The sequence below is a fragment of the Stenotrophomonas sp. Br8 genome (assembly GCF_014763005.1).
In the GTDB taxonomy this organism is placed as follows: Bacteria; Pseudomonadota; Gammaproteobacteria; order Xanthomonadales; family Xanthomonadaceae; genus Stenotrophomonas; species Stenotrophomonas lactitubi.
The window spans coordinates 56,974-112,934 of sequence record NZ_JACGTN010000003.1; the positions used below are offsets into that span (position 1 = coordinate 56,974).

General features: G+C 66.0%; 55 protein-coding genes (2 of these 55 only partly in view). 27 read left to right on the forward strand and 28 right to left on the reverse strand.

Annotated features, from left to right (window positions below):
* From H3005_RS01590 to H3005_RS01600, 3 genes are all read right to left on the reverse strand, one after another.
* Positions 1-3,086 carry the 5' portion of a M1 family aminopeptidase gene (locus tag H3005_RS01590; protein WP_100551783.1) on the reverse strand. Its footprint begins 499 nt before the window's first position, so the window shows 3,086 of its 3,585 coding nt (coding positions 1-3,086); it begins with the start codon at positions 3,084-3,086; its stop codon lies beyond the left edge, outside the window.
* A gap of 12 nt (positions 3,087-3,098) precedes the next feature.
* Positions 3,099-3,998 (reverse strand): ABC transporter ATP-binding protein, encoded by a 900-nt coding sequence (locus tag H3005_RS01595; RefSeq protein WP_100551784.1) that lies wholly within the window; start codon positions 3,996-3,998, stop codon positions 3,099-3,101.
* Positions 3,999-4,070: 72 nt separating this feature from the next.
* Positions 4,071-4,535: a GNAT family N-acetyltransferase gene (locus tag H3005_RS01600; protein ID WP_100551785.1), complete on the reverse strand. Its 465-nt coding sequence runs from the start codon at positions 4,533-4,535 to the stop codon at positions 4,071-4,073.
* 315 nt (positions 4,536-4,850) lie between these two features.
* Between H3005_RS01600 and H3005_RS01605 the strand changes: the two genes are divergently transcribed.
* Complete coding sequence (locus H3005_RS01605; RefSeq protein WP_180163844.1) at positions 4,851-6,347, forward strand: ATPase domain-containing protein; 1,497 nt, start codon at positions 4,851-4,853, stop codon at positions 6,345-6,347.
* On the forward strand, positions 6,337-8,391 hold the full coding sequence (locus H3005_RS01610; protein WP_100551787.1) for a PAS domain-containing sensor histidine kinase: 2,055 nt from the start codon (positions 6,337-6,339) through the stop codon (positions 8,389-8,391). The genes H3005_RS01605 and H3005_RS01610 overlap by 11 nt, the downstream gene beginning before the upstream one ends.
* 94 nt (positions 8,392-8,485) lie before the next feature.
* Here the strand turns inward: H3005_RS01610 and H3005_RS01615 are convergent, their stop codons facing one another.
* Complete coding sequence (locus tag H3005_RS01615) at positions 8,486-9,517, reverse strand: LacI family DNA-binding transcriptional regulator (RefSeq protein ID WP_100551788.1); 1,032 nt, start codon at positions 9,515-9,517, stop codon at positions 8,486-8,488.
* A 113-nt stretch (positions 9,518-9,630) separates the two neighbouring features.
* On the opposite strand from H3005_RS01615, the gene H3005_RS01620 reads away from it, so the two are divergent.
* Positions 9,631-10,023 (forward strand): hypothetical protein, encoded by a 393-nt coding sequence (locus H3005_RS01620; RefSeq protein ID WP_100551789.1) that lies wholly within the window; start codon positions 9,631-9,633, stop codon positions 10,021-10,023.
* Positions 10,024-10,218: 195 nt separating this feature from the next.
* Entirely contained in the window at positions 10,219-10,794 is a 576-nt protein-coding gene (locus tag H3005_RS01625; RefSeq protein WP_100551790.1) for a single-stranded DNA-binding protein, read from the forward strand.
* Between the two features lie 65 nt (positions 10,795-10,859).
* Here the strand turns inward: H3005_RS01625 and H3005_RS01630 are convergent, their stop codons facing one another.
* On the reverse strand, positions 10,860-12,782 hold the full coding sequence (locus H3005_RS01630; protein ID WP_133120038.1) for a hypothetical protein: 1,923 nt from the start codon (positions 12,780-12,782) through the stop codon (positions 10,860-10,862).
* Between the two features lie 1,047 nt (positions 12,783-13,829).
* Between H3005_RS01630 and H3005_RS01635 the strand changes: the two genes are divergently transcribed.
* Genes H3005_RS01635 through H3005_RS01650 form a run of 4 tightly spaced genes read left to right on the forward strand, consistent with a single transcriptional unit; the run spans position 13,830 to position 17,766 of the window.
* Positions 13,830-14,720 carry a TIM barrel protein gene (locus tag H3005_RS01635; RefSeq protein ID WP_100551791.1) on the forward strand — a complete coding sequence of 297 codons (891 nt, stop codon included), beginning with the start codon at positions 13,830-13,832 and terminating at the stop codon, positions 14,718-14,720.
* Between the two features lie 27 nt (positions 14,721-14,747).
* On the forward strand, positions 14,748-16,433 hold the full coding sequence (locus H3005_RS01640) for a GMC family oxidoreductase (protein WP_191077477.1): 1,686 nt from the start codon (positions 14,748-14,750) through the stop codon (positions 16,431-16,433).
* On the forward strand, positions 16,433-17,008 hold the full coding sequence (locus H3005_RS01645) for a gluconate 2-dehydrogenase subunit 3 family protein (protein WP_191077478.1): 576 nt from the start codon (positions 16,433-16,435) through the stop codon (positions 17,006-17,008). The genes H3005_RS01640 and H3005_RS01645 overlap by 1 nt, the downstream gene beginning before the upstream one ends.
* Positions 16,993-17,766, forward strand: coding sequence for a DUF1080 domain-containing protein (locus H3005_RS01650; protein WP_191077479.1), 774 nt, complete (start codon positions 16,993-16,995; stop codon positions 17,764-17,766). The genes H3005_RS01645 and H3005_RS01650 overlap by 16 nt, the downstream gene beginning before the upstream one ends.
* A 10-nt stretch (positions 17,767-17,776) precedes the next feature.
* Here the strand turns inward: H3005_RS01650 and H3005_RS01655 are convergent, their stop codons facing one another.
* The 5 genes from H3005_RS01655 to H3005_RS01675 are packed head-to-tail and all read right to left on the reverse strand — an operon-like array spanning position 17,777 to position 22,408.
* The gene (locus H3005_RS01655) at positions 17,777-18,073 is read right to left on the reverse strand and encodes a cytochrome c (RefSeq protein WP_089239438.1); all 297 of its coding nucleotides are present in this window, start codon (positions 18,071-18,073) and stop codon (positions 17,777-17,779) included.
* A 14-nt stretch (positions 18,074-18,087) separates the two neighbouring features.
* Entirely contained in the window at positions 18,088-18,954 is an 867-nt protein-coding gene (locus H3005_RS01660; protein ID WP_100551794.1) for a sugar phosphate isomerase/epimerase, read from the reverse strand.
* Between the two features lie 19 nt (positions 18,955-18,973).
* A complete protein-coding gene (locus tag H3005_RS01665; RefSeq protein WP_191077480.1) occupies positions 18,974-20,098 on the reverse strand; it encodes a Gfo/Idh/MocA family oxidoreductase in 1,125 nt (374 codons plus the stop codon).
* Positions 20,099-20,110: 12 nt separating this feature from the next.
* Positions 20,111-21,328, reverse strand: coding sequence for a nucleoside permease (locus H3005_RS01670; protein ID WP_191077481.1), 1,218 nt, complete (start codon positions 21,326-21,328; stop codon positions 20,111-20,113).
* Positions 21,329-21,355: 27 nt separating this feature from the next.
* Positions 21,356-22,408 (reverse strand): sugar phosphate isomerase/epimerase family protein, encoded by a 1,053-nt coding sequence (locus H3005_RS01675; protein WP_100551797.1) that lies wholly within the window; start codon positions 22,406-22,408, stop codon positions 21,356-21,358.
* Between the two features lie 95 nt (positions 22,409-22,503).
* Here H3005_RS01675 and H3005_RS01680 point away from each other — a divergent pair, with 95 nt between their 5' ends.
* Positions 22,504-23,511, forward strand: a complete 1,008-nt coding sequence (locus H3005_RS01680; protein WP_100551798.1) for a LacI family DNA-binding transcriptional regulator — start codon at positions 22,504-22,506, stop codon at positions 23,509-23,511.
* Between the two features lie 40 nt (positions 23,512-23,551).
* On the opposite strand, the gene H3005_RS01685 is transcribed toward H3005_RS01680, so the two are convergent.
* Positions 23,552-23,944, reverse strand: coding sequence for a DoxX family protein (locus H3005_RS01685; protein WP_100551799.1), 393 nt, complete (start codon positions 23,942-23,944; stop codon positions 23,552-23,554).
* A gap of 268 nt (positions 23,945-24,212) precedes the next feature.
* Between H3005_RS01685 and H3005_RS01690 the strand changes: the two genes are divergently transcribed.
* From H3005_RS01690 to H3005_RS01705, 4 genes are all read left to right on the forward strand, one after another.
* Complete coding sequence (locus H3005_RS01690; RefSeq protein ID WP_223880005.1) at positions 24,213-25,256, forward strand: alpha/beta fold hydrolase; 1,044 nt, start codon at positions 24,213-24,215, stop codon at positions 25,254-25,256.
* A 12-nt stretch (positions 25,257-25,268) separates the two neighbouring features.
* The gene (locus H3005_RS01695; protein WP_191077483.1) at positions 25,269-26,324 is read left to right on the forward strand and encodes an alpha/beta hydrolase; all 1,056 of its coding nucleotides are present in this window, start codon (positions 25,269-25,271) and stop codon (positions 26,322-26,324) included.
* Positions 26,325-26,381: 57 nt separating this feature from the next.
* Positions 26,382-26,852, forward strand: coding sequence for a cupin domain-containing protein (locus H3005_RS01700; RefSeq protein ID WP_191077484.1), 471 nt, complete (start codon positions 26,382-26,384; stop codon positions 26,850-26,852).
* Between the two features lie 94 nt (positions 26,853-26,946).
* Positions 26,947-27,609, forward strand: coding sequence for a carboxymuconolactone decarboxylase family protein (locus H3005_RS01705; protein WP_223880006.1), 663 nt, complete (start codon positions 26,947-26,949; stop codon positions 27,607-27,609).
* Between the two features lie 24 nt (positions 27,610-27,633).
* On the opposite strand, the gene H3005_RS01710 is transcribed toward H3005_RS01705, so the two are convergent.
* Positions 27,634-28,527 (reverse strand): LysR family transcriptional regulator, encoded by an 894-nt coding sequence (locus H3005_RS01710; RefSeq protein ID WP_100551803.1) that lies wholly within the window; start codon positions 28,525-28,527, stop codon positions 27,634-27,636.
* Between the two features lie 133 nt (positions 28,528-28,660).
* Here H3005_RS01710 and H3005_RS01715 point away from each other — a divergent pair, with 133 nt between their 5' ends.
* A complete protein-coding gene (locus H3005_RS01715; RefSeq protein WP_191077486.1) occupies positions 28,661-29,653 on the forward strand; it encodes an aldo/keto reductase in 993 nt (330 codons plus the stop codon).
* A gap of 27 nt (positions 29,654-29,680) precedes the next feature.
* On the opposite strand, the gene arsB is transcribed toward H3005_RS01715, so the two are convergent.
* Genes arsB through H3005_RS01730 form a run of 3 tightly spaced genes read right to left on the reverse strand, consistent with a single transcriptional unit; the run spans position 29,681 to position 31,569 of the window.
* Positions 29,681-30,703, reverse strand: coding sequence for an ACR3 family arsenite efflux transporter (arsB, locus tag H3005_RS01720; protein ID WP_100551805.1), 1,023 nt, complete (start codon positions 30,701-30,703; stop codon positions 29,681-29,683).
* Positions 30,704-30,717: 14 nt separating this feature from the next.
* Entirely contained in the window at positions 30,718-31,224 is a 507-nt protein-coding gene (locus H3005_RS01725) for an arsenate reductase ArsC (protein ID WP_100551806.1), read from the reverse strand.
* A gap of 15 nt (positions 31,225-31,239) precedes the next feature.
* On the reverse strand, positions 31,240-31,569 hold the full coding sequence (locus tag H3005_RS01730) for a metalloregulator ArsR/SmtB family transcription factor (protein WP_100551807.1): 330 nt from the start codon (positions 31,567-31,569) through the stop codon (positions 31,240-31,242).
* 17 nt (positions 31,570-31,586) lie between these two features.
* Between H3005_RS01730 and arsH the strand changes: the two genes are divergently transcribed.
* The 6 genes from arsH to H3005_RS01760 all read left to right on the forward strand — a co-directional run bounded on the left by arsH (position 31,587) and on the right by H3005_RS01760 (position 36,824).
* Positions 31,587-32,318, forward strand: coding sequence for an arsenical resistance protein ArsH (arsH, locus tag H3005_RS01735; protein WP_100551808.1), 732 nt, complete (start codon positions 31,587-31,589; stop codon positions 32,316-32,318).
* 88 nt (positions 32,319-32,406) lie between these two features.
* The gene (locus H3005_RS01740) at positions 32,407-33,432 is read left to right on the forward strand and encodes an AI-2E family transporter (RefSeq protein ID WP_089239458.1); all 1,026 of its coding nucleotides are present in this window, start codon (positions 32,407-32,409) and stop codon (positions 33,430-33,432) included.
* Between the two features lie 55 nt (positions 33,433-33,487).
* Entirely contained in the window at positions 33,488-35,230 is a 1,743-nt protein-coding gene (locus tag H3005_RS01745; protein ID WP_100551809.1) for a GGDEF domain-containing protein, read from the forward strand.
* Positions 35,231-35,302: 72 nt separating this feature from the next.
* A complete protein-coding gene (locus H3005_RS01750; RefSeq protein WP_100551810.1) occupies positions 35,303-35,746 on the forward strand; it encodes a hypothetical protein in 444 nt (147 codons plus the stop codon).
* Between the two features lie 11 nt (positions 35,747-35,757).
* Positions 35,758-36,258, forward strand: coding sequence for a GNAT family N-acetyltransferase (locus tag H3005_RS01755; RefSeq protein ID WP_100551811.1), 501 nt, complete (start codon positions 35,758-35,760; stop codon positions 36,256-36,258).
* Between the two features lie 134 nt (positions 36,259-36,392).
* On the forward strand, positions 36,393-36,824 hold the full coding sequence (locus H3005_RS01760) for a pyridoxamine 5'-phosphate oxidase family protein (protein ID WP_100551812.1): 432 nt from the start codon (positions 36,393-36,395) through the stop codon (positions 36,822-36,824).
* A gap of 41 nt (positions 36,825-36,865) precedes the next feature.
* Here H3005_RS01760 and H3005_RS01765 read toward each other — a convergent pair whose 3' ends face one another.
* The gene (locus tag H3005_RS01765; RefSeq protein WP_100551813.1) at positions 36,866-38,251 is read right to left on the reverse strand and encodes a DUF2867 domain-containing protein; all 1,386 of its coding nucleotides are present in this window, start codon (positions 38,249-38,251) and stop codon (positions 36,866-36,868) included.
* 11 nt (positions 38,252-38,262) lie between these two features.
* Positions 38,263-38,574 carry a metalloregulator ArsR/SmtB family transcription factor gene (locus tag H3005_RS01770; RefSeq protein ID WP_089239470.1) on the reverse strand — a complete coding sequence of 104 codons (312 nt, stop codon included), beginning with the start codon at positions 38,572-38,574 and terminating at the stop codon, positions 38,263-38,265.
* 131 nt (positions 38,575-38,705) lie between these two features.
* Between H3005_RS01770 and H3005_RS01775 the strand changes: the two genes are divergently transcribed.
* The 6 genes from H3005_RS01775 (at position 38,706) to H3005_RS01800 (ending at position 44,463) form a co-directional block, all read left to right on the forward strand.
* Positions 38,706-39,299, forward strand: a complete 594-nt coding sequence (locus H3005_RS01775; RefSeq protein ID WP_100551814.1) for a hypothetical protein — start codon at positions 38,706-38,708, stop codon at positions 39,297-39,299.
* A gap of 186 nt (positions 39,300-39,485) precedes the next feature.
* Positions 39,486-39,953 (forward strand): DUF2975 domain-containing protein, encoded by a 468-nt coding sequence (locus tag H3005_RS01780; protein ID WP_100554063.1) that lies wholly within the window; start codon positions 39,486-39,488, stop codon positions 39,951-39,953.
* 13 nt (positions 39,954-39,966) lie between these two features.
* Entirely contained in the window at positions 39,967-40,191 is a 225-nt protein-coding gene (locus H3005_RS01785; protein ID WP_100551815.1) for a helix-turn-helix transcriptional regulator, read from the forward strand.
* A gap of 62 nt (positions 40,192-40,253) precedes the next feature.
* On the forward strand, positions 40,254-41,792 hold the full coding sequence (locus H3005_RS01790; RefSeq protein WP_100551816.1) for a TerC family protein: 1,539 nt from the start codon (positions 40,254-40,256) through the stop codon (positions 41,790-41,792).
* A gap of 82 nt (positions 41,793-41,874) precedes the next feature.
* A complete protein-coding gene (locus tag H3005_RS01795; protein WP_100554064.1) occupies positions 41,875-43,011 on the forward strand; it encodes a metallophosphoesterase in 1,137 nt (378 codons plus the stop codon).
* Positions 43,012-43,188: 177 nt separating this feature from the next.
* The gene (locus tag H3005_RS01800) at positions 43,189-44,463 is read left to right on the forward strand and encodes an MFS transporter (protein WP_100551817.1); all 1,275 of its coding nucleotides are present in this window, start codon (positions 43,189-43,191) and stop codon (positions 44,461-44,463) included.
* A 4-nt stretch (positions 44,464-44,467) separates the two neighbouring features.
* On the opposite strand, the gene H3005_RS01805 is transcribed toward H3005_RS01800, so the two are convergent.
* On the reverse strand, positions 44,468-45,415 hold the full coding sequence (locus H3005_RS01805; RefSeq protein ID WP_100551818.1) for a nucleoside hydrolase: 948 nt from the start codon (positions 45,413-45,415) through the stop codon (positions 44,468-44,470).
* Positions 45,416-45,569: 154 nt separating this feature from the next.
* Here H3005_RS01805 and H3005_RS01810 point away from each other — a divergent pair, with 154 nt between their 5' ends.
* Positions 45,570-45,908, forward strand: a complete 339-nt coding sequence (locus H3005_RS01810) for a hypothetical protein (RefSeq protein WP_100551819.1) — start codon at positions 45,570-45,572, stop codon at positions 45,906-45,908.
* Positions 45,909-46,088: 180 nt separating this feature from the next.
* Here the strand turns inward: H3005_RS01810 and H3005_RS01815 are convergent, their stop codons facing one another.
* The 10 genes from H3005_RS01815 to H3005_RS01860 form a co-directional block, all read right to left on the reverse strand.
* Positions 46,089-46,808, reverse strand: a complete 720-nt coding sequence (locus H3005_RS01815) for a GntR family transcriptional regulator (protein WP_100551820.1) — start codon at positions 46,806-46,808, stop codon at positions 46,089-46,091.
* A gap of 105 nt (positions 46,809-46,913) precedes the next feature.
* A complete protein-coding gene (locus H3005_RS01820) occupies positions 46,914-48,281 on the reverse strand; it encodes an SLC13 family permease (protein ID WP_071305649.1) in 1,368 nt (455 codons plus the stop codon).
* A 117-nt stretch (positions 48,282-48,398) separates the two neighbouring features.
* Positions 48,399-49,319 (reverse strand): malonate decarboxylase subunit epsilon, encoded by a 921-nt coding sequence (mdcH, locus tag H3005_RS01825; protein WP_191077487.1) that lies wholly within the window; start codon positions 49,317-49,319, stop codon positions 48,399-48,401.
* Positions 49,316-50,173, reverse strand: a complete 858-nt coding sequence (gene mdcB, locus H3005_RS01830; protein WP_191077488.1) for a triphosphoribosyl-dephospho-CoA synthase MdcB — start codon at positions 50,171-50,173, stop codon at positions 49,316-49,318. The genes mdcH and mdcB overlap by 4 nt, the downstream gene beginning before the upstream one ends.
* On the reverse strand, positions 50,170-50,820 hold the full coding sequence (mdcG, locus tag H3005_RS01835) for a malonate decarboxylase holo-[acyl-carrier-protein] synthase (RefSeq protein ID WP_191077489.1): 651 nt from the start codon (positions 50,818-50,820) through the stop codon (positions 50,170-50,172). Before mdcG ends, mdcB begins: the two co-directional genes overlap by 4 nt.
* Positions 50,813-51,517, reverse strand: coding sequence for a biotin-independent malonate decarboxylase subunit gamma (mdcE, locus tag H3005_RS01840; RefSeq protein WP_100554065.1), 705 nt, complete (start codon positions 51,515-51,517; stop codon positions 50,813-50,815). Before mdcE ends, mdcG begins: the two co-directional genes overlap by 8 nt.
* A 2-nt stretch (positions 51,518-51,519) precedes the next feature.
* Positions 51,520-52,428: a biotin-independent malonate decarboxylase subunit beta gene (locus H3005_RS01845; protein WP_191077490.1), complete on the reverse strand. Its 909-nt coding sequence runs from the start codon at positions 52,426-52,428 to the stop codon at positions 51,520-51,522.
* The gene (gene mdcC / locus H3005_RS01850) at positions 52,425-52,745 is read right to left on the reverse strand and encodes a malonate decarboxylase acyl carrier protein (RefSeq protein WP_191077491.1); all 321 of its coding nucleotides are present in this window, start codon (positions 52,743-52,745) and stop codon (positions 52,425-52,427) included. Before mdcC ends, H3005_RS01845 begins: the two co-directional genes overlap by 4 nt.
* 10 nt (positions 52,746-52,755) lie before the next feature.
* Positions 52,756-54,399: a malonate decarboxylase subunit alpha gene (mdcA, locus tag H3005_RS01855; RefSeq protein ID WP_191077492.1), complete on the reverse strand. Its 1,644-nt coding sequence runs from the start codon at positions 54,397-54,399 to the stop codon at positions 52,756-52,758.
* Positions 54,400-54,657: 258 nt separating this feature from the next.
* On the reverse strand, positions 54,658-55,961 hold the 3' portion of the coding sequence (locus H3005_RS01860; protein ID WP_191077493.1) for a TonB-dependent siderophore receptor. Its footprint extends 895 nt past the window's final position; the window shows 1,304 of its 2,199 coding nt (coding positions 896-2,199); its start codon lies off the right edge, out of view; it ends in the stop codon at positions 54,658-54,660.

Here is a 55,961-nt window from a genome sequence, read left to right on the forward strand (position 1 = left end):
CCGATTTCCTCACGCAGCCGGTAGAACACCAGCGAGCCCTTCTGGTAGTGGATGTACTGCTGGTTCTCGACACGCTCCAACGGCAGCTCCTCGATGGCCTCACCGCCGCGCCCGGACAGGTAGCCATCCAGCTCGCGCTTGAGGAACTGGCGCATGTGCTGGCGACCGTATTCCTGCTCCATCACCATCAGTGCCGAATACTGCGACAGCGACTCGGACAACACGGTTGCGCCCTGCACGTTGGCGCCGATCACCTGGTGCGCCCACCACTGGTGCGCGACTTCGTGGGCGGTCACGTAGAACACATAGTCCACCTTGTCCGGGTCGCGCAGGTCGGCGATGAAGCCGATCGACTCCGAATAGGGAATGGTGTTGGCGAAGGACTGGGCGAAGCGCTGGTAGCCCGGGAACTCGATGATGCGTACCTGGCGATGCTGGTACGGAGTGAAGTTGGCTTCGTAGTAGGCCAGCGACTTCTGCACCGCGTCGATCATGCGGTCCACGTTGTAGCCATGGGCGGGATCGAAATACACCTCGATCGGGATGTCCTTGTACCTCGCCCGGCGAACCTCCCAGCGTGCCGACAGGTAGGCGTAGAAGTTCAGCATCGGCCGGTCCATCGCATAGCTGAAGCAGCGCCGCCCGTTCACCGTGGTCTCGTGCTGCAGGTAGCCCGGCGCCAGTGCCACCTGGTCCGGTGCCGTGCAGATGGTGCTGCGGAAGTCGAGCCAGTCAGCGTCGTTGGTGACGTAGTTGTTCGCGCGTGCGGCTTCGTCCTCCAGCTTGGGCATGCGCCGTGGCTCGCCGAGGTCACGCTTGCGCCGCTCGTTGCGGTCGCTGATCTCAACGCCTTCGTTGTAGCCGAAGGACGGCAGTACGCGGCTGTTGAAGAAGCTGCCGTTGTCGACGATGTTGCTCGGCGCCTGATCCGCGGTGATGCCATGGGGCTGCTGCACCACACGGAAATGGATGCGGCGCTCTTCGCCCGGCTGCAACGGCGTGGCCAGGCGATAGATGCGGTAGCCAAGGTCGGCGTCGTGCATCGACAGCGTCTGTCCGCCCAGGTCGACGGCTACCAGCTGTTTGTCGTCGGCCGTGGCCACGTGCACCTCCTGGATGGGCGCGGCGTGGGTATTGCGGATCGTCCAGTTGGCGTCGATCACCATCGACTGGGTTTCGGGATGCAGGTCCACCCGGTTGTCCACGGCGATGATGCGCGGCTGCGGCAGGTTGCGGTATTTCGACAGTTCGCGTTCGTAACGGGCCTGCAGGTCCAGCTGCTGGTCCGGTGAAAGGAAGTCGTTGCGGATGTTGGTGCTCCAGTACAGCCAGCTGCCTACCGCGATGAACGCGACGGCGGACAGCGCTGCCATCGCGCCGGTCGGGCCACGCAGGCGTCGCCCGGCCAGGGCAAGCCGCTGGCGCAGGCCCTGGCTGACGCCACGTACCCAGAATGCCGATGCCAGGCACATCAGTGCCAGCAGGAACAGCGCCCAGTAGCCCTGGAAGGCCAACTGTCCGGTCAGGAAATGGCCGTAGCCGTTCATGTCCGAATAGGGGGCAATCGGCCAGCTGCCGAAGTTGTAGATGTTCTGGGTGTAGTCGAGCATGCCCAGCACGCCTTGGCCGATCATCACCACGATCAGCAGCGCGTAGCCGAAGAACTTGTTGTTGGTCAGCACCTGCAGCACCAGCGCCAGACCGCCCATCAGCACGTACACCACCGAATCCAGCGCAAGGCTGCGCAGGTACAGCAGCGGTTCGAGATGGGTATAGCCCTTGGCCAGCTGCACGGCCATGGCTGCCAGCGCGCCGGCCGCCTGGAAGCAGGCGATCACCGCCAGCAGTGCGACGAACTTGGCCAGCAACGGCACCCAGTTGGGTACCGGCATCGCATCGTTCACCTCGTTGATGCGTGCGCCTCGCTCCTTCCACACCAGCTCACCGGCGAAGAACAGCACGATGATGATCAGCAGCCAGCTGAAGGCGCCTTGCAGGGCCATGATCATCTGCGAGGTGACCGGCCAGATGGAGGTGCCGTACAGCGTCTGCCGGAACAGCGCGGACGGCAGGAAATTGGCCAGGCCCAACACCAGCAGCACGATGAAGGGCACGCTGCGCAGCACGCCGCGTGTATCGAAGCGCACCTGGCGCAGGAACTGCCGCCACGCGGTGCCTGTACTGAACACCGGCGTCACCCGCGGCAGCGTGGTCGTTGCCGGTCGCAGCGGCGCGGGATCGGCTGATGCCACCGCCTTGCCGCGCCCCCAGCGCCGGCGGCCGCTGCCGCTGCGCTCGGTACGGAACAGGGCGAAGGTGGCGGCGAACAGCGCGGCGGCTACGGTCAGCCACAGCACCCGGTTGGCCAGCAGGTAGCCGGCCAGTTCCGGAATGCCGCTGTTGCGCTCTTCGGTGGACCAGTAGCGGATGGTGCGCGACAGCGCACGCATGCCCAATGGCTCGGTCAGCACCGCGATCCAGGTGTTGTCGATGTCGCGCAGCAGGGCGGCGCTGACCCCATACAGTACGAAGTAACCGACCACGCCGATGTACACCCACAGGATCGAACGGGTGGTCACCGCCAGCAGCGACAGCAGTGCCGTGGTGAACAGCAGGTTGGGAATGACCACCACAGCGAAGGTCCAGGCATAGCCGGCCCAGTTGGTGGGCCCCAGGCGCTCGGCGTCGACCCAGGGCATGAACTGCGCCACCAGTATGCCAACGGCGATCAGCACGTATACCAGCAGGCCCGACACCAGCGCTGCGGCGATGCGCCCGGCCAGATAGTGGCGGCGTTTGATCGGGCTGGCGAAGATCAGTTCGGCTGTGCCCAGTTCGAAGTCACGCAGCAGCGCGTTGCTGACAAACAGGGTGGACACCAGCATGCCGAGCAGGGTGAAGATGCCCAGCATCGAGGCGACAACGGTGGGGGCATTGCTGTGCACGTTGCCGCTGCCGCCCCCGATCTGCACCGCATCGCTGGACGCGGCGCCGAAGGCGAGCAGGGCGAACAGACCGGCAAACAGCCACAGCAGCGGGGAACGCAGCTGCTCGCGCAGCTCGAACCGGAAGAAGTCGAGGGTCATGGTGTACTCCGCTCAGGCTGCACGGGCACGCGCCTGCAGGCGCAGGCGCTGGAAATACACGTCCTCGAGATCGGGTGCGACCGGCGCGAAGCCATCGCCCGGGTCGCTGGCGCTGTGCACGTGGATCACCGGACGGCCCCCCACCAGGCGCGAGGACAGCACCGTGTAGCGCGCCTCATGGTCGGCCAGTTCGGATGGATCCACCTGCTTGCGCCAGACCTGCTGCTGCAGCGCGTCGATCGCATCGGTGGGGCGGCCGGTCAGCAGCACCTGACCCTTGTTCATGATCGCCATGGTCGGGCACAGGTCGGTCACGTCCTCGACGATGTGGGTGGACAGGATCACCGCCACGTTCTCGCCGATGGCCGCCAGCAGGTTGAGGAAGCGGTTGCGCTCTTCCGGGTCGAGCCCGGCGGTGGGCTCGTCGACGATCACCAGGCGCGGATCGCCCAACAGCGCCTGGGCGATGCCGAAGCGCTGGCGCATGCCCCCGGAGTAGGTGCCCAGCTTGCGCTTGCGTGCATCCCACAGGTTCACCTGCTGCAGCAGGCCATCGACCACCTCGCGACGCTGGCCACGCTGGGTCAGGCCCTTCAGCACGGCGAAGTGCTCCAGCAGGTCCAGCGCGCTGACCTTCGGGTACACCCCGAAGTCCTGTGGCAGGTAGCCCAGGCGGCGGCGCACGGCGTCCTTGTCGCGCAGTACGTCGATCGGTGATTCACCCGGAATGCTCAGGGTGGCACTGCCACTGTCAGCCTCCTGCAGGGTGGCCAGGGTGCGCATCAGCGAGGATTTCCCCGCGCCGTTCGGGCCGAGCAGGCCGAACATGCCGCGGGGAATATCCAGGGTGACCCCGTTCAACGCGTGCACGCCGTTGGCGTACGTCTTGGACAGCGAATCGATCTTCAGCATGCGACGTACACCTTTCCGTGTATTGATCTGCTGTTTATCGCGCTGAACGGGGGCCGCGTCATGCCCCTTTGGTCATGGTGCCTTTGGCCAGCGGTCCAGCTGCCAGCACAGCAGCGCACCGTCCTCGGCATCCACGCGCCGACCGACCGTGCGGAAACCGTTCCGGCGCAGCACTGCCTGCGAGGGCAGGTTGTCCACCGCCGTTTCGGCCTTCAGCACGTGTATGCGCGGCTCCGTCCACGCCCATTGCACGAACTCGGCCAGTGCGGCGCCGGCCAGGCCGCGTCCCTGGTGGGCCGGGGCGATGCCATAGCCGAGGGTGAGAACACCGGCCTGCGGCGTGCAGGTCAGCGACAGCAGGCCCACCGTGCGTGCCGCCACGACGATCCGCCATGCGGCCGGCGCAAACTGCGGCTCGATGGAGGCGGTGAGGTCGGCCAGCAGGGCGATCACTTCGGGTGGGGCGACAGCGTTTTCAGCGGTATGGGTGCAGGACAGCAGAGCGCGCACGTCGTGTGCGGACGCAGGAATGAGCATGGGAACCTCGACAGGGAGTTGCCCGGAAGGGCATTTCCGGTGCGAGGGCAGGGCAGCGTGAGCCTCAGCCCAGGTGCAACTCGCCGTTCGCCGCCGTCACCGGTGCGGTGTGGGAACTGCTGGCGGAGGACAAAGGCCTTCTCTTGGCGGTAGGGAGTGCTGCGCGGACTGCGCCCGCATAGCGTAACTGCGGGTCGCTGGTGCAGTGAAGCGGCGGCCGTGAAATCTTCCTGAATGCGTTGGCATCGGTGCGCTGGATCACACAATGCGTCGACAGGGGCGCCGATACGCTCTGCCCCTCATACAGCGAAGTCAATGCGAGCGCGCATGCGGATCACAACCGGAATCGAAGGACTGGACAGCATCATTGGCGGCGGGCTGCCGCAGGCGCGGCTGTACCTGCTCGAAGGGCCACCGGGCTCCGGCAAGACCACGCTGTCCCTGCAGTTCCTGCTGGAAGGCCTGCGACGCGGCGAGCGCTGCCTGTACATCACGCTCTCGGAAACGGCCGAGGAGCTGCGCGAAGTCGCGTTGGCCCACGGTTGGTCGCTGGACGGCCTGCACCTGTTCGAGCTGGGTACGGCCGAAGGGGCGATGGGCAACGGCCGCCTGCAGTCGGTGCTGCACTCGTGGGAAATGGAGCTGGACGAGACGGTCAACCTGATCATGTCCAAGGTGGACAGCATCGGGCCGACGCGCGTCGTGTTCGATTCGTTGTCGGAACTGCGCCTGCTGGCACAGGATTCGCTGCGCTATCGCCGGCAGATCCTCGCACTCAAGCAGTTCTTCGCGCCCAAAAGCGCGACGGTGTTCCTGGTGGACGACCTGACGTCCACCGGCGATGAGCGCGATGGCCAGCTGCACAGCCTGTGCCACGGCGTGCTGTCGCTGGAACGCCTGACCCTGGACTTCGGCCCTGCGCGGCGGCGGATGCAGGTGCAGAAGCTGCGGGGCGTCGATTTCGTTGCCGGCTACCACGACATGGTGATCCGTCGTGGCGGCGTGCAGATTTTCCCGCGCCTGATCGCCTCCGAGCATCACGGCCGGTTCGTCGGAACGCCCATCAGCAGCGGGGTGGACGAGATCGATCGGCTGTTGGGCGGTGGACCGCTGCGCGGTACCTCCACGCTGCTGACCGGTCCGGCCGGCAGCGGCAAGACCAACGTGGCACTGCAATACGTGTGGGCCGCCTGCGAGCGCGGTGAGCGCAGCTGCATCTTCGAATTCGACGAGCGGGTCGGCACGCTGCTGGCACGCGCCTCCGCGCTGGACATCGACCTGGACAAGCACCTGCGTTCGGGCCTGCTGGAAATCCTGCAGATCGATCCCGCGGAAATATCGCCCGGCGAGTTCTCCTGGAACCTGCGCAAGGCCGTGGAAGAACGCAACTGCAGCGTGCTGGTGATCGACAGCCTCAACGGCTATGTCACCGCCATGCCGCAGGAAAAACAGCTGATGCTGCAGCTGCACGAGATGCTGTCCTACCTGAACCAGAAGGGCGTGGCGACCTTCATGATCAACCCCCAGCATGGGCTGGTCGGCACCATGTCCACCGGCAGCCTCAACGTGTCCTACATCGCTGATGCGGTGGTGCTGTTCCGCTTCTTCGAAGCCAAGGGACGCATCCGCAAGGCGATCTCGGTGATCAAGAACCGCGGCGGTGCGCACGAGGACACCATCCGTGAACTGAAGATCGACGGGCGCGGCATCACGGTCAGCGCCGCGCTGGCCGATTTCCAGGGCATCCTCACCGGTACGCCCGAATTCGTCGGCGACAGTGCGGCGCTGCTGGGCCAGTCCAATGTCCGATAGCGATGATGGCGGCACGGTTGTCCGCATCGTTGCTCCCTTCGGCCGCGATGCTGACAGCATTGCGGCGGTGCTGGCCAACGCGTGTCTGAAACCGCACATCGCACCCGGTCTGGAGGTATTGGCCAGCCAACTCGATGACCGCACCGGGCTGGTGGTGGTGACCCAGGAAGCAGTGGCGCGCGACAGCGAAGCGTTGCTGCAGGCGCTGCAGCAGCAGCCGGCCTGGTCGGACATTCCGTTCATCCTGCTGCGCTCGGCGCGTTCCTATCGGCGTTCCACCCGCGAACCGCTGCTGCCCGGCTCGATCAACGTGGTGGAGATGGACCGGCCGCTGGGCAGCATGTCGCTGCTCAGCGCAGTGCAGGGTGCGCTGCGTGCACGCGCGAAGCAGTTCGTGGTGCGCGACCAGGTCACCGCATTGGCTGATGGCCGCGCGGCGCTGGCACGCAGCGAGTCCGAACTGCGCCTGATCGCCGACGCGATGCCGGTGCTGATCGCGTTCGTCGATCGCGCGCTGTGTTTCCGCTTCGCCAACAAGGCCTACGAAAGCTGGTTTGAACTGGCCACCGGCGACGTGATCGGCAGGCATGTGCGCGAGGTCATCGGCGAGCCGGTATGGCAGCAGCGTCGGCCGGCGATGGAAGCGGCGTTGGTCGGCCGTGAGGCGGTGTTCGAGATCGTCTGGCCGCATCGCGTGTACGGGCGCCGGGACTGTGAAGTGCGTTACTCGCCGCGCCGGGATGCCGAAGGCCGCATCGACGGCTTCCATGTCTTCGTCACCGATATCACTGCCGCCAAGCTGGCCCTTGCCAGCAGCCAACAGCACGCGCACGCGCTGGAGGCGATGGTGGCCGAGCGTACCCGTGAGCTGGAAGCGCAGATGGCGGCGCGCGAGGCCAGCGACGCCGCACTGCGGCAGTCGCAGAAGATGGAAGCGATCGGCCAGCTGACCGGCGGCATCGCCCACGACTTCAACAACATGCTGACCGGCATCCTGTCCGCGCTGGACATCGTGCGCCTGCGTCTGGACATGGGCCGGGTCGACGACCTCGAACGTTTCCTCGACACCGCCACCGCCTCGGCCCAGCGTGCGGCGGCACTGACCCAGCGCCTGCTGGCGTTCTCCCGACGGCAGTCGCTGGATGCGCGGCCGGTGGAGATCAACACCCTGCTGGTTTCGGTACAGCACCTGCTGCACAGCACCCTGGGCGAAGCCGTGCGTATCCGCGCCGAGCCCTCGCCGCTGCCGTTGCACGCCACGCTGGATGCCAACCAGTTCGAAAGCGCGCTGTTGAACCTGGCCATCAACGCGCGCGATGCGATGCCGCACGGCGGTGATCTGACCCTGCGCGCATCGGCGGTCAGCGTTCGCCAAGGTCAATACACCGCCGTGCCCGCAGGCGACTACGCGATGGTGGCGGTGGCCGATACCGGTGCCGGCATGGCGCCGGAAGTGGTCGAGCGTGCCTTCGAGCCCTTCTTCACCACCAAACCCATCGGCAAGGGCACGGGTCTGGGCATGTCGATGGTGTACGGCTTCATGCAGCAGTCCGGCGGCCACATCGCGATCGAGTCCAGTCTGGGCGAGGGCACGACGGTGCTGTTGTTCATTCCGTTGTCGGAAGCCGTGGCGGAGGACGAGCCTGCACCCTCGCAGCCGATCCGGCGTGGTGCCGGCCAGTCCATCCTGGTGGTGGAGGATGACGAACAGGTACGGATGCTGGTGACGGTGGTGCTGGAAGACCTGGGGTATCACGCCCAGGTGGTGGGCGATGCGGATGCGGCCATCCCGATCCTGGCTTCGGCGCAGAACATCGACCTGCTGGTCACCGATGTCGGGCTGCCGGGGCTCAACGGCCGCCAGTTGGCGGAGATCGCGCGGCAATCGCGGCCAGCGCTGCCGATCCTGTTCATGACCGGCTATGCGGAAAAGGCACAGGAACGCGCGGCCTTCCTCGATGAAGGCATGGCGATGATCGCCAAGCCGTTCCTGCTGGATGAATTCAGCATGGCGGTACGCACGGCGATGCCGGGCGGCGCGTAGTGGCGTAGGTCCTGTAGAGCCGAGCCCATGCTCGGCTGTCGTCGGACTAGCGTCTCACGCATGTTGCCGAGCATAGCTCGGCACTGCAAAAGTGCTATGCGCGCAGCGACGACTCGCGCACCACCAGCTTCACCGGGATGCTCTGGCCTTCCACCGGCTGCCGGCCGATCAGCGCCAGCAGCTTCTCCACCAGCAGCTGGCCGGCCTGCTTGGTGTCCTGCTGCACGGTGGTCAGCGGCGGCGACACCGAGGCCGCCAGCGGGATGTCATCAAAGCCGGTCACCGCCACGTCCTGCGGCACCCGCAATCCCTGCTCGCGCAGGGCGCGCACCGCGCCGATCGCAATCAAGTCGCTGGCCGCGCAGATCGCATCGATGGAACGGTGCTGGGCCAGCAGTGCCAGGCAGGCCTCATGACCGGATGCCTCGGTGGTGATCGCATCGTGCTGCAGCGCCGGGTCGGCGGCCAGCCCATGCGCACGCAGCGCTTCCACGTGGCCGCGATAGCGCTCCTGGAATTCCGGGTAGTGGCTGGAGGCATGGCCGAGGAACGCGATACGGCGGCAGCCCTGTTGCAGCAGGTGGGCGGTGATGTCATGCCCGCCCTGGAAGTTGTCGCTGCCGATCGACACCCCCGGCTGGCCGGGCAGGGCCGCGCCCCAGCGCACAAAGTGGGTGCCTTGTTCCACCAGCCGCTGCAGGCGGTCGCGTGACTCGTGGTAGTCGCCATAGCCGAGCAGGATGATGCCATCGGCCTTGTTGCTGTCTTCGTAATCGGCCTGCCAGTCGGTGGACAGCTGCTGGAAGGACACCAGCAGGTCCTGCCCGTGCAGCGCGCAGGCACGGGTGATCGAGCCCAGCATCGAGTGGAAGAAGGGGTTGATCAGCGAGTCGTCATTGGTTGGGTCCTCGAAGAACAGCAGGGCCAGGGTGCCGGCGTTGCGCAGGCGCAGGCTGGAGGCGTTCTTGTCGACCTTGTAGTTCAGCTCGCGGGCGATGCGCAGGATGCGCTCGCGGGTCTCGGCGTTGACCATCGGGCTGCCGCGCAGGGCCCGCGACACCGTGGGCTGGGAGACCCCGGCCAGGTGGGCGATGTCCAGGGAGGTGGCTTTGCCTTTGATGGTCATGGGGGCCGGAAGGGGGATGATCGGGGAATGATGCCATGGGTGGACGGCGGTGCTGCTGGCCGGCGCTTGGCCCCGGCTGCCACACTTGGTGGCATCACCGTTGGAGCTGCGCTGTGACGTATCGCCTGTACCCGGTCGCCGATGACTTCGAGGCCCGCATCCGGATCCTGCGAGCTGATGAAGGCGGTCGCCTCAGCCCGCCCAGGAACGGCATCCGCTGGGATTTCGCCTACGCCGAGCGATCGGGCGAGCTGGAGCTGTTCATGATCTGGCCCGACTTCGTGCTTCCCAGCGGCGACAGCTGGGCCTGCGATGTGCCGCTGCCGGTTGACCAGATGCTGCTGGCGAGGATGTCGGTACTGAATGACACGCTGCGGCTACAGGTCCATCGGCCACGGATCCGGCCTGGCTTGCGCTTCCACTGCCATGAGGGGCCGAAGGTGGTCGCGGTGGGGGAGGTCACCCGCATCACCGGCCTGGATCGGGCGCGGCCTGCCGGCGCCTGAGCCGCACCCGCCACGCCTCGATCGCGGCTGGATCCGACGCGGATCCAGCGATTTCCCGACGGGGTGGGGCTGGCAGGAATGGTAAGATGACCCATTCCGATATCCCCCATTCTCAACCGTGGGCGGCCCAGCGTATCGGCACCCCGCTGGGTGTGCTATCACTGGAGCAGCCCCGGACAACGGAAGAACCCATCTATGGCGCGCGGCATCAACAAAGTCATCCTGGTCGGCAACCTCGGCAACGACCCGGACGTGAAGTACACCCAGGGCGGTATGGCGATCACCCGCATCAGCCTGGCCACCACCAGTGTCCGCAAGGACAAGGATGGCAACCAGCAGGAGCGTACCGAGTGGCACCGCGTGGTGTTCTTCGGCAAGCTCGGCGAAATTGCTGGTGAGTACCTGCGCAAGGGCAGCTCGGTGTACGTCGAAGGCAGCCTGCGTTACGACAAGTACACCGGCCAGGACGGCGTGGAGAAGTACTCCACCGACATCATCGCCGACGAAATGCAGATGCTGGGCGGCCGCGGTGAAGGCGGCGGCGGTGGTGGTGGCAACTTCAGTGGCGGCGAGCGTCCGCAGCGCCAGCAGGCCCCGCGCCAGGAGTACGGCGGCGGTGGCGGTGGCGGCGGCAACGCGCGTGGCGGCCAGGGAGGTGGTTACAACCAGGGCGGCAACCAAGGCGGCGGCTACGGCCAGCAGCGTCCGCAGCAGCAGCCGCAGCAGGCGCCGCCGATGGACGACTTCGCTGACGACGATATTCCGTTCTGATTGGCGGCCTGGCTGCAGACAGCACAAAACCCCGGCAGGGCCTTGAGGCTGCCGGGGTTTTTGATTTACCGCCTAAGTACTTTCTTTTTCAGCCGTAACCGAGCGTGCCGCTCTGTCTGGTCAGCACATGTTTCATAGCGAGGGTCGGCGCAGGAACCGCACTTTTCGCATATGAGTCGTCCACAAGCACAAGTTTTTTGCTTGCCGTACACCAGAGGGCGATGTCCGCATTCAACGTTCTTTTCTTCTAGTCGTCCTCCACAATGTGCCAGTAGGGTCTTCCGCTGTCCGTCGGGGAAAGTGCCAACCAGTACACCGTTGTAATAGATGGTGATGTCCGAAATGGCAATAAACTGCGACCGGGAGACGTGCTTCTCAAGGATAGATAGTGCGTTTAGCAGCGTCTCTATCATGTTGGCGGGATCGATAATTCCTATGCCTGAAACTGCTGATGGTTGGTTGGAAGCCGGGTCATTTTGGAAAATTGATGGGTCTGTAATTCTGAGATCTCTGGCTCTGGCTGTTCGCGCTAGGGATGCGGCATGCATAGCATCTTCGGGTGAATGAGCGTGCCATCTCAGAATGCTTAGAATAGATTTTGTATCTGCCAATTCACTCGCGGCGCGCCAGCGTGCCCATGCGTGAAGAGTGAAAAGATAGAGCCAAGGAAGTCGTGGAACGCATACTTCCTGTCGTGCTGCGATGCGATTCGATTGGGATGATCGGAGAAGATCCAGGAAGTCTCTCTGTTGCGTGGTCAGGCGGTCATTTCCGGGAGGTTCCATGCCCCAGAATGAAAAGAGTACAGGTGGAATTGCTGTGATGCAGCGCCGACCAACTGCAGTTTTTTCTAAGGATGAAAGGGAATTACGCAGCACCGCCATAGCCTGGTCGCGCTCCTCGTACTGAGCCTTTGGGTAGTCCCATGCCCAAGCCGGTAGCTCAATCAGTCTTGAAACTGGATTTGTTCGTAGCGTGAAAATATCTTTGAATTGCTCTAGAAGTTTATATATTTCTATTGATTTTGTGACGCCCAGAACCCGCATGTATTCTGAAGTTGTGCACCTTAATCTGCCACCAGTCTTCCATGTGTAAGGGCTACTGACCCCGCACAGTGTTACATCGTTACCGGCAGCATCGCTTTTGAAGCCCTTGACCTTCCAGCGGCTGGACTGTATCCCGCCGTTGATGTTGCGCCGGAGGTTTTTAACATCCACGCCATGCTTTCCGCCTACGCGCAGATCCATCTGTTGCCATTCCGTCGTGCTTCCATCCAGTTGATGCAAAGCGATATCTTCTGTGGGCAGCCCCAATCCGTTGATGTAAGTCGCAGCGCATTTTTCCGCTGCTCGCGCAGTCATCATTTGGGCGCTCAGGGCGTGCGCCATCTCTTCCGGCGTGTCAATTCCTAACTGTGGGATCCACATGTCGGATAAGCGTTGATCATTATGGTTGAGGCTGGAGAGAACAAGAGTTGCGTCCATGCGCCCAACTTCGTGGGATTGATTCGCAATGTAGCTAAGTCGTTCGATTGAATTGCCTGGATCTGCGTCACATTTTTGTAAGGCGATTGCGACTGTTGTCCAAGGCGCGTCTGTCCATTTTTCCCACTGCAGCCAGTGCGAATCCAATGGCAGTCCCGATTTTATCGATTCCTTAAGGACATCCCACCAGTTGGTCCCAGTTTGGGGCTGGTTTTCGAGGGCGAGACGTGCCCATTGCGCTGCTTCCGAAACCAACATCTGCGTCCTATTTGCAAATGCGATGCGTTGTAACTGATCTCGGTGGGCAGGTAATGATTCCCACATTGGCTTAAGCCATGTGATGTCAATTTCCCTCTTGTTATCCTTGATTTGGTCGAATAGTGTCTCTACTGCACGCGGCGTCCTGGCGTTAAGATGGTGCGAAATGGCGCGCTTCCATACTGGCTGTGGCGCAAGAGCTAAGGTGTCGAGCATTGCAGGTGAGAGCCACTCTGCTTCCGTCATTGCATCAATCATTGGATGCAGCAAGCGGTCGATTGCCGGGCTAATACCCGCTAGTAATCGAAGAATAGGGGCAGGGCCGACGTCGGCATCCGACGAGGCTTCTCTATGCGCAAGATGCTGCCGAGCCAGTTCGATAGTGTCTGCGTCGGTTGGAGCGAGTGGCCTGACACTGCTTGCGGATAGACGGCCGTCTGGCTGTCCAACCACGCGCATTCGGATTAGGCGACCTAGTAGCTGGCTATTTATCGATTTGAGAGATGAAATCCGGCTTTCATTAAGGAAAATCTCGCGATTCCGATCGCCAGTCAAACAGCATGCGAAGCCAAATCCACGATTGTGGACCTGTACCACAACGCCGAAATCCTCCATCTCTACTGTGACGCCCTGAGTGAAGCCTCGTTTTGAGCTATTTCCCATCCTTGGTCATGTCCTGAATGCGGCATCAGCATTCTACTTGCGTCCCGGCGGTTTCCATAATGCAGTTGGTAATCTGAGTGGTGATACTCCAGAATCCCTCACCCCGCCGCGTTCATACGATCCACCGCGTCATCGGCCCCGGGAGTGCGTACCGGCGCGTTCTCCTCGGTTGCCGCGCGCCATAGCGATTCGACCGTCGTCTCAAGCGTTGGGACGCGCCCGCTGCTGTCGCGGGCGCTGCCTATTACGCCCTGCACCCGCGGCTCATAGGCCGGTTGCTACATGCCCCGGATGTGGGAACGCGTTTTCGCCAGAACTCGTGGTGGGTGAGAGGCAGGGGCGCACCAGGCGCACGCGCAGGCTCAGCGGCGCGACTTCGATGGCCAGACGGGTCCGCTATGCCAGGGCAGTCAACCTCGGGGCGGCCTTTACGCGATTGGTAGGGATGTCGCAGGCGCGGATCGCGCGCCTGGGCGCTTGATTACTTGGCACGTCATTGGTGTTGTGCCCCGCAGCATGGACTTTCGTGCACTGCGTCTTGCAAAAAAACAATTTCCTCCCCATGGTGCAATCGATTGCATTGCAGCGAAATCGTCAGCGTTTGATACCGGTTGGGAGGCCGGAAAGTGGATGTCCATCCATTCGATCAGACCGGGCCCGGGGCTCACGCGGCGCGATGCGCTGCGCATCGCGGTTGCCGGCAGTCTCGGCCTCGGCGCTGCGGGCGTTCTGCCTGCGTTTGCAGCCACTGCGCCGCTCAAGGGCAACCTGAAGCATTCCGTGGCCCGCTGGACCTTCCCGCAGCTGTCGGTCGCCCAGCTCTGCCAGACGGTGAAGGGCATCGGTTTTGCCGCCATTGACCTGGTGGGCCCGGAGGATTGGCCCACGCTGAAGGCGCATGGCGTATACAGCTCGATGTGCAACGGCGCCGAGCTGGGCCTCACCAAGGGCTTTGCCGGCCGTGAGTTCCACGATCTGCTGGTGGAGCGCTACACGCGGCACATCGACCTGGTCGCCGATGCCGGCTATCGCAATCTCATCTGCTTTTCCGGCAACCGCAACGGCATGGACCCGCAGGACGGCATGGCCAACGCCGAGGCTGGCCTCAAGCGCATCCTCGGGCATGCCGAGAAGCGCGGCGTGGTGCTGGTGATGGAGCTGCTGAACTCCAGGGTCGACCACCACGACTACCTGTGTGACCACTCCGCCTGGGGCGTGCAGCTGTGCCAGCGGCTCGGCTCGGACAACTTCGGTCTGCTGTACGACATCTATCACATGCAGATCATGGAGGGTGACATCATCGCCACCATCGGCAGGCACCACGCCTGCTTCAAGCACTACCACACCGCTGGCGTGCCTGGACGGCATGAGATCGGGGACCAGCAGGAGCTCAATTACCCCGCCATCTGTCGCGCGATCCGCGACACCGGTTTCGATGGTTATCTGGCGCAGGAATTCATGCCTGCAGCGCCTGATGCCGTCGGCTCGCTGCGCGAGGCGATCCGCCTCTGCGACGTCTGAAACGATATCCACCCAGGTGATAGACCCATGGCAGATAATCATTACGACGCCATCGTTGTTGGCTCGGGAATCAGTGGCGGTTGGGCGGCGAAGGAGCTGACCGAGAAGGGCCTGAAGGTCCTGATGCTGGAACGCGGACGCAACATCGAGCACGTCAAGGACTACGTCAATGCGATGAAGGAGCCGTGGGATTTCCCGCATCGCAACCGGCCTACACAGGCGATGAAGGCTGCCTTCCCGGTGTTGATGCGCGACTACGCCCTGGCCGAGAACCTGCAGGGCATGTGGGCCGACGAACAGGAGTCGCCCTACATCGAGACCAAGCGATTCGACTGGTTCCGCGGCTACCACGTGGGTGGCCGTTCGCTGATGTGGGGGCGGCAGAGCTATCGCTTCTCTGACATGGACTTCGAGGCGAACCTCAAGGACGGCATCGCCACCGACTGGCCGATCCGCTACGCCGACATCGCACCCTGGTACGACCATGTGGAGAAATTCGCCGGCATCGCCGGTACGCGCGAAGGGCTGGACGTGTTGCCGGACGGCGAGTTCCTTCCGCCGATCCCGTTGAACATCGTCGAAAAGGACGTGGCCGCGCGGATCCAGAAAGCCTTCGGCGGAACGCGGCACATGATCCACTCGCGCACCGCCAACATCACCAAGCCCATGCCGGAGCAGGGCCGCGTCAACTGCCAGTACCGCAACAAGTGCATTCTCGGCTGTCCCTTCGGTGCCTACTTCTCGACCCAGTCGGCAACGCTGCCGGCGGCCATGAAGACCGGCAACCTGACGTTGCGGCCCTTCTCGATCGTCAAGGAAGTGCTCTACGACAAGGACCGCAAGCGTGCGCGCGGCGTGGAGGTCATCGACGCAGAGACCGGCCAGACCTACCAGTACACGGCCAAGGTCATCTTCCTCAACGCGTCCTCCTTCAACTCGACCTGGCTGCTGATGAACTCGGCCACCGATGTGTGGGAAGGCGGGCTGGGCTCTTCGTCCGGCGAACTGGGGCACAACGTGATGGACCATCATTTTGGTGCTGGTGCCTCGGGCCGGGTCGAGGGCTACGAGGACAAGTACTACTTCGGCCGCCGTCCCTGCGGTTTCTACATTCCGCGGTTCCGCAACATCGCTACGGACAAGCGCGGCTACCTGCGTGGGTTCGGCTACCAGGGCGGTGCCAGCCGCACCGGGTGGTCGCGCGAGATCGCCGAGCTGAACATCGGTGCCGACCTGAAGGACGCGCTGACCGTGCCGGGCGACTGGCGCATCGGCATGACCGGCTTCGGCGAGATGCTGCCGCACCACGACAACACCATCCGCCTGGACCGCGACCGCAAGGACAAGTGGGGTCTGCCGGTGCTGGCGATGGACGTAGCCATGCGTGCCAACGAACTGGCGATGCGCAAGGACATGGCTGCCGATGCCGCCGAGATGCTGGAGGCGGCCGGCGTCAAGGACGTGGAGATGCACGACAGCGACTACGCTCCGGGCAAGGGCATCCACGAGATGGGGACCGCGCGCATGGGGCGTGACCGCAGGACCTCCGTGCTGAACCAGCACAACCAGGTGTGGGATGCGCCCAATGTCTATGTGACCGACGGTGCCTGCATGACCTCCAGCGCCTGCGTGAATCCCTCGCTGACCTACATGGCGTTGACCGCGCGCGCGGCCGACCACGCCGTGCGCGAACTGAAAGCGGGGAATCTCTGATGGATCGCCGCGAACTGTTGAAGATGATCGTCGCCGCCACCGGCGCGGCCATGGTCGGCCTGCCTGCGCTTGTTCATGGGCAGGCGCCGGCTGCCGGTACGAAGCCTCACTTCTCCGACGCCGATGTCGGCACGTTGGACGAGATCGCCGAGACCATCCTGCCACGGACGAAGACGCCGGGGGCGAAGGACGCCGGCGCCGGTGCTTTCATGGCGACGTTCGTCAGCGACTGCTACACCGCCCGGCAGCAGGCGACGTTCCGCGCCGGCCTGACCGATATCGACAAACGCGCCGGTGGCCGCTTCATTTCACTCGCGCCGCAGGCCCGCACCGAACTGCTGCGCACGCTGGATGCCGAGGCGAGGAAGCGCGCGGTCGATGTAACCGAAACCGGCACTGCCGAGGAAGGAGAAGCGATGCCGCATTACTTCACGATGATCAAGCAGCTGGCCATCTTCGGCTTCTTCACCTCGAAGGTCGGTGCGACCGAAGTGCTGCAGTACGTTGCCGTGCCGGGCCGCTACGACGGCGACCTCGCCTATGTTGCCGGCACGCCCGCATGGGGGACCAGCTGATGGAAAACGCCATGATGATCCGCTCTCTGTTGCTTGCCGCCGGCCTGCTGGTGGTAGCGCCCGCATTCGCGCAGGCCGGCACCGATCCTGCGCGCGATCCGAAGAAGACCGAGGTGTGGACGCCTGTGCCTGCAGTGGTGGCCACGCCCGCGGGCAGAGCGCCCTCCGACGCGATCGTGCTGTTCGATGGCAGGGATGTCTCCGCGTGGGAGTCCGAGCAGGGTGGGCGCGTGCCTTGGACCGTAGCCGACGGCGCGCTGACCGTGGTGCCGGGCAGCAAGGGCATCCGCACCAGGCAACGCTTCTGCGACATCCAGTTGCATGTCGAGTGGCGCACGCCCACCGATACGAAGGGCTTCGACGGCCAGAACCGGGGCAACAGCGGCATCTTCCTGCAGGAGCAGTATGAGCTGCAGGTGCTCGACAGTTACAACAATCCGACCTATGCCAACGGCCAGGCGGGCTCCATCTACAAGCAGGCCATGCCGCGGGTGAACGCTTCGCGTGCCCCGGGCGAGTGGCAGGCCTACGACATCCTCTGGAAGGCACCGCGCTTCTCGCCGGGTGGCGGGCTCACTTCGCCCGCGCGTATCACCGTGCTGCACAACGGCGTGCTGGTGCAGGACGACACCGTGCTGGCGGGCAAGACCGAGTACATCGGCGCGCCCTCGTACTCGCCACATGCGTGCGCGCCGATCTATCTGCAGGAGCATGATTCCAAGGTCAGCTACCGCAACATCTGGGTGCGCGAACTGTAACGGCTGCCTGCTACTTCGCCAGGAAACTGGCGATGTCATCGATTTCCTGCTGCGACAGCTGGGAGAAGGGCGGCATCAATCCGCCGCCCTTCCTGATCTTGTCCTTGATCTGCGCCGGCTGCAGCCGCTTGCTGACGTCGGTGAGGGCGGGGAACGCGCCCGGCATGCCCGCACGGTCTGCGCCATGGCAGGCCGTGCAGTTCGCGGTGTAGAGCTTTGCGCCGGCGGCAGGGTCATCCTTGCACCACGCCGCAGTCGTAAACACAGCACAGGAAAGAACCACGGCCACTGTCAGGATCGTCTTCAAGGAGGTCTCCTTCGCTAGCGCTGTGCGCTGGCGGGCAGGGTGACGGTCAGGTGTTCCCGCAGGTAATCCGCGCCGGTCTGGATGACTTTGGCCGGGTCGCGCGGCTGGTCGTGCTCGACGATGTACCACTGCACGCCGGCCTTTGCCGCGGCCGGCAGGATCGCCTTCCAGTCCAGCACGCCCTGGCCGACGGCGGCAAAGCCACCCTCGTCTTCGGCCTGGCCTTTGGGTGCGTTGTCCTTGGCGTGTACCGCGAACAGCCGACCGCGGAATTTCGCCAGCATCACCGCCGGGTCCAGGCCCGCACGCGCGACCCAGGCCAGGTCCAGCTCGGTCTGCAGGTCGGGCCCCGCCGCTGCGAACAGCAGTTCCAGTCCTGTCCGGCCATTGAAGTCGACGAGCTCGAAATCGTGGTTGTGGTAGGCCAGTCGCATGCCCTTGGCGCGTACCTGTTTCGCGATCCTGCCCAGCTCCGTGCCCAGTGCGGTCCAGCCCGCGGCATCGGTCGGCCGATCCTTCGCGTCCAGGTATGGCACCACCAGCGTGGTGTTGCCGATCAATCGGTTGAAGGCCACCACGCCGTCAAGGTCCTTGCGCAGCTCGGCCAATGGCACGTGCGAGGAAATCGCCTTGATCGAATACCTCCCCAGCAACTGCTTGAGTTCGGTAGCGCTGACGCCCTGCGTGCCCACCGTTTCCACCGCACCCACGCCCGCGTCTTGGACGATCTTCAGCTGCTGCTCAAGCGAGCCGGCATTGCGCAGGGTGTACATCTGTACCGCGATGGGCTTTTGTGGGCCGGCAGCTTCGCGTGCGAAAGCGGGCAGGGCAGCGAGCAGCAGCACTGCGAGCGTCGCAGCTCTACGAACAGGGGTGTTCATCAAAAGATCCTCCCGGGATTCAACCGATGGCGGTCCAGGCGCGCGTCCTGGCCGATGTGATGACGCGGTCGACGATCTGCGCCGAGCGCATGCCGTCTTCGAAGGTGGGCAGGCCGTGCGGCCGCTCGCCTTCGATGGCGCGATAGGTGTCGGCAACAAATGCTTCGAAGCAATGGCCATAGCCCTGCGCGTGCCCCGCCGGCAGCACCGACAGCCGGCGTTGTTCGGCACTGCCGGCGCCTGGCCCACGCACGAAGATTTCCTCGCGCTGCTCGGGCAGGCCGATCCACAGCCGCTCGGCGTCCTCCTGGTTGAAGGCCACGCTGGCTCTGGCGCCATCGATCTCGAACCAGAGGCGATTGCGGCGTCCCGCCGATACCTGACTGACCGTCAACGATGCCAGCGTACCGGCGCCGGTACGGAACATCGCCGCGGCCACGTCCTCGCTCGCCACCGCCTGCATCGCGCCACCTGCCGCCGCTGTCGTGAAGCTCTTGCCGGTGTCGGCGCTGCGTTCGGCGATCACCGTGTCGAACGCCGCGCTGACCTCGGTGAAACGCTCGCCGCTGACCCACTCCACCAGGTCGCACCAGTGCGAGCCGATGTCGGCGAACACGCGCGATGCGCCGCCCAGTGCCGGGTCCACGCGCCAGTTGTTGCTGGCCGGGTCCAGCAGCCAGTCCTGCAGGTAGCTGCCATGGATCAGGTGCAGCGGTCCCAGTTCGCCCTGCGCGATGCGTGCGCGCGCCTCGCGGACGACCGGGTGGTAGCGGTAGACGAAGGGCACCGTGGCGATCAGTCCGGTCGCGGCAGCCAGCGCAGCCAGGGCCGCGGCGTCTTCCAGCATGGTGGCCAGCGGCTTCTCGCAGATCACATGCTTGCCGGCCTGCAGTGCGGCCTGTGCCATGGAGTGGTGCAGATGGTTGGGCGTGCAGACATGCACGACCTGGACCTGTGGGTCGGCGACCACCTCCTCGATGTCCCGATAGGCACGCGGAACATTCCACGACTGTGCCACTTCAAGCGCGCGTTGCGGGGACGAGGCGGCGACGCCACGGATGTCGGCACCCGCCAGCAGCGCCGCGCGACGATGCACGGCACCGATCATGCCCGTACCGACGATGGCGATTCCAAGCTTTGGCATCGGGTAGTGTCCTCAGGGCGTGGAAGGTGCGGCCGCGACCACCGGCCGGTCGCGGAACAGCAACAGGAAGGCGACCAGCACGATCAGCGCGACGCCTGCCGGGAACAGCCAGATCTGCTGCCAGTCCGGTCCCGCCGCCGTGGTGAAGTGCTCCACCACCGCGCCGGACAGGAACGTGCCGATCAACATGCCCACGCCGTACGTGGCCAGGGTGATGAAGCCCTGCGCGCTGCTGCGCGCGGCCGGGCCGGCATGCGCATCGGTGTAGATCTGGCCGGTGACGAAGAAGAAGTCGTAGCAGATGCCGTGCAGCACGATGCCGATCACCAGCAGCGAGAAGCCGCCGCCTGCATCGCCAAAGGCGAACATGGCATAACGCACTACCCACGCGGCCATGCCTACGGCCAGCATCGTCTTCACCCCCAGCCGCACGAACAGGAACGGCATGGCCAGCATCAGCAGGACTTCGGAGACCTGCCCCAGCGACTGCAGGCCCGCTGCGCCGCGCACACCGAGATCATTGAGGTACGGGTTGGTGAAGTTGTAGTAGAACGCCAGCGGGATGCAGATGGCGATGGACGCCAGGAAGAACACCAGATACGAGCGCGACTTCAGCAGCCGCAGCGAATCCAGCCCCAGGATCTGCCCCAACCCGGCATCGCGCTGCTGCGCCAGCGGCGGCGTGTGGGGCAGGGTGAACGCATACAGGCCCAGCGCCAGCGACGCCATCGCCGCCATCCGGAATGTCAGCTCAAGCCGGTGCGCCTGCTCCCAGCCCAACCAGCCGATCAGCACGCCGGCCACGATCCAGCCGATGCTGCCGGCCACGCGCACCGGGGGGAATTGTTTCTCGGGCGATTGCATGTGCCGCATCGCCACGCTGTTGGCCAACGCCAGCGTCGGCATGAACAGCAACATGTAGCCCATCACGCAGGCGAAGAACGTGTTGAAGTCCGTCGCCGTGGACGCCAGCCACATCAGCGCCGCGCCGGCCAGGTGAAGTACCGCGAGGATGCGCTGGGCGGCGAAGTAGCGATCCGCGATCAGGCCGACCAGGAAGGGGGCCACGATGGCGCCGATGGACTGGCTGAGGAAGGCCGTCGCCACCTGGCTTGCACTGGCCTGCAGCGGGCCTTGGACGAGATAGGTTCCCAGGGTCACGAACCACGCGCCCCAGATGAAGAACTGCAGAAACATCATCGCGCCCAAGCGCGACATCGCGTGCGTCATGGCTTGCCCTCCCGGGGCGGTATCGGCTCAGATTCCCAGCATGCGGTGCAGTGAAGCGGCGTCCGTGCCGCTGTCGGCAAAGTCGTCGAAGGCGCGTTCGGTCACGCGGATGATGTGGTCGCGGATGAAAGCGGCTCCTTCCCGTGCACCGTCTTCCGGGTGCTTCAGGCAGCACTCCCACTCCAGCACTGCCCAGCCGGGGAAGTCGTACTGCGCGAATTTCGAGAAGATCGCCTTGAAGTCGATCTGCCCATCGCCGAGTGAACGGAACCGGCCTGGACGATCGATCCAGTCCTGGTAGCCGCCATACACGCCACTGCGCGCGCTGGCGTGATATTCCGCATCCTTGACGTGGAAGATGCCGATGCGCGCGTGGTAGCGGTCGATGAAGCCGAGGTAGTCCATCTGCTGCAGCAGCATATGGCTGGGGTCGTACAGGATCTTCGCGCGGGGATGCTGGTCCACCACGTCGAGGAAGCGCTCGAAGGTCGCGCCGTCATGCAGATCCTCACCCGGGTGGATCTCGAAGCACAGGTCCACGCCGCACGCGTCGAACGCATCCAGGATGGGGCGCCAGCGGCGGCCGAGTTCGGCGAAGGCTTCTTCCACCAGCCCGGGCGGACGTTGCGGCCAAGGATAGAAATACGGCCAGGCCAGCGCGCCGGAGAACGTGGCATGCGCCGTCAGCCCCAGGCGCTGGCTGGCCTTGGCGGCCAGCAGCAGCTGCTCCACCGCCCAGGCCTGGCGGGCGGCAGGATCACCGCGTTTGTCCGGCGGCGCGAATCCGTCGAACAGGCTGTCGTAGGCGGGATGGACGGCGACCAGCTGCCCTTGCAGGTGAGTGGACAGTTCGGTGATCTGCAGGCCATGTCCGGTCAGCATGCCGGCGATGTCGTCGCAGTACGTCTGGCTGTGCGCCGCCTCGGCCAGATCGAACAGGTGGGGCGCGCTGGTCGGCACTTGTAGGCCAGAATAGCCCAGGCCCGCGGCCCATCCGGCCAGCGTGTCCAGCCGATCAAAAGGAGCTGTGTCGCCGATGAACTGCGCCAGGAACAGCGCTGGACCCTTGAGCGTCTTCAACGTGATTCGCCCTCGATGCAATCGATTGCATTATCCTAGCAGGGGCTCACGCAGGACCTGTTGTGCACTGCACAGCGGACAGGAGAACTAACGCCATGGCCACCATCTACGACATCGCAAAGCACGTTGGCGTCTCTGCCGGCACGGTGTCGCGCGCACTGTCCCGGCCGGACAAAGTCCTGCCGGCCACCCGCACGCGCATCGAGCAGGCCGCTGCGGCGCTGGGCTATGTTCCCAACACGGTGGCCAGGACGCTCAAGACCCAGCGCAGCGGCAAGATCCTGGTCACTGTGCCGGACATTGCCAACCCGTTCTTCGCCCAGATTCTGCAGGGCGCGGAGGACGCGGCGCAGGCCGTCGGCTACGCCGTCCTGCTGGGCGATACCCAGAACCTGCCCGAGCGCGAGGAGCGTTACGCGCAGATGCTCCGGCGCAACGAGGCCGATGGCCTGATCGTGCTGGGGCATCGCCTGCCGCCGACGGCACGCGATATCGTCGAGCAACGGGGGGTCGCCGCGCCGGTGGTCAACGGATGTGAGTTCGACCCCGCGCTGGGCATTCCCAGCGTCCACATCGACAACGCCGCCGCCGCGCGCGCGGTGATGGAACATCTGTACGGCCTGGGGCATGAGCGGATCGCCGTGGTAGGCGGGCCGCCCGACAATCCGCTGCACACGCAGCGACTGGAAGGGGTTCGCGCCGCCGGAAGGGCGCGTGGCCGCCTGCGCCACCTCAGCATCGTGCCGGGTGACTTTTCGGTGGAGTCCGGCCATGCGGCCGCGATGGCGCTGTTGGCCGTCGCGCCGGCGCCCACCGCGATCTTCTGCTTCAGCGACCAGATGGCGCTGGGCACCCTGGCAGCCTGCCGGGATCTGGGCATCCGCGTGCCGGATGACGTCTCCATCGTCGGCTTCGATGACCTGGCCTCATCACGTTACCTGACGCCTCCGTTGACGACCATCAGGCAGCCGATGCGGGAGATCGGCGAGCGCGCAGTCAACCTGCTGCTCGCCATCATCGAACAGGTCGATGTGCCACGTCAGCAGACGCTGGAGTTCAGTCTGATGGTGCGGGGCTCGACGGCGTCGCCCAGACGAAGCTGAGCGCAACGGCGGGGTGGCGTGATGCCGCGCTTTCCCCGCCTCAGGGCTTGCCGCGCTTTGCGTCCACGCTATAGCGCCCTGGCCCGCTGCACGCCAGCAGCAGGAAGCCGCCGGCGATGGCCAGATTCTTCAGGAACATGATCTGCTGCACCGGGTCGGCCAGCTGGTGGTGGAAGATGAAGGCCGTGACCAGGCTGAAGGCGGCCAGCACCGCTGCCACTGCCCGGGTCTGGAAGCCGAACAGGATGCACAGGGCCGTGCCGATCTCGAACAGGATGGTGGGCCACAGCAGGATGCCGGGAAGACCCATCGCCGCCATGTAGCCCTGTGTTGCCGCCGGGTCGGACAGCTTGCCCAGGCCGGATACCAGGAACAGCAGCATCAGCAACACACGGGCGGCCAGCTTCGCAAGAGAGTGAAGTGATGTGTTCACGGCAACGTCCTCAGGGTGGGCAGCGTGGATGGAGGTCGAGAACCTGTGCGGGCATCGAAGCCCATCACGAGTGAAGTCGGTGTTGAGACCAACAGCTCCGGCATCCTGCGGGACAGGTCCTTCGATTCATATCCCACACGCATGAGTGATATCCAGCTGATGCTCTGTTTCCATCAGTGCGCGGCCGTTAGCGTGGGGGCTCGTCGAATGAGCACGTGCCCCGATGCCAGCCAGAGCTACCTTCCGCACCCTTCTTCCGCGCACAGGCATGCTGGTCGCCCTGTTGGCCGTAGCCAGCCTTGCATCGGCGGCAGTACCGCAGCCGCTGCAGATACAGCAGCAGGGCAGCCTGCTTGCCGGCGGTTCGGTCGCCACTGCGCCGGGTACGTTCGATCCGTACCGGCCGCTGCTGCCTGAAGGTCAGACCTTCCATGGCGACCATGTCTATGCGTTCTACCAGATACCGGTAAATGCCCGGCCATTGCCGATCGTGATGCTGCACGGTGCGGGTCAGTCGTCCAGGAGCTGGGAAACCACGGCCGATGGGCGCGAAGGTTTCCAGAACCTCTTCCTGCGCCGGCGCTTTGCGACCTACCTGCTGGACCAGCCCCGGCGCGGAAAGGCCGGCAGGAGCCTGGTCGAGCAGACCATCAAGCCCGTAGCCGATGAGCAGTTGTGGTTCAACCAGTTCCGCATCGGCGTATGGCCCGATGCGTTCGCGGGCAGCCAGTTCCCGCCTGGCGTGATCGCCCGCGAGCAGTTCTTCCGCTCCATGACACCCAATACCGGGCCCTACGACAGCGCGGTTGTCGCCCAGGGGATCTCCGCGCTGCTGGACAAGACAGGCCCAGCGATCCTGTTCACCCATTCGCAGGGCGGTGGGCCCGGTTGGCTTGCCGCGATCAGCAACCCCGGCGTGCGCGCCATCGTTGCGTTCGAGCCTGGCAGTGATTTCGTGTTTCCCGAAGGCGAAGCACCAGCGCCGATCACCAGCGCGTTCGACACGCTTGTGCCACGCGTCGTTGCGCAGGACCAGTTCGATGCGCTGACCCGCATTCCGATCCTGATCTTCTACGGCGACAACATACCCGCCGACCCCGTGAGGCTGCCGGCCCAGGACAGCTGGCGGGCACGGCTGCAGATGGCGCGGCTGTGGCGGGACGCCGTCAACCGCCATGGTGGCGACGTGCGGCTCATCCATCTGCCGGAGATCGGCATCAAGGGCAACAGCCACTTCATCTTCTCCGACCTCAACAACATCGAGATCGCCGATCTCGTATCGACATTCCTTGCCGACAAGCACCTGGATTGAAGGGAGACATCCATGAAGCGAAATGCCCTCCACGCCACCCTGCTGGCCATCGCGATCGGACTGGGCGTGGGCAAAGCGCAGGCGGCCGATTACCGTGAGAACCCGTATACGTTGGCCTATGAAGGGGCCATCACCGGCAACGTCGCCGGTGAGGTGAACATCCATCCGGTGTCGTACACGCTCAATGGCCTGCGGATCGCCGCCAACGTCTACACGCCGCCCAACTACGCACCCGGCAGCAAATACCCGGCAGTCGTGGTCGCGCACCCCAATGGCGGGGTCAAGGAACAGGTTGCCGGCCTGTATGCCCAGCGGCTGGCCGCGGAGGGGTACATCACCATCACCGCCGATGCGGCCTACCAGGGGGCCAGCGGCGGTCAGCCACGCAACGTGGACAAGCCTGCCTTCCGCATCGAGGACATCCTCGGCATGGCGGACTACATCACCCGCTATCCGGGCGTCGACACCACGCGGCTGGGACTGCTGGGCATCTGCGGCGGAGGTGGCTACTCGCTGTCTGCGGCGCAGACCGACAAGCGCTTCAGGGCGGTGGCAACGATCAGCATGTTCAACTCGGGGCGTGTCCGCCGCAATGGTTATGTGGACTCGCAACTGCAGACGATCCAGCAGCGCCTTCAACAGGCATCCGCCGCACGCGCGCAGGAAGCTGCCGGTGGCCAAGTGCTGTACTCGGGCGACGCCAACCTGACCGATGAGCAGATCGCCAGCCTGCCTTTCGATCTCTACCGGCAGGGATATGAGTATTACTGGAAGACGCACGCTCATCCGGGCTCCACCTTCAAGTACACCACCAGCAGCCTGCTGGACCTGATGCGCTGGGATGCGACCGACCAGATCGAACTGATCGACCAGCCGCTGCTGATGATCGCCGGCAGCAAGGCCGACAGCCGCTACATGACCGAGGACGCGTTCGCCAAAGCGACAGGGACCAAAGACAAGGAGCTGTTCACCCTGGAAGGTGCCACCCACATCGAAACCTACTGGGTGCCGCGGCATGTGGATGCGGCGGTGGCCAAGCTGACGACTTTCTATGGACGCACGTTGTGATCGACCGTGCCCGTCCGGGCGGCGACAAACAGAACGATCTGCATTGAGGACTTCATGATGACCAGAACACTGTTGGGCATTGCACTGGGTGTCGCCGCGCCTTTGGCGCAAGGCGCCGAAGCAGACACGCAGCAGATCGTGCGTGGTGGCACGCAGGCTTCCACCGCAGGTCCTGCCGAATACTTCACCGGCAAGGTCCGCGTTGATCCGTTGTTCGCGGCCGACGCGGGCATTCCCGCATCGGCGGCCTATGTGACGTTCGACGCCGGCGCGCGATCGGCATGGCATACGCATCCCGCCGGGCAACGGCTGGTGGTGGTGTCCGGTGTCGGCCTGACCCAGCAATGGGGCAAGCCGGTGCAGGAAATCCGACCGGGGGATGTGGTGGTCTGCCCGCCGGGAGTGAAGCACTGGCATGGCGCATCGGCGAGCAGTGCAATGACCCATCTGGCGGTGAGCGGCACGGTGGATGGCAAGACCGTTCACTGGATGGAGAAGGTCAGTGATGACGCCTACAACACCCGTTAGCCGGCGACGATGCGGCTGGGTTGCTGCCGGCATCTTCATGGCGGCCCTGACCATGCCACATGCCTACGCCCATCCGCCGCAGGAGACACGCGCCATGAGCAACACCCACGCCGACGCACAGCAGCTATCGGCCCGACAGCAGTCCATCCCGTTGATTGCCGCTGCGATGGCCACCAGCAACATGCCCCGACTCGACATGGCGCTGAACCGTGGTCTGGATGCCGGCCTCACCGTCAGTGAAGCGAAGGAAATCCTGGTGCAGCTTTACGCCTATACCGGTTTCCCGCGCAGCCTCAACGCGCTGGCGGAACTGCTGCGCGTGACCGATGCCCGCAGGCAGCGTGGCATCGAGGACGCGCCCGGACATGAACCCAGTCGCGCCATTCCGGTAGGGAATGCATTGCTGGCCGCAGGTACCGCCAACCAGACGCGTATCTCCGGCGCACCGGTCACTGGCCCGGTGATGGAGTTCGCGCCGGTCATCAACCAGTACCTGCAGACGCACCTGTTCGGTGACATCTTCGAACGCGACAACCTGGACTGGCAGAGCCGCGAGCTGGCCACCGTCGGCGCATTGGCAGTCACGCCCGGGGTGGAAGCACAGCTGCGCTCACATGTTGCGGCCAGTCAGCGGGTTGGCCTGACCATCGCGCAGCTGCGCCAGGTTGCGCGGCTGCTGGCCGAAAGCGGAGAGGCCGCTGCGGCAGCGCGTGCCGATGCGGCCATTGACCAGAACGTCGCCGCTTCCACGCGTTGATGCTTGCCTGCGCTGCGGGCCGGATCAGCGTGCGTAACGCAGCGCATCGCGCAGCAGGGTGAAGGCCGGTGAGGACTGCCGGCGGCTTGGGTAGTACAGGTGATAGCCCGGGAAGGGCGGGCACCAGTCGGCCAGTACGCGAACCAAGGTGCCGGCCTCGATGTGTGCGTGCACCAGATCCTCGGGCATGTAGGCCAGGCCCAGCCCTTCCAGTGCGGCCTGCAGGCGCATGGCGATGTTGTTGAACACCAGCTGGCCTTCCACTCTCACCTTCAGTTCCTTGCCCTTCTTCTCGAACTCCCAGGCGAAGATGCCGCCGTGGGTGGGCAGCCGGATGGTGATGCAGTTGTGCCCGGTCAGGTCATGCGGCGATTTCGGTCTGGGGTGCCGCTGGAAATAGGCGGGCGAACCCACCACCGCCATCCGCAGCTGCGGACCGACCGGCATCGCGATCATGTCCCGTGCCACCTGTTCCCCCAGGCGGATGCCGGCGTCATAGCCCTCGGCGACGATGTCGGTCAGTCCGTAGTCCACGATCACTTCGATGTTCAGATCGGGATGGTCGGGCAGCAGCTTGCCCAGCACCGGTTGCATGACGGTGATCGCCGCGTGCTCGCCGGCGGTGATGCGCAGGCGGCCGGCGGGTTTGTCACGGAAGGCATTGAGCTGGGCAAGTTCGCTGTCGATTTCTTCGAATCGGGGCGCGATGACGCGCAGCAGCTGTTCTCCAGCTTCGGTCGGCGACACGCTGCGCGTGGTGCGGGCAAGCAGGCGCACGCCCAGGCGTTCTTCCAGTTGCCGCATGGACCGGCTCAATGCCGGCTGGGACATGCCCAGCTGGGCGGCGGCGCGGGTGAAGCTGCGCTCGCGCGCCACCAGCGCGAAGAGGGCCAGCTGATCGTAATGTTCGATCCCCATTGATGCGCACCAGATATAAGCGATATCCGATTATGCCTCTGCAAGACCAGGTGCGGGAGGCGTAGATTGCCGCCATGACGACTCGGCTGCCCGATGCTGGCCACCCCACGTACCGCTCGACAAGGAGCCAGACATGAAGACCCGAAAGCTTGGACAAGGCCTGGAGGTATCTGCCCTCGGGCTGGGCTGCATGGGCATGAGTTCAGCCTATGGGCTGGCCGCCGACAAGCGGGAGATGATCGCGCTCATCCGCACCGCGGTGGAACGCGGCGTCACCCACTTCGATACTGCTGAAGCCTACGGTCCCTTCGTCAATGAAGAACTCGTGGGCGAGGCGCTGGCGCCGCTGCGCGACCAGGTGGTCATTGCCACCAAGTTCGGCTTCGACATCGACCCTGCAACCGGTGCACGGGGCGGCGGCACCAACAGCCGGCCCGAGCACATCAAAGCCGTGGCCGAAGCCAGCCTGAAGCGGCTGCGCACGGATCGCGTCGACCTGTTCTACCAGCACCGGGTGGACCCGGCGGTGCCGATCGAAGAGGTCGCTGGCGCCGTCAAAGAACTGATCGCTGAAGGCAAGGTCAAGCATTTCGGGCTATCCGAGGCAGGCGTGCAGACCATCCGCCGGGCACACGCCGTGCAGGCAGTGACCGCGGTGCAGAGCGAGTACTCGCTGTTCTGGCGAGGCCCGGAAGATGAGCTGCTTTCCGTGCTGCAGGAGCTGCAGATCGGCTTCGTGCCGTTCAGTCCCCTGGGCGCGGGTTTCCTGACCGGCAGGATCGACGAGCACACCCGGTTCGACGCCACCGATTTCCGCACTGTCGTGCCACGTTTCTCTGCAGCGTCGCGCAGGGCGAACATGGCACTGGTCGACGTAGTGAAGACCGTGGCATCGGAGAAGGGCGCAACGCCGGCGCAGGTTGCATTGGCCTGGTTGCTTGCGCAGAAACCCTGGATCGCGCCGATTCCGGGGACGACGAAGCTGCATCGCCTGGAAGAAAATCTCGGTGCCGTTGAACTGGTGCTTGATGCGCAGGACCTGGCCCGTATCGATCAACAGCTTGCGGACATCCACCTCAGTGGCGAGCGGCTTCCCGAGGCAGCAATGAAGATGACCGGCCTGTAGTCCATGCAAGCACGGCGCGGCCCCGCCTCAGCGTCGCTCATACCAGCCGCGCGACGCATTGACGATGCGCACCACCGACAACATCACCGGCACTTCGATCAATACACCGACCACCGTCGCCAGCGCCGCACCGGAATGCACGCCGAACAGCCCCACGGCAGTGGCCACTGCCAGCTCGAAGAAGTTGCTGGCACCAATCAGCGCCGAAGGACCGGCCACGCAGTGGGCGACCCCCAGGCGTCGGTTGAGCAGGTAGGCCAGCCCTGAGTTGAAGTAGACCTGGATCAGGATCGGTACTGCCAGGATGGCGATGACCAGCGGCTGCCGCACGATCTGCTCGCCTTGGAAGCCGAACAGCAGCACCAGCGTCAGCAGCAACGCCAGCAGCGAGACCGGCCCCAGCTTTCGCAGCGCGGACTGCAGGCCGGCCTGCCCGCCGCGGGCCAGCAGCCAGCGCCGCAGCAGTACGGCCACCAGCACCGGCGCGATGATGTATAGCGACACCGACAGCAGCAGCGTGTCCCACGGCACGCTGATCGCCGACAGGCCCAGCAGCAGTGCCACCACCGGTGCATACGCCACCACCATGATCGCGTCGTTCAACGCCACCTGGCTGAGGGTGAAGTTGGCATCGCCGCGGCACAGGTTGCTCCATACGAACACCATGGCGGTGCAGGGCGCTGCCGCCAGCAGGATCAGCCCGGCGATGTAGCTGTCGACCTGTGCGGCGGGCAGCGCATCGGCAAACACGTGGCGCAGGAAGAACCAGCCCAGCAGTGCCATCGAGAACGGCTTGACCGCCCAGTTGATGAACAACGTCACGCCGATGCCTTTCCAGTGCTGGCCGAGCTGGCGCATCGCACTGAAATCAACCCGCAGCAGCATCGGGATGATCATCAACCAGATCAGCACGGCGATGGGCAGGTTGACCTTGGCCACCTCCGCCGACGCCAGCGCAGCAAATGGCTGCGGCAGTGCGTGGCCAAGCAGGGTGCCGGCCACGATGCACAGCGCCACCCACAGCGTCAGGTAGCGCTCGAACAACCCCATCGGTGCCGTCGCGCTCACGCCTGGCCGTCCTCGGGTTGCACGAAACCGATGCGATCCAGCGCGTCTTTCAACTGCCCGCGGTCGGACCAGGTGGCAGCGGGCAATGCCAGCAGCGCCAGCAACCGCGCCTTGACGATGGCATGCGCCTGCGCGAACGCGGCCGCCTTGTCATCCGCGCTGCCCTCGACGGCGGCCGGATCTGGCAAGCCCCAGTGCGTGCGCACGAAGTCGCCGAACACCACCGGGCACGCCTCGGCCGCTGCGGCATCGCAGACCGTGATCACCAGGTCCATCGGCGCGGCATCGGCGAACTCGTCCCACGATTTGCTGCGCAGGCCTGCGGTGGCGATGCCCTCGGCCTGCAACTGGGCAAGGGCGAATGGATTGACCGCGCCGGCTGGCTGGCTGCCGGCGCTGAACACCTCGAAGCGGTGGCCGGCCCACGCCCGCAGCGTGGCTTCGGCAAGAACACTGCGGGCGGAATTGCCCGTGCACAGGAACAGGACGCGTTGGGTGGTCACGAAGCGGATCTCCGGTCAGCAGGCGCAATCAGGGGACGTCGGGCTGCAGGCCGGATCGGGCGAGCCTGCGCAGCAGTTGTGGGTGAGGTACTCGATCAGGCCGGTCATGGCACTGAAGTTGGCGCGGTAGCAGACGTTGCGGCCCTGGCTCTCGCTCTCGACCAGCCCGGCCTGCAGCAGCTCCTTCAGGTGGAAGCTGAGCGTGGCCGGCGGCACCTGCAGGGCGGTGCCGATGTCGCCGGCCATGCGGCCGGCCGGGCCGGCTTCCACCAGCAACCGGAAGGCGGCCAGGCGGGTGGCATGGCCAAGGGCGGTGAGGGCGGCGATTGCATTTTTCGTTTCCATATTTCTAGAATAGTCGAATGAATGAATCCATCGCAAGTCCCATCCTCCCGAATCTGGCCGAAGCCTCGCTTCCCCAGCCCGACCTGTCTCAACTGGGCACCGGCCGCACGCATGCGCCGCGGATCCTGCTGCTGTATGGCTCGCTGCGCCCGCAGTCGTTCAGCCGCAAGCTGGCGCTGGAGGCCGAGCACCTGCTGCGTCACCTCGGCTGCGAGACCCGGGTGTTCGATCCGCATGCGTTGCCCATGCTCGACAGCGTCGGCGCCGATCACCCTGAAGTGCAGCGCCTGCGCGCGTGGTCGCAATGGTCCGAAGGCCAGGTCTGGATCAGCCCGGAGCGTCACGGCACGGTCACCGGCGTGTTCAAGAACCAGATCGACTGGCTGCCGCTGGAAGATGGCAGCGTGCGCCCGACGCAGGGCAGGACGCTGGCGGTGATGCAGGTCAGTGGCGGTTCGCAGTCGTTCAACACGGTCAACACGCTGCGCGTGCTGGGGCGGTGGATGCGCATGCTGACCATCCCCAACCAGTCGTCGGTGGCCAAGGCATGGCAGGAGTTCGACGAGAACGGGCAGATGAAACCCTCGGCGTACTACGACCGGGTGGTGGATGTGATGGAGGAGCTGGTCAAGTTCACTCTGCTCACGCGGGACCGTTCGGATTACCTGGTGGATCGCTACAGCGAGCGCAAGGGTGATCAGCAGGCGGCCGCATTGGCGCGCTCGGCCGGGGCGGTGGTTGCACGTTGACGGCAGGCGGCGGCCGCAGGGATGCGCGTGTGCGCGGGCGCATCACCTCAATCCACTACCATGGGCCACCCCTCCAGGATGTGCCCCGATGTCGCTCGTCATCCCGACCCTGCCCAAGCCTCCCGCCGCACGCATCGCCGCCTGGTTGATGATGCTGCTGGGCATGTGGCTGGCACTGAAGCTTGGCCTGGTGGTGACCCTGCTGTCGGGCCTGCTGGTGTTCCAGCTGACCCATGTGCTCGCCTCCACCGTGGAAGGCAAACTGCGTCCCGGGCGGGCACGGGCGATCGCGGTGATCGTGCTGTCGGCGGTGATCATCAGCGCATTGGTGCTGGCAGGTATCGGCGTGGCCTCGTTCTTCCGCAACGAGACCGGCGGCCCTGACGTGTTGCTGGCACGGTTGATGGACATCCTCAACACCTCCCGGCACCAGGTGCCGGCCCTGCTGCAGCCCTACATCCCTGAAGACCTGACGGCGCTGCGTGCGGCCGTCAACGAATGGGCCGCCGAGCACCAGCGCCAGCTGGGCGTGGCCGGCACGTCGGTGGTGCAGGTGGGGGTGCGCGTGCTGATCGGCATGGTGCTGGGCGCGATGATCGCGCTGTACGACGAACTGCCGCTGCCGAAGATGGGCCCGCTGGCGCAGGAACTGATCGGCCGTACCAGCCGCCTGGCCACCGCGTTCCGCCAGGTGGTATTTGCCCAGGTCAAGATCTCGCTGCTCAACACCGTGTTCACCGCCATCTTCCTGCTGGGCGTGCTGCCGCTGTTCGGCGTGCACCTGCCACTGTCGAAGACGCTGGTGCTGATCACCTTCATCGCCGGCTTGCTGCCGGTGGTGGGCAACATCATCTCCAACACCATCATCACCATCGTCGCGTTGTCGGTATCGTTCTACGTGGCCGTGGCTGCGCTGCTGTACCTGGTGGTGATCCACAAGCTGGAGTACTTCCTCAACGCACGCATCGTCGGCGGCGAGATCCAGGCGCGCGCCTGGGAGCTGCTGCTGGCCATGCTGGTGATGGAAGCGGCGTTCGGCCTGCCTGGGCTGGTGGCCGCGCCGGTGTTCTACGCCTACGTGAAGCGCGAACTGGTGGACCAGCGCTGGATTTGACCCACCGTTACGCGAGCGCAGCGCTACACTGATCCGCACGCCAGGGGGTACATCGATGGGCCGCAGGGCATCGCCAAACGGACTGCAGACCTGGCTCTGGATCCTCGGTGGCCTGTTCGTGCTGTGCACCCTGCCGCTGATGGCCATTGCGCTGGTGCAGGGCACGCAGCGCTACACCGAAGCCGAGGCCAACCTGGTCAGCCTGCGGCAGCTGCGGCAGACCTTCGAGCTGGCCAATCTGGTGTCAGCCGAGCGTGGGCCAGCCAACAGCCTGCTCGGCGCCGACAGCACCGATGCGCAGGAGCAGCGCCGGTTGGCTGCACAGCTGGTGGTCGCCCGGCAGCGGGTGGACGCAGCGACGCAGCACCTGCAGAGCGTGTTCCAGACCGACCCGCGGGTGGTGGACGAAACACCGCGCCTGCATGAAGCGCAGCGGCGGCTGCAGACCGCGCGCGCTGCGGTGGACCGCGTCGCCGCATTGCCCAGGGGCGAGCGCTCGGCAGAGGATGTGGAGCACGCGATCAACAGCATGTTCGCGGTGTACGACCGGCTGCAGGCGCTGACGTCGGTGCAGATCAGCGACCTGGTCGCCGCCGATCGCGAAGCTGCGATTCCTGCCATGCAGGGGCAGATCCTGATCGACCTGCGCGAGCACGGTGGCCGCTTGGCATCCAACGTGATGGTGCCGCTGGCGGTGCCCGGCGCGTGGCGGGAGCCACAGGTGCGCGCTGCGCAGCAGACCGAGGGCCGCCTGCTGGAGCTGTGGCGGTTGGCGGCCAGCCACGAGTCTGTATTCCGCAGCGAGCCGACGCTGTCTTGGCATTGGGACATGGCGCGCCGGCAGTTCTTCGGCCAGTCGCTGCCGATGGTGGAACAGCTGATCGAAGATGGGCGGCGTGGGGTGCCGCCACCCTGGACGGCGGCCGAGTTCACCTCGCGCTACGTGCCCACCCTGCAATCGCTGGAAGCGCTGCGCGATGGCTACCTCGGCGTTTCGATCGCGCGCTTCGAGCACACCCGCAACAAGGAAGCGGTCCGCCTGGCCGTGCTGGCCGCCACGGTGCTGGGGACGTTGCTGCTGCTTGCGCTGGCCCTGCGCATCGCCCACGTGCAGATCCTGCGGCCGTTGCTGCAGGCGCAGGCGCAGGTGATCCAGATCGCCTCGGATACGCCGGGCACCGAGCAGCATGCCACCCACCCGATGGCGGAAATGCAGCGCCTGTTCGATGCCATCGAGGTACTGCGGGCGAAGTCGCATCAGCGCTCTGCATTGACCCGTGAGCTGCGTGAGCTGGCCGATACCGATCAGCTGACCGGCCTGTTGAACCGGCGCTCGCTGGAAGAGCTGGTACGACAGCGGCATGCCGATGGAAGCACGCAGGCGGTGGTGATTCTGCTGGATGTCGATCATTTCAAGTCGATCAACGATGGGCAGGGCCATGCGGCCGGCGACGATGTGCTGGTGCAGGTGGCGCAGCTGCTGCGCCGCCACCTGCGCCGCAACGACAGCGTCGCCCGTTACGGCGGCGAGGAATTCCTGGTGCTGCTGGCCGAAGGCGATCTGGCCAGTGGCCGGCAGCTGGCCGAGTCGCTGCGGGCGGCACTGCGCGGCAAGGACATCGTGCTGGGCAGTGGCGAGATCCTGCGGGTCACCGCCAGCTTCGGCGTTGCTCAGGGCACGCTTGACCCGATCGGCTGGCACGCGCTGGTACGCGCCGCCGACACCGCCATGTACGCGGCCAAAGCGCTGGGCCGCGACCGGGTGCAGGTGGCTACGGGTGGGCGTGCAGCACGCTGAGGGTAGCCTTGTTCATCGCCAGCGCACGCGCTTCTGCCTAGACTGGCCGCTCGTCTGCCGGAGGAGTACGCCATGACTCTGCGTTCCGTTGTGACTGCCACGCTGGTGGCGGGCCTGTTCGCTGGCTGCGCCAGCAGTGCACCGCAAGCCGATGCGGGCGCCGATGCACCGCGTCATCCTTCGATCGCCGCGGATGCCAGCCCGGTACCAGCCTTCACCGGCGGTGGTGAAGGCTGGTCCATCGAGATCGCCTCCACCGGCAAGGGCAACCACGATGCCACGCTCACCATCGCCGGCCGCAACAGCACCGGTACGCTGCGCTACCTCGGCCAGCCGGCCGGTGCGCCCAGTTCGTTGACAGTACTCAACGGTGAGCTGGGCAAGCAGCCCACCATCGTCGAGATCAAGCGCGAGCCTTGCCGCAATGCCGAAGGCGTGGATACATCGGCCAGCGTGCAGGTGACGGTTGAAGGCCAGCCACAGCGCCGCGGGTGCGGCTTCCTGGCCGTGTACTGACCGATACACGCATGATCGACATTCCGCTGCTGGAAACCCCCCGCCTGCGCCTGCGCGCGCAGCGCCTGGACGACTTCCCCGTGTATGCCGCATTCCTGGCCTCGCCCCGCGCACGCGGCATGGGTGGGCCATTTGGTGAGGTTGCCGCGTGGGGACAGTTCTGCCACGACCTGGCCAGCTGGCATCTGTTCGGGCACGGCGCGTTGATGATCGAGCGCCGCGATACGGGCGAGTGCATCGGCCAGGTTGGCATCAACCATGGCCCGCTGTTCCCGGAACAGGAACTGGGCTGGTTGCTGTATGCCGGGCAGGAAGGGCAGGGTTTCGCCAGCGAAGCCGCTGCGGCGTTGCGTGATTGGGCGTTCGTGGTGCGTTGCCTGCCGACCCTGGTCAGCTACATGGCAGCGGACAACCACGCCTCGCAGGCTGTGGCGGTTCGCCTTGGCGGTGTGCTGGATGGGGCGGCGGTGCGCAGCGATCCGGACGATCTGGTGTTCCGCTATCCGCGTTGACGCTCGAGTGTCACTGCAGCGCGAGCGCAGAAGCACCGCCGGGCTCACCGCGTGAAGAAACCGGCAGCAGTCATCCACGCCTCGGTCACCGCACTGGGCAGACGCTGGGCGCCCACCTGTCGAAGGAACTGCGCATGACCACGCTCACCCTGCCCGAACTGGCCAAGAAGATGGCCGGCATCGATTTCACCATGCTGCAGACTCATGCCGGTGGCCAGATCGCTGGGCGCCCGATGAGCAACAACGGCGATGTGGACTACGACGGCGACAGCTGGTTCTTCACCATGGAAGAGACCGACATGGTGCGCGAGATCAGCGCCGACCCGAACGTGGCGCTGGGTCTTACCGGCAGCAAGTCACTGCTGGGCAAGCCGCCGCTGTTCGTGCACGTGCAGGGCAGGGCAGCGCTGGTCCGCGATCGCGGCACGATGGCCCAGCACTGGGTGAAGGACCTGGAGCGGTGGTTCGAACAGGGTGTCGACACGCCAGGGCTGGTGCTGATCCACGTGCACGCCAGCCGCATCCACTACTGGGATGGCGAGGACGAGGGCGAAATCGTGGTCTGATCGCGGAACCCGTACAGGGCCCCGTGCCTTGCGTCCATGGGTCAGGAGTGCGCAGGCTCGCCGGACCACGCTGCCAGTTCCGGCGCCAGCGCATGTTCCACTGCGCGGCGCAGCAGGGCCGGGGCCACGTAATGCCGATGCGCGCTGTCGATCATCGCCATGTAGAAGCGACCGAACGCATTGAGCGTCTGCACGCGCGAGCCCAGGCTGATCTCGACCTGGCCGTCCTCGTTGAACTGCACGCGTACGCTGCTGCGGAAGCACAGATGGCGGTCATCGGCACCGAGCAGCACTTCGGCACACCGGTCTTCCGCATCCACCTGCGCATCCAGTACCGGGAAACGACCACCGAAGACGCGGCTGCGGTCGCTGGACAGCAGTGACGACACCGGACAGCCCAGCGGGGAGGTGCGCAGGCGCAGCGGCGCAACCAGGCGATTGCGCAGGGCCATCAAGCGGCCGACGCCGGCTGGCGGGTTGCGCAGGAATCCGTCCAGTACGTCGGCCAGCAGTGCGGAGGCGGAGCGGTGGCCGGTCTGCCCGCCGTGCAGCGCCAGCGTGGTCGTGTCGTTGTAGTGACTGTGCGGCAGTGCGCTGGCGAGCATCCCCTGCGTGGGCGCCGCGCTGCTGCAGACCGGGTACGCCGGCGTCGCCCGTTCCACGAATCCGCGCAGTGGCTCCAGGCTGAGGCGGCGCAGCGGCCCGAGCAACGTGCGCGTCTGCGCGCACAGGCGCGCGCGCAGGCTGGGTGCTGCCGCCTGCAGTGACAACTGCAGCAACGGTGTGGCCGCCAGCGTGGTTGCGGTGGGCCAGTGCGCTGCAGGCAGCACGTCGGTCAAGCTGGGGATGTCTGCGGCATTGGCCTGTGCCTGTGCGCGTGCCTGCTCGCTCATTGCCCCGGCCAGTTCATTGCTGTGGCACGAGAGCGCGAACAGCGCAGGGTGTGCCGGACTGTTCGAGGCGAACTGGTGCCAGGTGCCGCCGCCAAAGCGCACGGTGAACAGGCAATCCGGTGGGATGCGGACACGACGCAGTGACCGCAGGAAGTGTGCGGGATCGTCCGCCAGCTGCCCATCGGACGCGCTGGCAAACCGTAGTTCGGCACCCGCACTGCCGGCGATGGCGGTGAACATGCGCGGCCCGGCATGACGATGGAAGGGATGGCCACCGGCACCCACCACGAAGCTGTACAGCGACGACGCATCGCCGTGCTGCAGGTGCATGCCACCCAGCCGCGCTGAAGGCTCGTCCAGTGCATCGATGAAAGCGGGGTGGTGGCGCTGGCGCTGGCTGGCATCGCTCACCAGCGCATCGCCGGCACCGATGCCGAGCTGCGCGATCAGAGTGACTTCCACCGGGCCACCGCCGTCCTGTGCCGGAAGCTGGATACTCGGGAACGAACGGCTGGTGCGGGTCGAACCGGGCATCGCAGTGCTCCTCAGCGGGCGGGTGTCTTGCGGCGTGCGCGCGCTTCGCGCTTCAGCGGGCCACCGACCGGACAGACTTCGGCGGCCCAGGAAAACAGCGTGTTGGCCAGGCGCTCGGGCACCTGCCGGAAGTACACGAACTGGCCGCGCTTCTCGCGTTCGATCAGGCCGGCGTCTTCCAGGATGCGCAGGTGGCTGGACAGTGCCGGCTTGCTGAAATCGAAGCGCTCGGCCAGCTCGCCCGCGCTGAGCTCGCCGGCGCTGAGGTAGGCCAGGATCTGCCGGCGTGCGGTGGAGGCCAGGGCTTCGAAGATGCGGTCCATGGGGTTAGTTAACTAATTCGTTAACTGATGTTCTCCCTGGGGCTGGATGATGTCAAGCGCGGGCGTGCCCGTTGCGTTCTGCCACCCGGCTTTGCCATCCTCCCCGCTGTTTTCCGTTCCCTGGAGTTGCGATGCGCCCTGCGCCCTGGCTGACGGCTGGCCTGCTGCTGCCGATCGTGGTGATGGCCCAGCCCGCGCGTGCGCCGAAGGCACCGGCGCAGGATCCCTTCAGCGAACTGTTCGACACCGCCTGCATGCAGCACATCGGCGCACCGGCGCGCCTGCAGTCGCTGATGGATGCCAACGGCCTGACCCCGCTGCAGCCGGCCGAGGCGGCCACGTTGCTGCAGGGCCAGCCGGGCATGGCGTGGATGGTGCCGTTGGCCAGTGGCCGCTATGCGGTCAGCTGGGCCGACGATGGCACCTGTACCGTGTATGCCGAGAAGGCCGACCCGGCAGTGGTGCAGAAGGGCTTCGCGCGGCTGATGCAGGCCGCGCCGAAACCGCTGCAGATCCGCTCGCTGCCCTCGCGCGGTCCATTGTCCGGCGACCAGGTGGCGATCCAGTACGGCTGGGCAACGCCGGGCGAGAGCAAGCTGCGCGTGCGCTTCCGGCTGGTTACCCGGCAGGCCGCCGAAGCGGGGGTGCAGGCGATGGCCTCGGCCACGCCGGGCGAAGCGATGCGCGAACAGGCCGCGCCGCCTGCATCCGCACCCGCCCGGTAACGGCGCCGGAGCGGAAGCGATTCAGCCAACAGCCCCCGGATGTGATATATCGTTTATCGATAAATCCACCCCGGGGCGGCAGGGCCGCTCCACATCGGAGGCTGCTTGACCGTTCGTCCCGCCCGCGCCCTTCCTGCGCGCGGCTTGTTCACCCTGGCCCAGACCGCCGTGCAGGCGGTGCGCGCGATGTGCTGGCTGGGCATCCTGGCCGCGCTGCTGGCAGTGCCGCTGGTGGCCTACGACCGCAGCTGGCTGCTGGACAGCGTGCACGATGCGCACGCGGCGGCCATGCACGGTTCGCATCTGTTCCTGCATTTCTGCGTGGGCCTTGCCGCCATCGTCGCGCTGCTGGTGCTGTGCCTGGTGTTCCTGCGCCACCTGGCGCGGCTGCTGCGGTCTGCGGCCAACGAGCGCCCCTTCACCCATGCCAATGCCGTGCGCCTGCAACGCATGGCCTGGCTGATGCTGGCGATGGAGGTGCTGTCGATCGTGATCGGGCTCTACGCCAGCTGGATGGGGCCGGACTTCGCCTGGATGGAGGTGGGCGGCGGCATGTCGATCACCGGCCTGGTCGCGGTGCTGATGCTGTTCGTGCTGGCGCGGGTGTTCACCGTCGGCGCAGCGATGCGCGACGATCTGGACAGCGTGATTTGATGAGCATGAGCTGATGGCGATCATCATCACCCTCGACCGCATGCTGCAGCAACGTGGCATGACCCTGTCCGAGCTGGCCGGGCGCATCGACATCACCCTGGCCAACCTGTCGATCCTGAAGACCGGCAAGGCACGTGCGATCCGCTTTTCCACGCTCGATGCGATCTGCCGCGAACTGCAATGCAGCCCCGGCGACCTGCTCGGGCATGACCCCACGCAGGCGCAGGATGCGGATTGACCTTCGCCCCGCCGCGCGCCTGAATCGCATCACTTTCCCCTTACTGACGAAACGGACCTGAAATGGAATGGTTGGCTGACCCCTCGATATGGATGGGCCTTGCAACCCTGGTCGTGCTGGAGATCGTTCTCGGCATCGACAACCTGGTGTTCATCGCGATCCTGGCCGACAAGCTGCCGCCGCACCAACGCGACCGCGCGCGGGTGATCGGCCTGGCGCTGGCGCTGCTGATGCGGCTGGTGCTGCTGGCCGCGCTGGCCTGGATCATGAAACTGACCGAACCGCTGGTCACCCTGTTCGAGCACAGCTTCTCCGGGCGTGATCTGATCCTGCTGGGCGGCGGCCTGTTCCTGCTGTTCAAGGGCACGATGGAACTGCACGAGCGGCTGGAAGGCCGCGAGCATCACGAAGATGGCAAGAAGGTCTACGCCAGCTTCGCGATGGTGGTGGCGCAGATCGTGGTGCTCGATGCCGTGTTCTCGCTGGACTCGGTGATCACCGCCGTCGGCATGGTCGACAACCTCGGCGTGATGTATGCGGCAGTGACCATCGCGATGGTGCTGATGCTGTTGGCCAGCAAACCGCTGACCCGCTTCGTCAACAAGCACCCGACCGTGGTGGTGCTGTGCCTGGGCTTCCTGCTGATGATCGGTTTCAGCCTGGTGGCCGAGGGCCTGGGCTACAAGATTCCGAAGGGGTACCTGTACGCGGCCATCGCGTTCTCGATCCTGGTGGAAGCGTTCAACCAGTGGATACGTTTCAACCACGAGCGCAACGAGCAGCGCCAGCCGTTCCGCCAGCGTACCGCCGATGCAGTGCTGCGCCTGCTGGGCGCGCGCCAGGCCAATGGCCACGATGAAGAAGAAGCCGATGAACGTGGCAGTACCGAAGAACGCCTGCAGCCGGCCGAGCACGAGATGATACGCAGCGTGCTGGGCCTGGCTGACCGCCCGGTGTCCAGCGTGATGACCGTGCGTGCCGACGTGCAGTGGATCGACATGGCGCGCGGTGACGACGACGTGGTCGCCCGCCTGGTGGCGTCGCCGCATACGCGGATGCTGGTGGGCGACGGTGACCTGGACAGCCTGCGTGGCGTGGTGCAGAGCCGCGACCTGCTGGCCGACCTGCTGCAGGGCAAGCCACTGCAACTGGAAGGCAACCTGCGCGAGCCGCAGTACGTGCTGTCCAGCGCCAGTGCGTTGCAGGCCCTGGAGCTGATCCGCCAGCATCCGGTGCCGCTGGCGGTGGCGGTGGACGAGTACGGCAGCGTGGAAGGCCTGGTGACCGCCAACGACCTGCTGGCGGCCATCGCCGGTGATCTGGCCGATACCCAGGACGAGCGCTATGGCGTGGTCGCGCAGGGCGAGGACTGCTGGGACGCCGACGGCGCGCTGACCCTGGACGACCTGCAGCGGCTGGCCGGCGTGTCGCTGCCGCGCAGCGCGGACTACATGACCATCTCCGGGCTGGTGCTGGAACAGCTGGGGCGCCTGCCCGACATCGGCGACACGCTGGAGGTGGCCGGTATCCGCATCACCGTGCTGGCAATGGAGAAGCGCCGCATCACGCGGTTGCGGGTGGAGCGCTTGCCGGAGGCGTGACGACGGTAGAGCCGAGCCCGTGCTCGGCTCTATCCATTGCCATCTTCTGCCGTCACCATGGCGGGCCTGTTTACCGTTCTGGATTGTCGTAGTGCTGAGTACGATTGGTTTTCTGATGGGCCTGTATGTGGCCTGGCGCCTGTTCTGGCCACTGCGCCTGCCTGTCTGGTTGAAGGTGGTGCTGTCCGTGCTGCTGGTGGGCATTGCCGTGCAGCTGCGCATCGTCGCCAGCTTCTGGGGCACGATGGCCTCGCCGGAAATTCCGAAGATGGCCATCGCCACGCTGGCCACCGGCTCCACCGCGGTGCTGCTGCTGGCCCTGGCGCTGCTGGTGCTGGACGCCGGACTGTTGGCTGCCCGCCTGTTGCGCGCACCGCGTGCCCTGTCTGCACTGCGCAGCAGGGCGCTACGCCCGTCCGTTGCGGTGCTGGCACTGCTGCTCAGCGGCTTCGGTGTCAGCCAGGGCATGGCCGTACCCCAGCCGCGGCAGATCGAGGTGGCCATCGCCGGCCTGCCGCAGGCCTTCGATGGCTACCGCGTGCTGCAGCTCACCGACATCCATGCCAGCCGCCTGCTCACCGGCGACTGGGTGCGCCAGGTCGTAGCAGCAAGCAATGCGCTGCAACCGGACCTGGTGGTGATCACCGGTGACCTCATTGACGGCAGCGTGCAGGCGCGCCGCAACGATTACACCCCACTGGCTGACCTGCGTGCGCCGGACGGGGTGATCGTCATCACCGGCAACCACGAGTACTACGCGCAGTACAGCGAATGGATGCAGGCGTTCCGCGCGCTGCACATGCAGGTGCTGGAAAACAGCCACACCCAGGTGCTTCGTGGTGATGCAGCGCTGACCATCGCCGGGGTGACCGACCCGGTGGCCTCGCGCTATGGCCTGCCACTGCCCGACCTGGACGCCGCACTGGCCGGTGCCGACCTGACCGCACCGGTGATCCTGCTTGACCATCGGCCACGCAATGCACGCGAAGCGGCTGCACGCGGGGTGAAGCTGCAGCTTTCCGGGCACACCCATGGCGGCCAGATCATCGGCATGGACGAGCTGGTGAAGCGTGCCAACGGCGGCTTCGTTTCCGGCCGCTATGCGGTGGATGGCATGACGCTCTACGTGAGCAACGGTGCCGGCCTGTGGGCGGGATTCCCGGCGCGCATCGGCGTGCCGTCGGAGATCACGTTGATCACCCTGCGCCGGGCGCCGTAACAGAGTGGGGTCGGATCCCTTTGCCAGCGGCAAAGGGCTCTGACCCCATTTAACCCGGGGGGCATCCACGCATGGCGTGGATCTACTGCGTTCCTTCCGGGGCATCCACGCATGGCGTGGATCTACTGCATCGTCACTGCCGCCATGACACCCTTCGGCGATGAAGGAAAACACGCAATGACTGCGGGGCGGCAGCGCTCGATGTGGGTGGCCGGCCTGTCCACGGTGGTGGAGTGGTACGACTTCACCCTGTACCTGTACTTCGCCACGGTGCTGTCGCGGGTGTTCTTCGGCGGCGGCCAGGAGGCGATGCTGGTTACCCTGGCCGGCTTCGCGGTGTCCTACCTGATGCGTCCGCTCGGTGCGCTGTGCTTCGGCCACCTGGGCGACCGGCTCGGCCGGCGCTGGATGCTGCTGGCCTCGATGGCGCTGATGGCGGCGGCCATGCTGGCCACCGCGTTGCTGCCGACGGCGGCGACCGCTGGTGCGACTGCCGGCGTGCTGCTGTTGATCCTGCGCTGCGTGATGGCATTCTCGGTGGGCGGCGAATACACCGGCGTGGTCGCCTACCTGCTGGAAAGCGCGCCGGCGCGACGACGCGGCCTGGTCACTTCGTTGGCCTCGGCGGCCAGTGAAGTGGGCGCGTTGCTGGCGGTGGCGATCTCCGCGCTCACGGTGGCGCTGTTGCCTGCGCCGCAGCTGGACAGCTGGGGCTGGCGAATCCCGTTCTTCTTCGGCGCGGCGCTGGCACTGGTGATCCTGATCGCGCGTTCGGGCATGCACGAATCGCCGGAGTTCGAACGGCAGCGACGCGAAGGCAGCATTCCCGCCACGCCGCTGCGGCATGTCCTGCGCAACCATCCTGGTGCGGTGGCACGCACGTTCGCGATTTCCGCACTGGGGTCGATCACTTACTACGTAGGCATCACCTATGTGCCAGCGTTCCTGCACGCGCAGGGACACGACGAAGGCGATGCGCTGTGGCTGTCGACCATTGCAGCGGTGGCGGTGATCGCAATCACTCCGCTGTGCGGCGCGTTGTCCGATCGCTTCGGGCGGCGTCCGCTGCTGCTGGGGCTGACGGTACTGGCGGCGCTGCTGCCGTTGTCGATGTTCGGCTGGATGGCGTCTGCCGCGCCACTGGGCATCGTGCTCGCAGCAGTGGTGCTGGCCTGCGTGGCCGGTGGCATCAGTGCCGTGGCGGCACCGGCCACGGCAGAACAGTTCCCGGGCGAGGGCCGGGTCAGTGGACTGGCGTTGGGGGTGACCATGGCCACCGCGGTGTTCGGCGGGGCGACGCCGTGGTTGGCGCAATGGTGGGTGGAACGCAGCGGATGGTCAGCAGCGCCGGGGGCGATGATCGCGCTGGTGGCAGTACTGGTGCTGCCGGTGCTGTGGACGTTGCCGGAGACCGTGCCGAAGACCCGCCCCGTGTCCCGGGGCGGGCAGTGAGCGCTTAGACCTTCAGGGTCTGCTCGATGTCGGCCAGTACCGCACCCGCATCGACGCCGATGGCAATCGACTGCAGCACGTGGCCATCCCACACGCTGGGGCCGAAGCCCATGCCTTCCGGCTTGGGAATGGTCATGCCGCGGGCGACGCCGTCGGTGGCCACGCGCACGCTGGCGCGCTCGAACTGGAACAGTTCCGGGCGGGTCAGGGCGATGCAGGCGCAGCAGTCGTGCACGACCATGCCCTTGTGGCCTGCCTGCAGGTAGAAGTCCACGTAGTCCTGCGACAGGGCGCGCACCAGTTCGGCATCGGCGCCACCGATGGCGGCCAGTTTGTCCAGGCCGTCACGGTCCATTTCCACGCGGGTGGTCACGTCCAGGCCGATGGCGGTCACCGGCCAATTGGCGGTGAACACAATGTCAGCCGCTTCGGCGTCGCCCCAGATGTTGGCTTCGGCCGCCGGGGTGATGTTGCCGTTGACGTGGAACGCACCGCCCATCAGCACAACGCCGCGCACCAGACCGGCGATGTCCGGTGCCTGCTGCAGGGCCAGCGCCAGGTTGGTCATGCGGCCGACTGCCACCAGGGTCACTTCGCCCGGGTGGGCGCGGACCAGGTCGATGATCAGCTGGTGGGCCGGGCGGCCGTCGGTGGCCACATCCAGGGCCTCCGGCACCGGGTGGTTGCCCAGACCGTTGTAGCCATGGATATGCACCGGCCAGGCTTCCGGAGTGGCTTCGGGCTGCAGCGGGCCTCCAGCGCCGCGCGCGATCGGCGCGGACAGGCCCCAGGCCTGCTTCAGGTACAGCGCGTTGTGCGTGGTCGACTCCACCGAGGCATTGCCGAAGGTGGTGGTGACGCCGATCAGGTCGATCTGCGGGTGCTTGTGCAGGTACAGCAGCGCCAGCGCGTCGTCGACGCCCGGGTCGGTATCGAAAATGACTTTCAACATGTTGTTGTTCTTCTTCTTCCGTGTGGTGCAGGGGGGCCGGCGGCCCCGAGGGCAGGCCGGCGCGCCCTACATTGTCCCATCTTCATGACAGGCAGGGCGAACCGGCGGCGGTGGTATCGTCTGCGGGCCCGAACCCGTCGCAAGGAGCTGCGCCATGCTGGCTGTGACCCTCGTCCTGATTGCCCTGGTGCTGGGGCTGAACCTGGTGGCCAGCTTCGTGGTGCTGGGACGCGACGACCTTCGCGTCAGCAGCCGCGCCGGGCAGCTGCTGGTGGTGTGGCTGCTGCCGCTGGTCGGCGCCATCGTGTGCATGGCGATGGCTACTGCCGATGGCTCACCCGCGCGCGGCGATGGAAATGGCGGTGGCGCCTATGATTCTTCCGGTGGTTCTTCCGGCGACAGCCACAGCCACCCCAGCTACAGCAGCACGGACTGCGGCAGCGGCGACAGCGGTGGAGGCGGGGACGGCGGCAGCTGCGGCGGCGGCGATTGAGGAGACGTTCCAGGTTGCCGGCCAGCGGCCGGCACTACCGTGACCTGGCCTCGCCTTGGTAGTGCCGGCCGCTGGCCCGCAACCTCGAGACGTCACGCCCTGGTAGTGCCGGCCGCTGGCCGGCAACCTCGACAGGTCACGCCCTGGTAGTGCCGGCCGCTGGCCGGCAACCCCATGAACTCAGCTTCCGCCTTCGGTCGGCAACGGCGCAGGCACGTTCAACAATCCGCCGCTGGCCACATACGCAGCCAAGGCCTGGCCCTGGCTGAGCAGATGCCGCTCCATCGTGCGTTCGGCGCCGGCCGCATCGCGCTGGCGGAAGCACTCCATCAGTTCGCGGTGCTCGGCCAGCGACTGCGCCGTGCGCCCCGGGGCCAGCAGCTGGCGCCCGCGATGCATCTTCAGGATGCGGTGCAGGTCATGGGTGATGCGGATCAGCCACGGGTTGCCGGCGTAGTGCTGCACCGTCTCGTGGATGAGGTAGTTGTTGCGGTAGTACTCGGCGATGTTGCCGTCTGCCGCCGCCGTTTCCATCGCCGCGTGCAGATCTTCCAGCTGCTGCACGCCGGCGTCGTCGATGTGCTTGACCGCTTCATGCGCACAGCGGCCTTCCAGCATCGCCATCACCGGGAACAGCTGGTTGAGGTCTTCCAGCGTCAGCCGGGTGACCCGCGCACCGCGGCCCGCATCGATCTGCACCAGGCCTTCGGCGGCGAGCAGCTTCAGCGCTTCACGCAGCGGCGTGCGGCTGATGCCCAGTTCCTCGCACAGCGCCGGCTCGTCAATCCACTCGCCCGGTGGCAGGCGGTAGTCGTAGATCCGCTCGCGCACGTGTTCGGCCACCTCTTCATACAGAGGGGCGCGCTTCTTCGGAGTACGCGGAGCGGGAGCGATGGCCATGCGGAAAGTGTAACGCCAGGTAGTGCCGGCCGCTGGCCGGCAACCCATGATCGTTGGATGGCTTCATGAGGTTGCCGGCCAGCGGCTGGCACTACCGTTGGCTGGTTACATCCAGCCCGGCACCACGAACACCAGCCAGGCCAGCAGCGGGCCGAATGCCACCACCAGGCCGCTGTAGACCAGGAAGCGGCGGAACAGCGTTTCGCGTTCCTCCTTCGCGGCAGAGGCCACTACCAGTGCGCCGTTGGTCGAGAACGGGCTGACATCGACGATGGTGGAGGACACGGCCAGCGCGCAGATCACGCCAGCGGCGCTGAGATGGCCCTGCATCAGGAACGGCACGGCCAGCGGAATGGTGGCACCCAGCACCGCTGCCGACGAGGCGAACGCGGAGACGATGCCACCCACGTAGCAGACCAGCAGTGCGCCCAGCAGCGGGATGCCGATGCTGGAAACACCGTGGCCGATGAAGTCCACGGCACCGGCATGTTCCAGCACGCCGATGTAGGTGACCACGCCGCAGATCAGCAGCACGGTGGACCAGCTGATGCCATCCACCGCACCCTTCTGGCTCTGCGGCGACAGCAGTGCCAGCACCACCGCAACGGTGATCGAGACCAGGCCGACGTTGAGGTTGTAGATCAGTGCGGCCACGCCCAGGCCGAGCAGGCCGATCAGGGTGAACAGCCGCTCGCGGGTCAGGCCCACCGCATCCAGTGCCACCGGATCGTTGGACAGGGTGCCACCACCGGCCGCGACCAGCGCACCGTGGCCTTCGATGGCGAACTGCCGCGACGAGGCCTGCGGACCACCGGCCATCGCCAGTTCCGCCGTGCCGACCGTGCCCGCCGCAGTGATCGAACCGCGACGCAGCAGCGCGATGCCGCCGAAGGCGAAGAAGCAGATCGTGGCCATCATGAAGTTGAAGCCGAGGCTGGTCAGGAACACCGCCATCTCGGTGACTTCCAGCCCGGCCTTCTGCACCACGCCATTGGTGATGCTGCCGTACACGCTGATCGGCGAGAAGCCACCCGCCTGCGCACCATGGATCACCAGCAGGCCCATCATCAGCGGATTGATGTTGTACTGCTTGGCAAAGCGCAGTGCGACCGGGCCGATGATCGCCACGGCCGCCGGGCCGAGCGCCCCGAAGGCGGTCAGCACCGCGGTGATCACGAACATCACCCACGGAATGGCCACGATATGGCCGCGCACTGCTTTCACCGCCCAATGCACCAGCAGGTCGATGGTGCCGTTCTTCTGCGCGATGGCGAACAGGTAGGTGATGCCGACCAGGGTCAGGAACAGGTCACCCGGGAAGCCGGCGAGGACTTCCTTGCCCCCCATGTCGACCCAGAGACCGCCGACGATGAAGGCCAGCGCGAAGGCGACGGCGCCCATGTTGATCGGCATCGCGGTGGCGACGATGAACATGATCACCAGACCGATGATCGTTGCAATTTGTGGAGTCATGCGCCCTCCCAGACACCTGATTCGCGTACTGCACGGATGGAAGCCCGCCATCCCGGGGTATGGCCTGTTACGTACTGCGCGTTACGTACTGCTCAAACCCTCTACTGCTCAAACCCGTTACTGCAGCCGCTGCAGCGCGCTGCGGACCCACGCCGCCGCGCCGTCCAGGCTCTGGAATTCCTCGATCGCGCGCACCTCGCAGCACGGATAGGCCGGCGCGAGCATGCGTGCCAGCGCGTTGCCCGGGCCCAGCTGCAGGAACACCCGCGCGCCGCGCTCGAAGGCCTGGCGCATCACCTGTGCCCATTCGATGGTCTGCGCCAGCTGTGCGGACAGCGTATGCACCGTCGTCGTGGTGTCGCGCACCGGCCGTGCATCGATGCCGGCCAGCAGTGGCAGGCGAGGGGCATGCAGGGTGGTCGCCTGCAGCGCCGCGGCAAACGGTGCGACTGCCGCCGACAGCAGTGGCGTGTGCGCCGGCACATGCACCGGCAACGGGCGCACCTCCGCGCCCTGCGCGTGCGCGGCAGCGGTCAGCGCATTCAGTGCCTGCTGCGTGCTGCCAACGATGAAGTGATCTGCGCCGTTGGCGATGGCCACGTGCGCGCCGTACGTGTCGCACAGCGGCTGCAGCGTCTGTCGATCCAGGCCGAGGATGGCCTGCATGCCCGCACCGGCGGGACTGGCAGCATCCATCAGGCGCGCGCGCTGGGCCGACAGCGAAAGGCAGGTGCTGGCATCGAAACTGCCAGCAATGGCGTGCGCCGCCAGTTCGCCGATGCTGTACCCGGCCAGCACGATCGGGCTCGGCAGGGCGTCGCGCAGGACATGCCATTGCGCGATGCTGGCGGCGCACAGCAGCGGTTGCGCCTGTGTGTTGTCGAAGCGGTCGTCGGCGGCTGCGGCAGCGAACACGTCGCGTCCCAGCACATCACCCGCCGCGTCCAGTACCGCGCGTGCAGCGGCGATGCCACGCACGCGGTCGAACATCGCCGGATGCTGCGCACCCTGTCCGGGGCAGAGCAGAGCCAGGCTCATACGCCCTCCTGCTGCAGCAGGAACCAGGCGCAGGCCAGCAGATCGGCACTGCCACCCGGGCTGAGCCGACGCGTCACGAACGCATCGCCCATGGACTGCAGGCGCATGCGCCAGTCCGGCGCGAAGGCCCCGCCCGAGGAAAGGAAGGTGGTTGCCTGTTGCTGCGCCCAACGCAGGCCCTCGGCGCCACCTCGGTGCAGCAGGTTCAGATCGTCCACCTGTGCCACCAGCTGCATCAGCGTGTGGCACAGCGCGGCGTCGCGCGGCAGGCCGCTGTCCAGCGCGTGGCGCAGGGTGGGCAGGGCCAGCTCGCGCAGCACCGGGTAGCCGGCGGCAGCCTGCTCGCGCACGCCGCAGACCCCGTGTCGTGCGCGCGCGCGCTGTCCCGGGCTGTGCGGGTCCAGTGGCGCCGTGATGAGCGCGTCTTTCCACTGCTGGACCGCCAGACACACCTGCGCGCCGGATACGGCCTGGCCATGCGCGCGCCTGCGCTCAGCAGCGGCAGCCACCAGCAGGCCAAGGCTGAAGATCGCACCGCGATGGGTGTTGATGCCGGCGGTGGCGGCCAGCATGGCCGCTTCGGCGGCAATGCCGTGATCGCGCAGCACCGTGAAGGGGGCACCCGCGGCACCGGCCCTGGCCACCGCAGTGAAGTAGTGGCGCAGGGCGAACAGGCTGCGCAGGAAGGTGCTGGCATCCATGTCGTCATGGCTGCCACTGTTGAACGGCGTGACCAGGCCCGGTTTCGGGGCGCAGGCCAGCTCGGTGTGCAGGCTGGCAATGGCCAGCCGTCCCAGGCGTGCGCTGTCGATCACCGTACCGTGTGCGGACAACGGCTTGCGGGCGGCAATCATGCGATCGCCTCGCGCGTGGCGAACAGCGTATCGCGCGCTTCCAATGCGGCTCCGTCCAGGCGCTTCACCAGCACCTGCCGACTGCGGCCGGCAAGTTCGCGCCAGTTCACCGCACCGCCATCGGGCAGGCACAGCTCGCCATCAAGGCGATGCGGATGGCGGCTCTCCCATGCCAGCAACTGCGCGATCAGCGCCTCGGCCTGCGCGGCATCGGTCACCTGCCACAGCAGGTCGATGTCCGAACGCTCATGCAAGTAGTGCAGGGCAGTCAGCCATTGCCAGGCGAAGGCGCCGAACACCCGTGCCGGGGCCAGTGCCTGCAGGTCGTGAAGTGATTCCTGCCATGCCTGCGGAACAACGGCGTCGCCCGCTGCCAGCAGCTCACTCAATGCCGGCGGCGCGCGCATGCGAGCAACGTCGCGCAACGGCACGCGCAACGACAGGCGTTGCTTGCCCTCGGCCGGTGGCAATGGAACGCCCAGTCGCAGGCGCGGATCGGGATCATCCGCTGCACGACGCGTCACCACCGCAGGCAGGCCCTGCGCCAACCATGCGGCAAGGCGCGGCTCGTGCGTGGGCACGTCGGCCCGCCAATCGGCATCGGCCGACAGCCAGACCAGCGTGTGCCGGGCAGGCCGCTCAGGCATTGCCCTGGCTCACGGCAATGGCCACCTGCGCAGCCAATGTGCGGCCACCGCGTTCGGCGCCCAGCGCGGCGCGATGGTCACCGTCGGCGGGTGCGCGCAGTGCATCCAGCAGGTGACGCGCCAGATCACCATCCCACAGCGATTGCACTGCGCCCATCGCCACATAGTTCTCCACGCCCGGCGCGAACACCGGCGAGGTCAGGCTCAGCGCCTGCAGTTTTTCCAGCGGCTGCTTGGTCACCCGTGCCATCGCGCGCAGGTCCATCACCCGCACCTGTGCATCGGGCAGGGCATGGATGTGGTCGGCCATCAACCCGAACGACAGGAAGCCGCCGCTGACCGACTCGCCATACACCAGCGTGACCAGGCGCGCGCCACGGCGGCGGGCCAGGTCCAGGGTCTGTGCGAGGTGGGCGAAGTAGCCGTTGATGCCCAGCAGTTCATCGCGGCGCGCCAGCCGCTGGCCGGCGGTATCGACCAGCATCACGATCGGACGCTGCGGATGTACAGCGGTGCTGGCCAGCACGGTATCGGCCAGCACCAGGGCGTGATCCACGCCCACTTCGATCTTGTCGGTGGTGCCGATCACCGTCACCTCGCCGTCGTCGGTGGTCGCTGATCCGGTCAGTACCGAATCGTTTACCGCGATTGCGTGGCCACGCGGGAACAGCGCGTCCAGCAGCGTAGTCAATGGCAGGCTCATGGCAGGCTCCGGTGCGCGGTGGCGGCAAGGAAGGCATCGGTTTCCAGCAGCGCCAGGCGTTCTGGATCCGCAATGCCCTGGCGCGCCCAGATCTGCAGTCCATCGTTGCAGTCGCCCCATGCTTCCACGCGCGCTTTCAATGCGGCGTGGCGTGCCTGCAGCGCGGCCAGCGCCGCGTCGGTGTCGGCGCTGGCGGTGTCTGGCTGCAGTGCATCAAAGGCCGCCTGCGCAAAGGCGCTGATCGCATCGGGTACCAGCACCTGCGCCTGGTCGATCAGGTAGCGGTGCTTGCCGCCGGTTACCCGCCACACCAATGCGCGGTCGCGCGAATCGAATTCCTCCACGCCGCGCACGGTCTCGATCACTTCCGGGCCAGACAACGACAGCCGCCCCTCCTCGGACATGATCACCGTAGTGCAGCAGCGGGCGACGATGCCCATGCCGCCGAAGGCGCCGTTGCCACTGCCGATCAGCGCCACTACCGGAACACCGGCTGCACGTGCACCCAGGGTGGCGCGCATGATCTCGGAAATGGCGATCAGGCCGGCGTTGGCTTCATGCAGGCGCACACCACCGGTATCGAGCAGCAGCAGCACGCCGTCGGGCCGGGTATCTGCCGCGCGGCGCAGCAGGCCGGTCAACTTGGCGCCATGCACCTCACCGACACCGCCGCCCATGAATTCACCCTGCTGCGCGGCCACCAGCACGTGTTTATCGCGCAGGCGTCCTTCGCCGACGACGATGCCATCGTCGAAGGCGGCTGGTTGGTCCAGCTGTGCCAAGTGCGGGCTGATGGCGCGCTGGGCCGGGCCGAGAAACTCACGGAACGAACCTGCATCAAGCAGTCCGCCGATGCGCGCGCGGGCATCGGCTTCGTAATAGCTGTTGCGCTGTGCGAGCGTCATGGCTGGCCTCCGGCGTGCAGGGTCTCTACCGCCTGGTCCAGGCGCAGGCTGACCACGGCCGGTGTGGCGCCGGCATCATTGATCGACACGCGTACATCGCGCAGGGGGTGACGCTGGGCGAAGTCGGCGATCACCGCCTGCCATACCGTGCCGAAGCCACGCGCGGCGGTGATGATGCGCACCGTCATCGCACCTTCCAGGTCGGCCGGTTCCAGCAGGATTTCCAGGTTGCCCGAGGCCAGTACGCCCACCAGCACGGCATCGGTGGGGAAGCGGACAGGCGTCGTGCCGTCGAATCGATAGTCGAGGGTTTCCATGGCGTTCCCCTTACCAGTTGCGGAAGCGCTTGGGCGGGTCGTACAGACCGCCGGACCAGCGCACCAGGTCTTTCACCGAGCGCGCGGCAAGAAGATCGCGGCTGGCGTCACGCACGTTGATGCCGAGATCGTCCGGGCGGCGGATCACTCCACGGTCGCGCAGGTTTTCCACCATCGCGCGATCGCGGCGCCTGCCCACGGCGGTGTAGCCGGCCACGCCGCGGATCGCCTGCTCGCGCTCTTCCGGGCTGCGGCACAGCAGCAGGTTGGCGATGCCTTCCTCGGTCAGCACATGGCTGACGTCGTCGCCGTAGATCATCACCGGCGGCAGCGGCATGGCCGCGCGTTCGGCCAGCTCCCAGGCATCGAGGCGGTCGACGAAGGCCGGCGCCATGTGCTCGCGGAAGGTTTCCACCATCTGCACCACCAGCTTGCGCCCACGCGGAATTTCGCCCGGCCGCGCGGCCTGCTGGCCGGCCTTGAGCCAGGCGTCGCTGGCGTGGCGGCGGCCGCGTGCGTCCGAGCCCATGTTGGGCGCGCCACCGAAGCCGGCGATACGGTCGCGGGTGGCGGTGGAACTGTTGCCCTGCAGGTCGATCTGCAACGTGGAGCCGATGAACATGTCGCAGGCATACAGTCCTGCGGTCTGCGAGAACGCGCGGTTGGAGCGCATCGAACCGTCGGCGCCGGTGAAGAACACATCCCCGCGCGCGGCGATGTACTTCTCCATGCCCAGTTCCGAGCCGAACGAGTGCACCGATTTGACGAAGCCCGATTCGATGGCCGGAATCAGCGCCGGGTGCGGATTGAGCGCCCAGTGCTGGCAGATCTTGCCTTTCAGCCCCAACGATTCGGCATAGGTCGGCAGCAGCAGTTCGATCGCCGCGGTATCGAAACCGATGCCGTGGTTGAGGCGGTTCACCCCGTACTCGGCGTAGATGCCCTTGATCGCCATCATCGCCATCAGCACCTGGATCTCGGAAATCTGCGCCGGGTCGCGGGTGAACAGCGGTTCGATATGGTTCGGGCGCGGCGCCTGCACCACGAAGTTGACCCAGTCCGCAGGAATATCGACGCGGGGGAGGGTATCGACGATCTCGTTGACCTGGGCGATGACGATGCCGCCACCGAACGCGGTGGCCTCCACGATCACCGGCGTGTCTTCGGTGTTGGGGCCGGTGTAGAGATTGCCGTGGCGGTCGGCGGCCTGCGCCGCGACCAGTGCCACGCGCGGGGTGAGGTCGATGAAGTAGCGGCCGAACAGTTCCAGGTAGGTGTGGATGGCGCCGATCTGGATGCGGCCCTCGGCCACCAGGTTGGCCAGCCGCACCGACTGCGGCCCGGAGAAGGAGAAGTCCAGTTTGGAGGCGATGCCGCGCTCGAACACATCCAGGTGCGAGGGCAGCGACAGCACCGACTGCACCATGTGCAGGTCATGCACCCTTGCCGGATCGAGGTCGGCCAGCGCCTGGGCGAGGAAGTCGGCCTGCTTCTGGTTGTTGCCTTCCAGGCAGACCTTATCGCCCGGCTCCAGCAGCGCGTGCAGCAGTTCGGCGACATCGCCGGCCGCCACCTCGTGGCCACTGGCCCATGGCGCGGCGCGTTCCAGCCGCGCCTGGCGGCCCCGCTCCAGCGTGTCCCAGCTCGGGTTCATCGACGGACTTCCGAATGGCGTTGGAATAATTACGCCATAATTATGGCGAGCTGTGCAACTCGCAGCGCAGCAAATCTGACCGCCTGGCGTGCCGACCAACGGTCGGCACCCACCAAATGGCACCCAGCAAATGGCACCCACCAAAAAGAAGGGCCCGCGCGTAGGCGGGCCCATCCAGGTAGGCCACGACCGTTGGTCGTGGCGGGGTGAGAGCGTGCCGACCAACGGTCGGCACCCACCGGGTTTCCGCCGCGCGCCTCAGAACTTCCAGCGCAGGCTGGCCGCCACGAAGCGCGGTTCGCCGTAGTTGTTGTAGTCCAGGTTGGCCCAGTAGGTCTTGTCCAGCGCGTTGCGCACGCTCAGCGTCGCCGTCCAGTCGTCGCTGATGCGGTAGTTGGCGTTGAACTGCACCAGCGCATACGCCGGCTGGTTCACCGTCACCGTGGTGCCCACACCCACCGGGTAGGGGATGTTGTAGCCCTGCACCTTGCTCTGCCACTGCACGCCACCGCCGATGCTCAGGCGCTCCAGCGCGCCGCGCAGCTGCAGCTGGGTATTGAGCTGCAGCAGATTCTCGGCCGGATTGGCGTACAGCAGGTCGGTGGCCGCGCGGGTCACCTTGACGTGGGTATAGCCGGCATTGACCGTCCAGCCCGGCAGGATCTCGCCGTTGACGTCCACTTCCCAGCCACGCGCCTTGGTGCCGTTGACGCCGATGTAGGCCGAACTGCCGTCGCTCAGCGAGCCTTCCGGCACGCCCATGTCACGCACCGCGTAGTTGTCCTGCTTGGCTTCGAAGATCGCCGCGTTGGCGGTCAAACGGCCATCAAACCACTGCGTTTTCAGGCCCGCTTCCAGGTTGGAGCCCTGCACTGGCGCCAGCAGGTTCTCGTTGCGGTCCTTGTAGTTCTGCGGGTTGAAGATCTCGGTGTAGCTGGCATAGGCCGCCACGTTCGGGGTGATGTCGTACACCAGGCCCACGTACGGGGTGACTTCATCGCTCACCTTGTACGCGCCGCTGGTAGCGGTATAGGCGCCGGCGGCGTTGTAGGCACGGGTCTGGGTCTGCCAGCGGCTCAGGCGTGCGCCGGCGATCAGCGCCAGCGGGTCGGCCAGGCGCAGGCGGGTGGCCAGGTAGAAACCGCTCTGCGTGGTCTTGGCCACGCGGCGTGCGCCGGTAAGGGTGTACGTCACTTCGGAGATGTCGCCATCCCAGGTGTGCACGTTGGGGATGTAGTAGCAGCGCTCACGGCCACACGTCGCCCAATCGCGCGGGTAGTTCAGCGCCAGGGTATTGGTGGTGCTTTCCAGGTCGGCCCACTGTGCGCCGACGGTCACGTCATGCTCCTGGCCCCACAGGTTGAAGGTGCCGGTCAGGTAGGCGTCGACGTTGCGGCGGGTGTCTTCCGAATCGCCGGCGGCAGTGCGCAGGTAAATGCCCGCGCCGGTCACCGGGTCGGGATTGCCGGTGCCGTACAGGCGCATGTTCTGCACGTTGCCGCGGGTGTAGGCGGTGTTGATCTTCAGCAGCCAGTTCTCACCGAAGCGCTGTTCCAGGTTGG

What these genes read in the sequence shown, in the direction of transcription:
- arsB (WP_100551805.1), bottom strand. Translation starts at nt 30,703, where the DNA reads ATGGGGTTGTTCGAGCGCTACCTGACGCTGTGGGTGGCGCTGTGCATC.
- H3005_RS01740 (WP_089239458.1), top strand. Translation starts at nt 32,407, where the DNA reads ATGTCGCTCGTCATCCCGACCCTGCCCAAGCCTCCCGCCGCACGCATC.
- H3005_RS01650 (WP_191077479.1), top strand. Translation starts at nt 16,993, where the DNA reads ATGGGGGACCAGCTGATGGAAAACGCCATGATGATCCGCTCTCTGTTG.
- H3005_RS01765 (WP_100551813.1), bottom strand. Translation starts at nt 38,251, where the DNA reads ATGCCCGGTTCGACCCGCACCAGCCGTTCGTTCCCGAGTATCCAGCTT.
- H3005_RS01705 (WP_223880006.1), top strand. Translation starts at nt 26,947, where the DNA reads ATGAGCAACACCCACGCCGACGCACAGCAGCTATCGGCCCGACAGCAG.
- H3005_RS01815 (WP_100551820.1), bottom strand. Translation starts at nt 46,808, where the DNA reads ATGGCCATCGCTCCCGCTCCGCGTACTCCGAAGAAGCGCGCCCCTCTG.
- H3005_RS01745 (WP_100551809.1), top strand. Translation starts at nt 33,488, where the DNA reads ATGGGCCGCAGGGCATCGCCAAACGGACTGCAGACCTGGCTCTGGATC.
- H3005_RS01605 (WP_180163844.1), top strand. Translation starts at nt 4,851, where the DNA reads ATGCGAGCGCGCATGCGGATCACAACCGGAATCGAAGGACTGGACAGC.
- mdcA (WP_191077492.1), bottom strand. Translation starts at nt 54,399, where the DNA reads ATGAACCCGAGCTGGGACACGCTGGAGCGGGGCCGCCAGGCGCGGCTG.
- H3005_RS01780 (WP_100554063.1), top strand. Translation starts at nt 39,486, where the DNA reads ATGTGCTGGCTGGGCATCCTGGCCGCGCTGCTGGCAGTGCCGCTGGTG.
- H3005_RS01610 (WP_100551787.1), top strand. Translation starts at nt 6,337, where the DNA reads ATGTCCGATAGCGATGATGGCGGCACGGTTGTCCGCATCGTTGCTCCC.
- H3005_RS01700 (WP_191077484.1), top strand. Translation starts at nt 26,382, where the DNA reads ATGACCAGAACACTGTTGGGCATTGCACTGGGTGTCGCCGCGCCTTTG.
- H3005_RS01810 (WP_100551819.1), top strand. Translation starts at nt 45,570, where the DNA reads ATGCTGGCTGTGACCCTCGTCCTGATTGCCCTGGTGCTGGGGCTGAAC.
- mdcH (WP_191077487.1), bottom strand. Translation starts at nt 49,319, where the DNA reads ATGAGCCTGGCTCTGCTCTGCCCCGGACAGGGTGCGCAGCATCCGGCG.
- arsH (WP_100551808.1), top strand. Translation starts at nt 31,587, where the DNA reads ATGAATGAATCCATCGCAAGTCCCATCCTCCCGAATCTGGCCGAAGCC.
- H3005_RS01695 (WP_191077483.1), top strand. Translation starts at nt 25,269, where the DNA reads ATGAAGCGAAATGCCCTCCACGCCACCCTGCTGGCCATCGCGATCGGA.
- H3005_RS01645 (WP_191077478.1), top strand. Translation starts at nt 16,433, where the DNA reads ATGGATCGCCGCGAACTGTTGAAGATGATCGTCGCCGCCACCGGCGCG.
- H3005_RS01805 (WP_100551818.1), bottom strand. Translation starts at nt 45,415, where the DNA reads ATGTTGAAAGTCATTTTCGATACCGACCCGGGCGTCGACGACGCGCTG.
- H3005_RS01750 (WP_100551810.1), top strand. Translation starts at nt 35,303, where the DNA reads ATGACTCTGCGTTCCGTTGTGACTGCCACGCTGGTGGCGGGCCTGTTC.
- H3005_RS01690 (WP_223880005.1), top strand. Translation starts at nt 24,213, where the DNA reads ATGCTGGTCGCCCTGTTGGCCGTAGCCAGCCTTGCATCGGCGGCAGTA.
- H3005_RS01760 (WP_100551812.1), top strand. Translation starts at nt 36,393, where the DNA reads ATGACCACGCTCACCCTGCCCGAACTGGCCAAGAAGATGGCCGGCATC.
- H3005_RS01640 (WP_191077477.1), top strand. Translation starts at nt 14,748, where the DNA reads ATGGCAGATAATCATTACGACGCCATCGTTGTTGGCTCGGGAATCAGT.
- H3005_RS01660 (WP_100551794.1), bottom strand. Translation starts at nt 18,954, where the DNA reads ATGAACACCCCTGTTCGTAGAGCTGCGACGCTCGCAGTGCTGCTGCTC.
- H3005_RS01845 (WP_191077490.1), bottom strand. Translation starts at nt 52,428, where the DNA reads ATGACGCTCGCACAGCGCAACAGCTATTACGAAGCCGATGCCCGCGCG.
- mdcB (WP_191077488.1), bottom strand. Translation starts at nt 50,173, where the DNA reads ATGATTGCCGCCCGCAAGCCGTTGTCCGCACACGGTACGGTGATCGAC.
- H3005_RS01770 (WP_089239470.1), bottom strand. Translation starts at nt 38,574, where the DNA reads ATGGACCGCATCTTCGAAGCCCTGGCCTCCACCGCACGCCGGCAGATC.
- H3005_RS01615 (WP_100551788.1), bottom strand. Translation starts at nt 9,517, where the DNA reads ATGACCATCAAAGGCAAAGCCACCTCCCTGGACATCGCCCACCTGGCC.
- mdcC (WP_191077491.1), bottom strand. Translation starts at nt 52,745, where the DNA reads ATGGAAACCCTCGACTATCGATTCGACGGCACGACGCCTGTCCGCTTC.
- H3005_RS01680 (WP_100551798.1), top strand. Translation starts at nt 22,504, where the DNA reads ATGGCCACCATCTACGACATCGCAAAGCACGTTGGCGTCTCTGCCGGC.
- H3005_RS01600 (WP_100551785.1), bottom strand. Translation starts at nt 4,535, where the DNA reads ATGCTCATTCCTGCGTCCGCACACGACGTGCGCGCTCTGCTGTCCTGC.
- H3005_RS01670 (WP_191077481.1), bottom strand. Translation starts at nt 21,328, where the DNA reads ATGACGCACGCGATGTCGCGCTTGGGCGCGATGATGTTTCTGCAGTTC.
- H3005_RS01635 (WP_100551791.1), top strand. Translation starts at nt 13,830, where the DNA reads ATGTCCATCCATTCGATCAGACCGGGCCCGGGGCTCACGCGGCGCGAT.
- H3005_RS01715 (WP_191077486.1), top strand. Translation starts at nt 28,661, where the DNA reads ATGAAGACCCGAAAGCTTGGACAAGGCCTGGAGGTATCTGCCCTCGGG.
- H3005_RS01820 (WP_071305649.1), bottom strand. Translation starts at nt 48,281, where the DNA reads ATGACTCCACAAATTGCAACGATCATCGGTCTGGTGATCATGTTCATC.
- H3005_RS01625 (WP_100551790.1), top strand. Translation starts at nt 10,219, where the DNA reads ATGGCGCGCGGCATCAACAAAGTCATCCTGGTCGGCAACCTCGGCAAC.
- H3005_RS01665 (WP_191077480.1), bottom strand. Translation starts at nt 20,098, where the DNA reads ATGCCAAAGCTTGGAATCGCCATCGTCGGTACGGGCATGATCGGTGCC.
- H3005_RS01790 (WP_100551816.1), top strand. Translation starts at nt 40,254, where the DNA reads ATGGAATGGTTGGCTGACCCCTCGATATGGATGGGCCTTGCAACCCTG.
- H3005_RS01730 (WP_100551807.1), bottom strand. Translation starts at nt 31,569, where the DNA reads ATGGAAACGAAAAATGCAATCGCCGCCCTCACCGCCCTTGGCCATGCC.
- H3005_RS01595 (WP_100551784.1), bottom strand. Translation starts at nt 3,998, where the DNA reads ATGCTGAAGATCGATTCGCTGTCCAAGACGTACGCCAACGGCGTGCAC.
- H3005_RS01755 (WP_100551811.1), top strand. Translation starts at nt 35,758, where the DNA reads ATGATCGACATTCCGCTGCTGGAAACCCCCCGCCTGCGCCTGCGCGCG.
- H3005_RS01785 (WP_100551815.1), top strand. Translation starts at nt 39,967, where the DNA reads ATGGCGATCATCATCACCCTCGACCGCATGCTGCAGCAACGTGGCATG.
- H3005_RS01775 (WP_100551814.1), top strand. Translation starts at nt 38,706, where the DNA reads ATGCGCCCTGCGCCCTGGCTGACGGCTGGCCTGCTGCTGCCGATCGTG.
- mdcG (WP_191077489.1), bottom strand. Translation starts at nt 50,820, where the DNA reads ATGCCTGAGCGGCCTGCCCGGCACACGCTGGTCTGGCTGTCGGCCGAT.
- H3005_RS01630 (WP_133120038.1), bottom strand. Translation starts at nt 12,782, where the DNA reads ATGACGGAAGCAGAGTGGCTCTCACCTGCAATGCTCGACACCTTAGCT.
- H3005_RS01800 (WP_100551817.1), top strand. Translation starts at nt 43,189, where the DNA reads ATGACTGCGGGGCGGCAGCGCTCGATGTGGGTGGCCGGCCTGTCCACG.
- H3005_RS01710 (WP_100551803.1), bottom strand. Translation starts at nt 28,527, where the DNA reads ATGGGGATCGAACATTACGATCAGCTGGCCCTCTTCGCGCTGGTGGCG.